The 46672-nt window shown below is 56.9% G+C and carries 36 protein-coding genes; 12 read left to right on the forward strand and 24 right to left on the reverse strand.

Annotation, left to right across the window (positions count from 1 at the left end; translation table 11 throughout):
* Positions 1 to 171: 171 nt before the first annotated feature.
* From KYK14_RS09150 to KYK14_RS09160, 3 genes are all read right to left on the reverse strand, one after another.
* A complete protein-coding gene (locus tag KYK14_RS09150; RefSeq protein WP_208306212.1) occupies positions 172 to 381 on the reverse strand; it encodes a hypothetical protein in 210 nt (69 codons plus the stop codon).
* 75 nt (positions 382 to 456) lie between these two features.
* On the reverse strand, positions 457 to 1893 hold the full coding sequence (locus KYK14_RS09155; protein ID WP_219158587.1) for a dihydrolipoamide acetyltransferase family protein: 1437 nt from the start codon (positions 1891 to 1893) through the stop codon (positions 457 to 459).
* A 116-nt stretch (positions 1894 to 2009) separates the two neighbouring features.
* Complete coding sequence (locus tag KYK14_RS09160; RefSeq protein ID WP_219158588.1) at positions 2010 to 3266, reverse strand: competence/damage-inducible protein A; 1257 nt, start codon at positions 3264 to 3266, stop codon at positions 2010 to 2012.
* 96 nt (positions 3267 to 3362) lie between these two features.
* Here KYK14_RS09160 and KYK14_RS09165 point away from each other — a divergent pair, with 96 nt between their 5' ends.
* Entirely contained in the window at positions 3363 to 4118 is a 756-nt protein-coding gene (locus KYK14_RS09165; protein WP_219158589.1) for a DUF4197 domain-containing protein, read from the forward strand.
* Positions 4119 to 4249: 131 nt separating this feature from the next.
* Here the strand turns inward: KYK14_RS09165 and KYK14_RS09170 are convergent, their stop codons facing one another.
* The 7 genes from KYK14_RS09170 to KYK14_RS09200 all read right to left on the reverse strand — a co-directional run bounded on the left by KYK14_RS09170 (position 4250) and on the right by KYK14_RS09200 (position 10782).
* A complete protein-coding gene (locus KYK14_RS09170; RefSeq protein ID WP_208306216.1) occupies positions 4250 to 4612 on the reverse strand; it encodes a hypothetical protein in 363 nt (120 codons plus the stop codon).
* A 117-nt stretch (positions 4613 to 4729) separates the two neighbouring features.
* Complete coding sequence (locus KYK14_RS09175; RefSeq protein ID WP_219158590.1) at positions 4730 to 5332, reverse strand: Uma2 family endonuclease; 603 nt, start codon at positions 5330 to 5332, stop codon at positions 4730 to 4732.
* Positions 5333 to 5375: 43 nt separating this feature from the next.
* The gene (locus tag KYK14_RS09180) at positions 5376 to 5972 is read right to left on the reverse strand and encodes an ABC transporter ATP-binding protein (protein WP_246601767.1); all 597 of its coding nucleotides are present in this window, start codon (positions 5970 to 5972) and stop codon (positions 5376 to 5378) included.
* Between the two features lie 25 nt (positions 5973 to 5997).
* Positions 5998 to 6795 carry an acyl-ACP--UDP-N-acetylglucosamine O-acyltransferase gene (lpxA, locus tag KYK14_RS09185; protein ID WP_185283466.1) on the reverse strand — a complete coding sequence of 266 codons (798 nt, stop codon included), beginning with the start codon at positions 6793 to 6795 and terminating at the stop codon, positions 5998 to 6000.
* A 108-nt stretch (positions 6796 to 6903) separates the two neighbouring features.
* Positions 6904 to 8295 carry a bifunctional UDP-3-O-[3-hydroxymyristoyl] N-acetylglucosamine deacetylase/3-hydroxyacyl-ACP dehydratase gene (locus tag KYK14_RS09190; RefSeq protein WP_185283467.1) on the reverse strand — a complete coding sequence of 464 codons (1392 nt, stop codon included), beginning with the start codon at positions 8293 to 8295 and terminating at the stop codon, positions 6904 to 6906.
* Positions 8296 to 8429: 134 nt separating this feature from the next.
* On the reverse strand, positions 8430 to 9470 hold the full coding sequence (gene lpxD / locus KYK14_RS09195) for a UDP-3-O-(3-hydroxymyristoyl)glucosamine N-acyltransferase (protein ID WP_219158592.1): 1041 nt from the start codon (positions 9468 to 9470) through the stop codon (positions 8430 to 8432).
* Positions 9471 to 9555: 85 nt separating this feature from the next.
* Complete coding sequence (locus tag KYK14_RS09200) at positions 9556 to 10782, reverse strand: HD domain-containing protein (RefSeq protein ID WP_219158593.1); 1227 nt, start codon at positions 10780 to 10782, stop codon at positions 9556 to 9558.
* 331 nt (positions 10783 to 11113) lie between these two features.
* Between KYK14_RS09200 and porX the strand changes: the two genes are divergently transcribed.
* Positions 11114 to 12679 carry a T9SS response regulator signal transducer PorX gene (porX, locus tag KYK14_RS09205; RefSeq protein ID WP_208306222.1) on the forward strand — a complete coding sequence of 522 codons (1566 nt, stop codon included), beginning with the start codon at positions 11114 to 11116 and terminating at the stop codon, positions 12677 to 12679.
* Between the two features lie 140 nt (positions 12680 to 12819).
* On the opposite strand, the gene KYK14_RS09210 is transcribed toward porX, so the two are convergent.
* The 6 genes from KYK14_RS09210 to KYK14_RS09235 all read right to left on the reverse strand — a co-directional run bounded on the left by KYK14_RS09210 (position 12820) and on the right by KYK14_RS09235 (position 24908).
* Entirely contained in the window at positions 12820 to 14313 is a 1494-nt protein-coding gene (locus KYK14_RS09210; protein ID WP_219158594.1) for a RagB/SusD family nutrient uptake outer membrane protein, read from the reverse strand.
* A 26-nt stretch (positions 14314 to 14339) separates the two neighbouring features.
* On the reverse strand, positions 14340 to 17483 hold the full coding sequence (locus tag KYK14_RS09215) for a SusC/RagA family TonB-linked outer membrane protein (RefSeq protein ID WP_219158595.1): 3144 nt from the start codon (positions 17481 to 17483) through the stop codon (positions 14340 to 14342).
* A gap of 1022 nt (positions 17484 to 18505) precedes the next feature.
* Entirely contained in the window at positions 18506 to 19417 is a 912-nt protein-coding gene (locus KYK14_RS09220; RefSeq protein WP_219158596.1) for a bestrophin family protein, read from the reverse strand.
* An 80-nt stretch (positions 19418 to 19497) separates the two neighbouring features.
* On the reverse strand, positions 19498 to 21894 hold the full coding sequence (locus KYK14_RS09225) for a TonB-dependent receptor domain-containing protein (RefSeq protein ID WP_343217079.1): 2397 nt from the start codon (positions 21892 to 21894) through the stop codon (positions 19498 to 19500).
* A 393-nt stretch (positions 21895 to 22287) separates the two neighbouring features.
* Positions 22288 to 23544 carry a pyridoxal phosphate-dependent aminotransferase gene (locus tag KYK14_RS09230; protein ID WP_246601768.1) on the reverse strand — a complete coding sequence of 419 codons (1257 nt, stop codon included), beginning with the start codon at positions 23542 to 23544 and terminating at the stop codon, positions 22288 to 22290.
* Between the two features lie 212 nt (positions 23545 to 23756).
* Complete coding sequence (locus KYK14_RS09235; RefSeq protein ID WP_219158598.1) at positions 23757 to 24908, reverse strand: serine hydrolase domain-containing protein; 1152 nt, start codon at positions 24906 to 24908, stop codon at positions 23757 to 23759.
* A gap of 331 nt (positions 24909 to 25239) precedes the next feature.
* Between KYK14_RS09235 and tsaE the strand changes: the two genes are divergently transcribed.
* Positions 25240 to 25671 (forward strand): tRNA (adenosine(37)-N6)-threonylcarbamoyltransferase complex ATPase subunit type 1 TsaE, encoded by a 432-nt coding sequence (gene tsaE, locus KYK14_RS09240; protein ID WP_219158599.1) that lies wholly within the window; start codon positions 25240 to 25242, stop codon positions 25669 to 25671.
* Between the two features lie 97 nt (positions 25672 to 25768).
* Positions 25769 to 26995, forward strand: coding sequence for an alanine dehydrogenase (locus tag KYK14_RS09245; protein ID WP_208306230.1), 1227 nt, complete (start codon positions 25769 to 25771; stop codon positions 26993 to 26995).
* Between the two features lie 38 nt (positions 26996 to 27033).
* On the opposite strand, the gene KYK14_RS09250 is transcribed toward KYK14_RS09245, so the two are convergent.
* The 4 genes from KYK14_RS09250 to KYK14_RS09265 form a co-directional block, all read right to left on the reverse strand.
* Positions 27034 to 27297, reverse strand: coding sequence for a circadian clock KaiB family protein (locus tag KYK14_RS09250; protein ID WP_185283480.1), 264 nt, complete (start codon positions 27295 to 27297; stop codon positions 27034 to 27036).
* A 44-nt stretch (positions 27298 to 27341) separates the two neighbouring features.
* Positions 27342 to 29210 (reverse strand): PAS domain-containing sensor histidine kinase, encoded by a 1869-nt coding sequence (locus KYK14_RS09255; protein WP_219158600.1) that lies wholly within the window; start codon positions 29208 to 29210, stop codon positions 27342 to 27344.
* 73 nt (positions 29211 to 29283) lie between these two features.
* Positions 29284 to 29751 (reverse strand): BLUF domain-containing protein, encoded by a 468-nt coding sequence (locus KYK14_RS09260; RefSeq protein WP_185283483.1) that lies wholly within the window; start codon positions 29749 to 29751, stop codon positions 29284 to 29286.
* A 250-nt stretch (positions 29752 to 30001) separates the two neighbouring features.
* On the reverse strand, positions 30002 to 30268 hold the full coding sequence (locus KYK14_RS09265; RefSeq protein ID WP_219158601.1) for a hypothetical protein: 267 nt from the start codon (positions 30266 to 30268) through the stop codon (positions 30002 to 30004).
* 262 nt (positions 30269 to 30530) lie between these two features.
* Here KYK14_RS09265 and KYK14_RS09270 point away from each other — a divergent pair, with 262 nt between their 5' ends.
* From KYK14_RS09270 to acs, 7 genes are all read left to right on the forward strand, one after another.
* Positions 30531 to 30953 carry an IS1/IS1595 family N-terminal zinc-binding domain-containing protein gene (locus KYK14_RS09270; protein ID WP_185283485.1) on the forward strand — a complete coding sequence of 141 codons (423 nt, stop codon included), beginning with the start codon at positions 30531 to 30533 and terminating at the stop codon, positions 30951 to 30953.
* 141 nt (positions 30954 to 31094) lie between these two features.
* On the forward strand, positions 31095 to 32606 hold the full coding sequence (locus KYK14_RS09275; RefSeq protein WP_219158602.1) for a hypothetical protein: 1512 nt from the start codon (positions 31095 to 31097) through the stop codon (positions 32604 to 32606).
* 314 nt (positions 32607 to 32920) lie between these two features.
* Positions 32921 to 34408 carry an MFS transporter gene (locus KYK14_RS09280; protein WP_185283486.1) on the forward strand — a complete coding sequence of 496 codons (1488 nt, stop codon included), beginning with the start codon at positions 32921 to 32923 and terminating at the stop codon, positions 34406 to 34408.
* 133 nt (positions 34409 to 34541) lie between these two features.
* Positions 34542 to 34754 carry a hypothetical protein gene (locus tag KYK14_RS09285; RefSeq protein ID WP_185283487.1) on the forward strand — a complete coding sequence of 71 codons (213 nt, stop codon included), beginning with the start codon at positions 34542 to 34544 and terminating at the stop codon, positions 34752 to 34754.
* 94 nt (positions 34755 to 34848) lie between these two features.
* Positions 34849 to 37596, forward strand: coding sequence for a sensor histidine kinase (locus tag KYK14_RS09290; RefSeq protein WP_219158603.1), 2748 nt, complete (start codon positions 34849 to 34851; stop codon positions 37594 to 37596).
* A 37-nt stretch (positions 37597 to 37633) separates the two neighbouring features.
* Entirely contained in the window at positions 37634 to 38005 is a 372-nt protein-coding gene (locus tag KYK14_RS09295) for a response regulator transcription factor (protein WP_219158604.1), read from the forward strand.
* A 144-nt stretch (positions 38006 to 38149) separates the two neighbouring features.
* Positions 38150 to 40066, forward strand: coding sequence for an acetate--CoA ligase (gene acs / locus KYK14_RS09300; protein WP_185283490.1), 1917 nt, complete (start codon positions 38150 to 38152; stop codon positions 40064 to 40066).
* 106 nt (positions 40067 to 40172) lie between these two features.
* Here acs and KYK14_RS09305 read toward each other — a convergent pair whose 3' ends face one another.
* The 3 genes from KYK14_RS09305 to KYK14_RS09315 all read right to left on the reverse strand — a co-directional run bounded on the left by KYK14_RS09305 (position 40173) and on the right by KYK14_RS09315 (position 43355).
* A complete protein-coding gene (locus KYK14_RS09305; protein WP_219158605.1) occupies positions 40173 to 40697 on the reverse strand; it encodes a hypothetical protein in 525 nt (174 codons plus the stop codon).
* A gap of 12 nt (positions 40698 to 40709) precedes the next feature.
* Positions 40710 to 41864 carry a zinc-dependent alcohol dehydrogenase gene (locus KYK14_RS09310; protein ID WP_219158606.1) on the reverse strand — a complete coding sequence of 385 codons (1155 nt, stop codon included), beginning with the start codon at positions 41862 to 41864 and terminating at the stop codon, positions 40710 to 40712.
* Positions 41865 to 42143: 279 nt separating this feature from the next.
* Positions 42144 to 43355 carry a fumarylacetoacetate hydrolase family protein gene (locus tag KYK14_RS09315; protein ID WP_219158607.1) on the reverse strand — a complete coding sequence of 404 codons (1212 nt, stop codon included), beginning with the start codon at positions 43353 to 43355 and terminating at the stop codon, positions 42144 to 42146.
* A gap of 447 nt (positions 43356 to 43802) precedes the next feature.
* Between KYK14_RS09315 and KYK14_RS09320 the strand changes: the two genes are divergently transcribed.
* A complete protein-coding gene (locus tag KYK14_RS09320) occupies positions 43803 to 44831 on the forward strand; it encodes a patatin-like phospholipase family protein (RefSeq protein ID WP_219158608.1) in 1029 nt (342 codons plus the stop codon).
* 361 nt (positions 44832 to 45192) lie between these two features.
* Here the strand turns inward: KYK14_RS09320 and KYK14_RS09325 are convergent, their stop codons facing one another.
* Positions 45193 to 46611, reverse strand: a complete 1419-nt coding sequence (locus KYK14_RS09325; RefSeq protein WP_219158609.1) for a glycoside hydrolase family 125 protein — start codon at positions 46609 to 46611, stop codon at positions 45193 to 45195.
* Positions 46612 to 46672 lie beyond the last annotated feature (61 nt).

Here is a 46672-nt window from a genome sequence, read left to right on the forward strand (position 1 = left end):
GCTGGTGCTGGGCATGCGGGCGTAGGTTGGTTGGAGTAAAAACAGCCGTGTCATCCTGAGCTTGCGAAGGACCTTATCACGTGAGAACGAGTCATTGCTATGATGACCATTCTGGCGTAATAAGGTCCTTCGCAAGCTCAGGATGACACGGCTGTTTTATTTACAATTACCTTACTGTAACGTGTCTCGCGTGATATCTTGCCGGCCGCGGGGCGCAACACCACGGTTCTGCATTTGCAGTTGAAACGTGACTTGCTCGCAGTCAGCAAAGCGCTTTTCGGCCAGTTTCAAGGCTTCTTCGGTGGCCGTGAGCTGGCGGAATAGGTAGAGAATCAGGCCCAGCGCGATAAGCAAAGCAGCCAGGAAAACGTAGTTTTTCATCAGGATAAATAAGCAAAAAGATAAGCCCATCCGGCTGGATGGGCTTATGCGAAACCAGTGCGCGAAGATACGGCGCTAGATGGTAGTATTGGGGTCGAACTGCTCCAGGTAATCGGCTACCTTGCGCACGAACATACCGCCCAGCGAACCATCCACCACGCGGTGGTCGTAGCTGTGCGAGAGGAACATGAAGTGGCGGATGCCAATTAAGTCGCCCTGCGGGGTTTCAATCACGGCCGGCTTCTTCTTGATAGCGCCCACGGCCATAATGGCCACTTGCGGCTGCATGATAATGGGCGTACCCATCACGTTGCCGAATGAGCCCACGTTACTGACGGTATAGGTACCGCCTTCCAGATCTTCGGGCTTCAGTTTATTCTGGCGGGCACGGTTGGCAAGGTCGTTCACGCGCTTGCTCAGGCCGTTTAGGTTCAGTTGGTCGGCGTTGTGAATCACGGGCACAATCAGGTTGCCGGAGGGTAGGGCCACGGCCACACCAATGTTGATGTCGCGCTTCTTGATGATGTAGTCGCCCTCCACCGATACGTTGATGTTCGGCAGGTCCTGTATAGCGCGGGCAATGGCCTGAATGAACAGCGGCGTGAACGTGAGGTTTTCGCCGGTGCGCTTCTTATACGCGTCTTTGTGCTGGTTGCGCCAGTTCACCAATTCCGTCACATCGGCCTCCACAAAGGAGGTAACGTGCGGAGAAATTCGCTTCGAGTCGATCATGCGCTGCGCAATCATCTTGCGCATGCGGTCCATTTCCACCAGCTCGTCGTTGCCGCTCACCGATGGAGCCGGTTTGGCTTTCTGCTCTTCTGGCTTGGATTTCGATTCCGTGGTAGCAGCGGATTTCGGTGCAGCAGTAGCTTTTGCCTCAGGCTGGGCTGCGGGAGCCGCAGGGGTTTCTGCCTGAGATGCTGGAGCAGGGGTAGGGGCCGGCGCGGCTTGCGGCTGAGCTAGCGGCTTCTTACCGTCGGCTACGTAGTCCAGAATGTCCTTCTTGGTCACGCGGCCCTCGGCGCCGGTGCCGGGCAGTTGCTCTAGGTCAGCCAGAGAAATGCCTTCTTCGCGGGCAATGCTGAGCACCAGAGGCGAGTAGAAACGGCCCGCGGCTGGCGAAGCTACGCTAGAAGCTGGGGGCGTAGCATGGGGCACGTGCGGCACCGTAGCAGCAGCTTCCTCCTCGTCGTCAGATGTATCGGGCGCAGAAGCCTGCGGCGTAGCTTCTGCCGCAGCGGCAGGAGCGCTAGCACTAGCGCCAGCAGCATCGGTTTCGACAATAGCAATGGGCGCACCCACTGGTACCACGTCGCCTTCCTGTACCAAAATTTCTTGCAGCACGCCGGCATGAAGGGCGGGTACCTCCGTATCTACCTTATCGGTAGCTACTTCCAGCACCGATTCGTCCTGCTCAATAGTGTCGCCTACTTGCTTCAGCCATTTCAGAACGGTGCCTTCCATAATGGATTCGCCCATTTTGGGCATCGTCATTTCCACTCGTGCCATAGGTTGCGGGAGGTATAGAGAAGTTAAGGGTGGGGGAGGATTGGTGCCGCAAAGGTAGCAGAAAGCAGCTAGGCTGCACGCAATAGGTAAGGAGCGGCTGAGCGAGCAAGCCGCCCTTACACTATCGGTGGCAAGCTTAAACGCAGCAGATTCAAAACGGCGGTGGAGGTATACTCGATGTTGAGTTGCCGGCCCCGGTCGAAGCTAAGCTGGCGGCTAACGGTTTGATGAGCGTCGGCGTACGCAATGCAGATGGTGCCCACCGGCTTTTCGGGCGTGCCGCCACCGGGGCCGGCAATGCCACTAGCAGCTACCGCCACATCTACGCCCAAGTGCTGACGGAGACCTTCGGCCATTTCGCGGGCAGTGGCCTCGCTCACGGCGCCGTAGGCTTCCAGGGTTTCAGGCTTTACGCCTAATTCTTTCATCTTAATATCGTTGTGATACGCCACGATGCTACCCTGAAAATAAGCCGAGCTACCCGGCACGCTGCTAAGGCGCTGGGCGATGTAGCCGCCGGTGCAGCTCTCGGCGGTGCCTACCGTAAGCCCTCGCTCCCGCAGCAGTTGGCCTACGGCTTCTTCCAGCTTCACTTCGCCTTCGGCAAAAATATGCGTGCCCAGCTGTTCACGCAGCGCAGGGAGTAGGGCTAGCATGCGGCCGCGCAGGTCGGGCTGGCCGTCGTCGGTGCCGGTGAGGCGCAGGCGTACAGCCCCAAGTGAAGGGAGATAGGCCAGCTTCACGTTGGGGGGTAGGGCGTCCTCCCAATCGGCAATCTGCTGCGCTAGGAACGACTCACCCAGCCCTACCGTCTGCACCACCACGTGCTCGATGGGCGCCGTATGAAAGTGCTCTTGCAAGCGCGGTAGCACCGTGTCGGTCATCATGCGCTTCATCTCAAACGGCACGCCCGGCATCGATACGAACACCGTGCCCCGGTCCTCAAACCACATGCCCGGCGCCGTGCCCATGGGGTTAGGCACCACCTGGCACACGCGCGGTACGTAGGCCTGCTGCCGGTTGACCTCCAGCATGGGCCGGTTGTAGCGGGCAAAGATGGCCTCTACGTGTTGCAAGGTAGGCTCATGTAGCACCAGCTCCGAGCGGAAATACTCGGTGAGCACGTGCTTGGTGAGGTCGTCCTTAGTGGGGCCGAGGCCACCCGTGAGTAGGATAACGTCGGCCCGTTCGCGGGCGGCGTCCAGGGCCTGCACAATCTCGGCGCCCCGGTCCGATACGCTGGAAATCTGCCGTACCCGGATGCCGAGCTTGCCCAACTCCTGCCCCATAAAGGCCGAGTTTGTGTCGATAACCTGGCCGTAGAGCAGCTCGTCGCCGATGGTTATGATTTCCGCATTAGGTACCTGTTGCATAGCGTGGGAAGGGAGAGGGGCGAAGGTTTTTGGTCCGGTTTGTGTCTTTTCAAGAAAAGATTCGCTTCCACTAACTGTGAAACGCTGCTTTGAGTTATGAAAAATCTTCGCTCCTCCTTTCTTCTTGCTGGTTTGCTGTTGGGCCTGAATACGATGGCCTCGGCCCAGATATTCCAACTGCCCAAAATTGGCGGTATCAAATTGCCTACTACCAAGAAGACCACCACTACCTCTACCACCGGCTCCGTAAGTCAGACTGAGGCGGCGGAAGGGTTGAAACAAGCCCTGATCCAGGGCATCAGCAAAGGCACCGATCAGGCTTCTCAAACGGACGGCTTCTACCTTAACAAGCTCATTCGGATTCCTTTTCCTCCCGATGCACAGCGCGTAGCCAACACGTTGCGCACTATTGGGTTGGGTAGCCAGGTAGAACAGTTTGAGCTATCGTTGAACCGTGGGGCCGAAGACGCGGCCAAGAGCGCCAAACCTATCTTCTTGGCTGCCATCAAAAGCCTGACGTTCAAAGATGTGTGGGGTATCCTGACTGGCCAGAAAGACGCCGCTACCCAGTACCTCAAGCGCACCACTACCACCCAACTCACTACGGCTTTCCAGCCCATCATCCAGCAGTCGTTGGATAAAGTGAACGCCACGCGCTACTACACGGCCCTTACCACCCGCTACAACAGAATCCCATTGGTGACGCCCGTACAAACTGACCTTAACCAGTACGCCACCGGCAAAGCCATCGACGGCCTGTTTACACTGGTAGCGCAGGAAGAAGCCAATATCCGTGAAAACCCCGTAGCCCGTACTACGGAGCTGCTGAAGCGTGTATTTGGCAAGAGTTGATGTGCTGATTGTTGATGGAAATACAAGAAAGAAGGCCCGTGCTTGCATAAGCACGGGCCTTCTTTTCTTGTATTTGTTGCGTGCTAAATGTGCAGAAAATCAGCACACCAGTACATCAAAAAATCAGCACATTAGTAATCATCATCGTCGTAACGGCCTTTGCCGCCGCGCTTGCTGCTTCGGCTGCTGTAGGTGTCGTCATCATCCAGGTCATCCTCATCATCCAGATCGTCATCGAAGCTGCCGAAGCCGCTGCTGTCGCTGGAATCATCGGCAGCCTCTGCCGTGGCGTATTCTTCCTCCGTCATACTGGCTAGGTCCAGGGCCTCGTCGTGCGAGGAGCCGGTATCGCGCCACATCAGGTAGTCGGAGTATTTGGCTGAGAGCTTATCCTCAGCGCTGCCGCGGGTTTTGCTGCCGCCGGCTTTAGCAAAATTGTCAAGCTCGTCGTCATCGTCGAGGTTGTCGTCGTCGAAGTCGTCGTACGTTCTCATAGCCGTGGTAAGGGGCGAAAAGAGGTGAAAAAAATAAAGCAGCTTCGTTGCGCCGCTGCCCAAGGGCGAAGATACGGCGAGGGCATTTAGAAGTTTGGGCGAAAGGTAAAGAGAATCTTACAAAGCGCCATTAGCAGCCGGCAAAGGTACTTTTCGGTAGATTTCGCTGACAGGAATTTCCACTTCCAAAGCGGATAATACTACTTGATCAGTCAGCTGAGTATACTCGCGAAAGTTCCACGTATCGGCCTCCAGTCGCGTGATGCAGAGTATGCGTACACGTTGGCTATCAACCAGCAAATAGTGCCGCAGGCTGGAAATGTTGCGATACAGAAGAAACTTGCCTTCCTGATCATATTGTGCTGTGGAGCGGGAAGAAACCTCAACCAGCACAACCGGATTCAACAGTGTATCCAGGTAGGCGTCCGGCAGAAACTCTTCGTCTCCACACGCTACCACTACATCCGGGTAAGTATATAAACCATTGCTGGCTACATGTACACGCATATCGCTAGGATACACGTTGCAGGCATCACCAATACGCGTATCTAGTCCCACAATCAAGTTGGTTACCAATAAGTTATGTTGCCGGCTAGCGCCGCCCATGGCATATACTTCTCCCTGAAAGTATTCGTGCTTACCAGCTATATCACGATGGGCAGCGCGCTCAGCGGCTAAGTACTCCTCGGGTGTGATATATGGTTTTGGTTGGGCTGACATATCTAAATAGGTTATAACCAAATATACGCGCTACCAGCCATAATCAGCGGGCTGCCCGCGCTCCAAAATCCGTGACGTTGAGGTGGTTCGGGCAGAATTCGTATTCCTCCGGCACGTTGGAGCTGACCAGCACCGTGCGCTCGGCAATGGTGGCGTGGGCGTGCTCCAAATACCACGCCACGCCGGCCCGATCGAGGTTGGTCGTCGGCTCGTCGAGCAGGAGTAGGGGGGCGTCGGCGTAGAGGGCTAGGGCTAGCTTCAAGCGTTGCTTCATGCCTGAGGAAAAGTCGCGCACCAGTTTATGACGCGAGTTTTCGAGGTACATCAACTCAATCAGCTTTTGGGGCGTGAGGCCGGGGCGCAGAGGCTTAAAGCGGGTGTGAAAGTGCAGCAGCTCCGTGAGCGTTAGCTCTTCTACTACTTCCAGGTAGGGCGCGCAGTACGCCAGCAGGCGTGGCACATCGTCTACGGCTACCGGTTTGCCTTGCCAGGAGTAAGTCAGCATGCCCTGGCTAGGCAGGAGCTGCCCCGACAACGTGTTGAGCAGCGTGCTTTTGCCCGAGCCGTTCGGGCCCAGAATGGCCGTGGCCGACCCCGGCTGAAACGTGTGGGTCAGGTCCCGGAAAATCCACTCGCGCAAGTAGCGCTTACTTAAGCCATGGACCTCAATCTGCACTGTCGGCGCTGCGCGAGAAGCCTTTGACAATACCCCGACCAGAGGTACGGATAAAGTTGATTACCTCATCACGCTCGGGGCTCGGCAGTATTTCCAACTCAATCTTATCAAGAGCATCACTGGTATTTAGCCCGCTCATGAATAACAAGCGGTAGCACTGTTGTACCTGCAAAATAGCAGCTTCGGAAAAACCCCGGCGCCGCAGCCCGACCGAATTAACGCCCGCGTAGGTGAGCGGCTCGCGTCCGGCCTTGATAAATGGTGGAACGTCTTTTCGCACTAAGGAGCCACCACCGATAAAGGCGTGCTGGCCAACTTGCACGAATTGATGCACTGCAGAAGTGCCACCTAAAATAGCCCAATCACCAATAGTAACGTGCCCAGCAATCTGCACGGCGTTGGAAATGACACAGTTGTCGCCGATGGTGCAATCGTGGGCTACGTGGACGTAGGCTTGCAGCAAACAGTTGCTACCTACTACGGTGCGCATTTTGTCCACAGTGCCGCGGTTCACCGTCACACACTCCCGAAGCACGGTGTTGTCGCCGATGTGGGCCGTGGTTTTTTCGCCCGCGAATTTTAGATCCTGCGGTACGGCGGAAATGACGGCGCCGGGGAAAATCTTACAGTTCTTGCCAATCCGGGCGCCCGGCATAATGGTCACGTTCGGACCAATCCAGGTACCCTCCCCGATTTCAACGTCCTGATAAATAGTGGAGAATGGCTCTACCACTACGTTATGGGCAATTTTTGCTTCGGGGTGGATATAGGCAAACGGCTGGTTCATGCTTTCTTTCAATTAAAAATTAATAATTAAAAATTAAGAATTGACAAGAATGGCGAGAGCAGCTAACGCTCCGGAGCCATCTTTTAATTTTTAACTTTTAATTCTTAATTAACTTTTCTTCACGATGCTGGCACTCATTTCGGCCTCCATCACCACTTTCCCGTTCACAAAAGCCTTGCCGCTCATCTTGGCAATACCCCGTTTGATGGGGGCCAGCAGCTGGCACTTAAAGATAATGGTGTCGCCGGGCTTCACCATGCGGCGGAAGCGGCAGGTGTCGATGCCGAGGAAGTACGTCCAGTAGTTTTCGGGGTCGGGTACGGTGTTAAGTACCAGAATACCGCCGGTTTGGGCCATTGCCTCGATCTGTAATACGCCGGGCATCACGGGGTTGCCGGGGAAGTGACCGGGGAAAAATGGCTCGTTCATCGTCACGTTTTTCACGCCGGTTACCGTGGTGGCATCCAAGTGAATGATTTTGTCGATGAGCAGGAAGGGGTAGCGGTGGGGTAGGATGGCCGAAATCTGGTTGATGTCCATTACCGGCACGCGGGCAGGGTCGTAGTGCGGCACCGGCGAGGAGTCTACCTCCAGCATCTTCTTTTTGATGCGCTTGGCAAACGCTACGTTGGCGGCGTGGCCGGGCCGGGCGGCCAGAATCTGCCCTTTCAGCGGGCGGCCTACCAGGGCCAGGTCGCCAATGAGGTCTAGGAGCTTGTGGCGGGCGGGCTCATTTTTGTGGCGCAGGTCCACATTGTTGAGGATGCCTTCCTTCTTCACGGCCACTTTGGGCTTGCCCAGCATCTCGGCTAGCTCGCTCAACTCATCTTCGCTCACCACGCGGTCTACCACCACAATGGCGTTGCTCAGGTCGCCACCTTTGATGAGGTTCTGCTTGTAAAGTGCTTCCAGCTCGTGCAGGAAGCAAAACGTCCGCGACGAAGCAATTTCAGTGGCAAACTGCGACATCTCTGTAAGGGAGGCGTGTTGCGAGCCCAGCACCGGCGAGTTGTAGTCCACCATCACCGTGAGACGATAGTTGTCGAGGGGTAGGGCGGCAATTTCTACACCGCGGGGGTTGTCCTGGTAGCGGATTTCGTCGGGAATCTCGAAGTAATTGCGCAAGGCATTCTGCTCTTCCAGCCCTACCTCCTGCAACGGCTTGATGAACTCGTACGACGAGCCATCCATGATGGGCGGCTCGGGGCCGCTGAGCTGGATAAGCACGTTGTCGATTTGCAGGCCTACCAGGGCCGCCAGCGTATGCTCCACAGTATTCACGCGGGCACCGTTCTGCTCGATGGTGGTGCCACGGGAGAGGTCTACCACATTGTCTACATCGGCATCTACGAGCGGTTGGCCAGGCAAATCGATGCGCTGAAACTTGTACCCGTGGTTGACCGGAGCGGGGCAGAAGGTCATGGTGGCCACCACGCCCGTGTGCAGGCCAATGCCGCTCACGGTTACTGGAGCCTTAATCGTGTGTTGCTTGTCGTTCATGTAAAGCTAGTAGCTACGGGCTGTTAGCTGTTAGCTGAATACCGTACAGGTGTATTCAGAAGGGTGACGTATGAGGTAAAAAACCAAGGCTAACAGCTAACAGCCAATAGCCAACAGCTTCTGTAGCGACAAAGCTATGACTTTTCCGGCTTTGGATTGGCACGTTCCAACACACTCAGGCGGCGCTCCAGGTCGGGCAGGTGCCGGAAAACGGCTTGGGCGCGCAAGCTGTCACGCAAATGGAAGGCAGGCGCACCTTGTAAGAAGACCCCTTCTTCCTTGATAGACTTGCCTACCCCCGACTGCGCCGTAACCGTGGTATGGTTGGCCAACGTAAGGTGCCCGGCAATGCCTGTTTGGCCCGCCAGCACGCAGAAATCACCGATTTTAGTAGAACCCGACACGCCCGTTTGTGACGCAATAACCGTGTGCCGGCCTACCTCTACATTGTGCGCCAGCTGCACCAGGTTGTCAATTTTGGCACCCTCTCGAATGATAGTGGAACCCATGGTAGCGCAGTCAATCGTGGTATTGGCTCCAATGCTCACGTTGTCTTCCAGCACCACGTTGCCAATCTGCGGAATGGGGCGGTAGGAGCCATCGGGCTGGGGCGCAAAGCCGAAGCCGTCGGAGCCTAGCACCGCGCCAGCATGAATCACGCAGCGGGCACCTACTACTGTATCGGGGTAGAGCTTGGCGCCGGCGTAGATAATAGTGCCGTCGCCGATGGTGCACCGGTCGCCGAGGTAGGCGTGAGGGAAAATCAGTACGTCGCGCCCGATTTTGCAGCCCTCGCCTACGTAGGAGAAGGCGCCGCGGTAGTGGCCTTCGCCTACCTCCGAGCCCGCGCCCAAAAAGGCCGGCTCCTCCACGCCCCGGCGGCCGGTGCGGGTGGCCTGCTGGTAGAATTCCAGGAGGGTAGTAAAGCTGGAATAGGGGTCATCGACGCGGATGAGGGCGGCGGTAACGGGCTGGCGCAGCACCAGGTCCCGGCTCACAATCACGGCCGACGCGCCCGTGGTATACAGGTGCGGCTCGTACTTGGCGTTGGCCAGAAAAGAGAGCGAACCCGGCTGGGCTTCTTCGATCTTCGCCAGCCGATCAATCTTTTGCGTGGCATCTCCTTCTGTTGTGCCGCGCAGCACTTCCGCCACCTGACTTACCGTAAATTCCATAGGGGGGCAAAATTAGAGAAATATCCCTTTTTCTACTGTGAGAGTGACCTAGTTAGCTTCAAGCTCAGCAACTAGCTGTAAGTCACTACATAATCTCCTTGGGGTAGCAGAGGTAGTGTTTTTCCACCCGTTGGCTGAGGGCGCGGATATTGGGTAGGTCCGAGGCCTCGGCTACGTTTACCACGCGTCCGCGCTTGGTGAGCACATCAATGGTGTCGCCCACGGCATCGTAGGCGTTGTTGCTGATGCGGCCGTGCAGCATGAGTAAGGCGGCTTCATCAGCAGGCAGTTGAAAATGTTCGGCAATCAGCTCCGTCACACCCAGCTTGAAGTCATCCTCAAACGCATCGGACTGCAAGGTTATTTTAAACAGATGACGATTCAGGATGCTACTGGCCATGTAGCTGAGCACCTTGTCGGGGTGAGTGGCCCATTGCTTCACCGCGCCCCAAATGTCGTAGTCGTCGAGCTGCACGAAGCGCTGTAAAATGCTGTCGTCGGTGTCAAACTCGCGGATGCTGACCGGCCGACTCAGGAAGTAGTGCAAGCACGACGATGCCCCTACCTCCTGTCCGGCGCGGGCCAGGTCGCGGGCGCGCTGCACAATGCGAATCACCATCTGTTCGGCCGACGTGACGGTTTTGTGCAGGTACACTTGCCAGTACATCAGGCGGCGGCTCACTAGAAAGTTCTCGATGCTGTACACGGCTTTTTCTTCCAGTACCAGCTTCTCGTCTACTACCGTCAGCATTTTGATGAGGCGGTCGGCGCCGGGCCTACCCTCTTGCACACCCGTATAGAAGGAGTCGCGGTTGAGGTAGTCGAGGCGGTCCATATCCAGTTGGCTACTCACCAGCTGGTGAAAGAACGGCCGGGAGTAGGAACCCTGAAAAATTTGAATGGCGAGGTCGAGCTGCCCGTCAAACTCTGTATTTAGCCGCTGCATGAGATATAACGAGAGCTGCTCGTGCGGTACCCCATCGAAAATGCTGTGCTCTAGCGCGTGCGAAAGTGGCCCGTGGCCGATATCGTGCAGCAAAATGGCAATCATGGCCGCCTCGCCTTCCTGGGCCGAAATCTTCACGCCCTTGTCCTTCAACGAGCGCAGCGCCAGCGACATCAGGTGCATGGCACCTAGCGCGTGGTGAAAGCGCGTGTGTAGCGCCCCCGGATACACAAAGCTGGTCAAACCTAACTGCTGAATCCGCCGCAGCCGCTGGAAGTATGGGTGCTCAATCAGGTCAAACAGCAGCTCCGTGGGAATGGTCACGAAGCCGTATACAGGGTCGTTGAAGATTTTTTTCTTGTTCATGATAGGACGTAGCGCCAAGCTCCAAGTTCGTGCTATAAAGCTACGGTAGCTGTTGGCGATGCAGCACATTTGCACAAGCTCAACGCTAATGCTTTGCACTGGTTGCTAACTATTTTCGGTTTTTCCTGGTTGATAATGGGGTAGGAGAATATAGGCTTGCCTTAATTTTCTAAAACCCAAAGTGCCGAATCAACGGTAAAGCTACTCACGAAACGGTAGCTGCTGGCTTGCCAGAATGCATTTCTTGCCACCGCGCGACAATGCAAGGCTACAACAGTTCGTTCAATAAGGCGCGAAGCACCACTTGGCGCTGCAACCCCAAGACCCCCCTATGCAATATTCCATTCTCTGGGCCGACGACGAAATCGATTTGCTCAAACCTCACATTCTCTTTCTCAAAGAAAAAGGCTACGACGTAACCGGCGTGAACTCTGGCGCTGATGCCATTGAGGAAATTCAGGAAAAAACCTACGATCTGGTGTTTCTGGATGAGAATATGCCCGGCCTTACTGGCCTCGAAACGCTGACCGAAATCAAGGCGATAAAGCCGACTGTGCCGGTAGTGATGATTACCAAGAGCGAGGAGGAGCACATTATGGAAGAGGCCATCGGGAGCAAGATTGCCGACTACCTCATCAAACCCGTGAACCCCAACCAGATCTTGCTGTCGGTGAAGAAAGTGCTGGACAACAAGCGCCTGGTGTCGGAGAAAACCAACAGCAGCTACCAGCGCGACTTCCGCCAGCTAGGCATGCAGCTCGGCGACCGGCTCTCCCCTACAGAATGGGCTGATGTGTACAAGAAATTGGCTTACTGGGAATTGGAGATTGATGAGACGGAAGGCAAGAGCATGGCCGACGTGTTCAACATGCAGAAGGACGAAGCGAATACCTACTTCGGCCGTTTCATTACCGAAAACTACGAGGACTGGGTGAACGGCGACGACGAGGACGCCCCGCTCATGTCGCACCAGTTGTTTAAGGAGCGCGTGTTTCCGCTGCTCAAGGAAACCGGCGATACGCCCGTGTACTTCGTGCTCATCGACAATCTGCGCTACGACCAGTGGAAGATTCTGGAGCCCATCATTGCCGACCTGTTTACCGTGGACTCGGAGGAGATGTACTACTCCATCCTACCCACCACCACGGCCTATGCGCGCAACGCCATCTTCTCGGGCATGATGCCGGGCGAGATTCAGAAGAAATACCCTAACCTGTGGGTGAACGACGACGACGACGAGGGCAAGAACCTGCACGAGGCGGAGTTCATGGAAATCAACTTCCAGCGCGCCAACCAGAAGTATAAGCATAGCTACCACAAGGTAACCAACTTGCAGGCCGGCAAAGACTTGCTGGGCAAGATGAGCAACCTGCACAACAATTATAAGCTCAACGTCATCGTCTACAACTTTGTGGACATGCTCTCCCACGCCCGCACCGACATGGCCATGATTCGGGAGCTGGCCGCCGATGAGTCGGCGTACCGCAGCATCACCCGCTCGTGGTTTCTGCACTCGCCGCTGTATGAGATGCTGCAAACCATTGCCGAGAAGAAGGGTAAGCTCATCATCACTACCGACCACGGCACCATCCGCGTGAAGCGACCCTACAAGATTGTGGGCGACCGAAACACGAACACTAACCTGCGCTACAAGCACGGCAAAAACTTGGGCTTCGACGACTCCCGCGACGTGTACGTGGTGCGCAAACCCGAGCGCATCTTCCTGCCCCGCGAGAACGTGAGCACGGCCTACGTCTTCACCGTGGGCGACTACTTCTTCGCATACCCCAACAACTACAACTACTACGTGAACTACTATAAAGACACGTTCCAGCACGGCGGCATCTCGCTAGAGGAATGTATCATCCCGTACATCACCCTCACGGCGAAAGGGTAGGAAGAGTAGATAAAATAAAAGCGCCGTTGCACAAGTAGTGCAACGGCGCTTTTATTTTATAAAGTGAATTTAGATACTTGGCTTAGCCAACCCAAGCAACCGAACTCATCTTAGAGCTCTACTGCTACAAAATACATTCTCTACAGCGGGTTCTGCACAATGGCCTTGTTCACGTTGATTTCAGCCTGCGGAATGAGGAATTGCCACTCCTTGGCGTCGGCGGCCACCTTAAAGTTGTTGCCCGTGATGGCCCATGCCCACTGCGGGATGTGGTTGGCGCCGGTGCGGTCCAGGGCGCTGTTGGTGCGCTTCAGGTCCAGGAAGCGGAAGCCTTCACCCCACAGCTCTATCCGGCGCTGAATGAGGATTTCGTCGACCAGGGCCTGGCCCGTGCTGGTGGATTTCACGTACTGCGGGTTGCGGGCGGTCAGCAGCGTGGCCAGGTGAGTAGCAGCGGCGGCCGACATGCCCTGCCGGGCCTCGGCTTCGGCCTGAATCAGGTAGAGTTCCGCCAAGCGCATGTGCGGCACGTCGCCGATGCTCAGGCTGGTGTTAGCTACCAGGAATTTCTTCTGTCCGTATTTCGCCTTCACGCCATTGGGCGGAGCCGGAATGCTGGCGCCGGTGGAGTCCCACAAGGACTTGCGGATATCAGTGGGCCGAATTTTGGCGTACAGCACCGAGTTGATCTTCTTCGGATTTTGCCGGATAGCCGTCGAGCTGAAGTTGGCCGACATGTAGGCGAAGAAGGAATAGAAGTAGTTGGTCTGGTCGGCCTGCACCTGGCTACCCCAGAGCCACTCCGGGTTGTCGATGCTGTTGAAGCCGCTGGTGTACTGCGTGCGGCTCATGAGGGTAGCGCCGCTCTGCGCAATGGCCTCCTGCGCTGAACTGGCGGCTAGGGCCCAGTTTTGCTGCGTGAGGGCCACCCGGGCCTTGATACCTTTGGCCACCGCCACGTTGAAGTGCGATTTGGCCGGGCGGGCACCCGCGCCGGTCAGCAGCTTAATGCCCTCGTCCAAATCCTCGTTGATTTGCTTGTACACCGCTTCCACGGTGGCGCGGGGCTGGCCTTCGGTGGTGGCCGTCACCATCAAGGGTACGCCCAACTGGTCGTTGGTTTTGCCAGCATCGTACCGCTGGCCAAAGGCCTGCACCAACTGGAAATGACACCACGCCCGGTAAACCAGCGCCTCGCCAATGACCATATTTTTCTCGGCCACAGGGCCAGTGGCATTGTCCAGGCCGTTGATGAGCACGTTGGCGTTGGCGATGATGCGGTAGTAGAAATAGTACCAGGCGTGGTTGTAGGATGAGCCCGAGGTAGCGTTGCGGTGCGAAATCCAGTTGTGCTCCGTGGCCCACCAGCTGGTGCCCAGGGTTTGCACCCAGTCTTCGCCCAAGGCATCCATCATAATCATCATAGAACCTTGCCCGCCCTGGTTCTGCTGGCTGTTGAACTGAGAGTACAGCAGGCGGTGGATGCCGTTGAGGGCAGCCATAGCGTTTTCGGTATTAGCCAACACGTTGCCGGCCGTTACGGCATCAGTAGGCGCGGTTTCCAGGTAGTCCTTATCGCAGGAAGAAAAAACCAGGGCGGTGGCTAGAAAAACGCCGTATATCGTTTTTTTCATGACAAAGCAGTTCTATTACTCTTATACTATAAGGAGAGATTCATACCCAGCGACAGTACGCGGGCGGGTACGTACACGGCCGAAGTGGTGCCAGAGAAGGTCTGGGCCACGTTCATGCCCTTGCGCTTAGTGATAAGCGCCAGGTTTTCGCCGGTGGCGAAGATGTTGACGTTGCGCAGCTTGAGCCGGGTGGAGAGGGCCGCCGGAATGCTATACCCCAGGCTCACCGATCGGAAGTTCAGATAGGAGGCATCAATCAGAAATCGGTCGGAAGCGGCGGCCAGGTTGTTGGTGTTGCCTACCTGCAAGCGAGGCACATTGGTGATGTCGCCGGGGTTCTGCCAGCGGCCCAGCATGTCCTCGTGCATGGCGCCGCCGTAGGTGCCGTGGTTCATGAGCGTAGCGTACTGACTGTCGTAAAACTTGCCGCCCACAGAGTAAGTCAGCAACGCCGACAACGTGAAGCCTTTATAGGCAAAGGTGTTGGTGATGCCGCCCGCGAACTTAGGAATGGCCGTGCCGGCGTAGTGGTAGCGCGCATTGTTGAAGTTTGAGGTTACGGTATCGGTGCCGATAACCTTGCTGTTGCTCTCGTTGTAGGCGTTGGCGCGGTACAGAGCGTCGCCGTTTTCGGGGTCTACACCGTAATACTCGCGCAACCAGAACTCCTGGAGGCTGTGGCCTACCTTCAGCTTCTTAGTGCCGTCTACCAGCTCGGTGTAGGGCAGCTTGGTAATTTCGTTTTTATAGGTGGTCCAGTTCACATCCAGGTTCCAGGTGAAGGCCTTGGTCTTAATGATGTCGCCGGCCAGCCGGATTTCTACCCCCCGGTTGTACATCGAACCGATGTTTTCGATGCGGTTGGCTACCCCGCTGGACAGTGGCAGTGGCACTTCAAACAACAGGTCTTTGGACGTCCGGTTGAAGTATTCTACCGTACCCGTGAGGCGGTTGCGGAACAAGAAGAACTCCATGCCCACGTCGAAGCTGTTGTTCTTTTCCCACACCAGGCCCTGGTTGCCCAAAGTTGCCTGCGAGAAGCCCGGCTCGGCGGCATTGTTACGGCCAAGCGTGTATAGCGCCTGCCAGGCGTAGTATAGCGTCCCGTCCGAGTTGCTCAGGTTCTCGTTGCCTACCTGCCCGTAGGAGGAGCGCAGCTTGAGCATGTCTACCCAGGTGGGCGTGGTGAAGAACGTTTCCTTATCGAGGCGCCAGGAGCCGCCCACTGACCAGAAGCTACCCCAACGCACATCCTCGTAGAAGCGCGAGGAGCCGTCGCGCCGGTACGAGCCCGACACCGTGTAGCGGTCATCGAACGTGTAGTTGGCCCGCCCGAAATACGACTCAATGCGGTGGTCCTGGTGGTAGGTGTTGAAGCTGTTGGTGGTGCCAAAGTTCTGGAGTTCCGTGTTGTCGGCAATGATTTCGCCCGATTTGGAGCCGTTCAGGTCGTCGAAGCTGCGGTTGTAGTTCTCGTGGCCCAGCAGCACCTCCACGTTGTGCATGCCGGCCAGCGTTTTGTTGTAGTTGAGCAGTTGGTTGGCCGTGTAGCTGGTTAGGTTGTAGAGGCGGCGGCCGGCCCTACCCGCCGGGGCACCGTCGCCCACAATGGTGTTGTCATAGGTCTGCTCCTCGTAGTTGGTGATGTCGATGGCGAAGTTACCCGTGAATTTGAAGTCTTTCAGGAAGGTGATTTCGCCGTAGGTACGGCCGCCCAGCACGTTGCGGCGGTAGAGGTTGTTGTTGTACTGCGTTTCGGCCACAATGTGGCGGCCGGGGTATACAGGGCGCGTCATGGTCGGCGAGGAGCCGCCTAGGTCGTATACCCGGTCGCCTTGGGCATCTAGCACGTAGGCGCCCGTGGCGGGGTCGTGCTGGTACACGGGGTAGATGGGGCCGATGCCGCGGCTGAAGAAGAACGGATTCACAAAGCCTGTGGAACTGCCCGTGTTAGCTTGGTTGGAGTTGCTGAGCGTGTAATTCATGTTCACGCCGGCTTTCAGCCACTTAGTCAGGTCCGAGTTGACGTTCATGCGGCCAGAGAAACGCTCGAAGTCCGATTTGATCAGGTAGCCCTTATCGTTGAGGTAGCCCAGCGACACGTAGTAGTTGCTTTTACCGGAGCCGCCGTTGAAGCTGGCGGTGTAGTCGGAGCGGGAGCCATTGCGGCTCAAGGCTTTCTCCCAGTCCAGGTCGTCGCCCCACAGCAACTGCGCGTTGGGATTCAGCGTACCATCGGTGCCCACAATCTGGTTGTCGGGCACGTTGAAAGGGTTGTAGCCCAACAGGCCTTTGATGTCGTTGGTGGCGCGCTGGCTGGCCTGCTCGCGGGTGGTGGTGGCATTCACCAGGCTATTGCGGTAGGCCTCCCACATCAGGGGGTAGTACTGCTGGGCGCTCACGCGGTTGTACTCGGGCACCGCCCGCGACGACACACCCTGCAACGCTCGCACGTTCACCTGCACCTGGTCTTTCTTGCCCCGCTTGGTGGTCACCATCACTACCCCGTTGGTGGCCCGCGAGCCGTAGAGCGCCGTGGAGGCAGCATCTTTCAGAATAGAAATGCTCTCGATGTCTTCCGGGTTCAGGTTCGACAGGCCAGCCGTATAGGGCACGCCGTCCACCACGTATAGCGGGTCATTAGCATAATTCACTGAACTGAAGCCTCGTATACGGATATCAGGACCAGCGCCGGGTTGCCCGGAACCGCCACTAACCTGCACCCCAGCGGCTTGGCCGGCAATGGCGTTCGTAACGTTAGTAACCGGACGTTGCGACAGTTTCTCAGCCCCAATCTGGGTGACCGAGCCCGTATACGTGGCGGGGTCGGCTGTACCGTAGGCCACTACCACTACCTCATTTAGGTTCTGGGAGTCACTTGCTAAGGCCACATTTAATGTAGATTGGTTGCCAACGGCAACTTCTTTGTTGACATACCCTATGAAGGTGAATACCAACGTTGCTTCACCCGCCGGAACGCCAATAGTATAGTTGCCATTCGCGTCTGTTGGTGCAGCCGTGGAGGTTCCTTTGAGGTGAACGGTTACTCCTGGCATCCCTTCGCCAGTGGTAACATCCGTTACTCGTCCTGTTACAGTTCTGTTTTGTGCCCACGCCTGGGTTAGCAGCGCCAGCATCAAAACAAAGCTGAGAAGTAAAGTTTTCTTCATGCGGAATTGGGTTTAAGTAGATGTGTATTCTGTCGTTTTCAGGCTCTTGCAATAGTGGTTGCTATCAAGCAACAAATGCTTGATTCATTCTTTGGGACATAACAACAGCTCAAAAATCTTTTCAAACCTTTCTATAAGTGCTTTTCTCAAAAAGCACCAGGGTAGGGTAGTCATTCAATGGCGATAAGCTGTTCGTTAAGCACTGTAGAACAACAGCCAGAATGGGTAGAGCACCAAGAAAGCGTATTCGTATTAGCGAATACGTGGTGGGTAACGTGCTCTCTTAAATCAGTAAACTTTTCAAATATCCTTTACAGTGAGGACAAATACTCTTGATTGAACTGGTTTTCGAAGGAGCATCAAACCTTTATTTGCAATCTATAGCGTACTGATAAGCACGCTATAGAAGGTAAGAAGGGTGTTGATTTCCTCGTAGAAAACTGAATGATTATTTGACAACATTTCAACGGATGAAGCGAATTAAGATCATAATCTCAAAAGATCCTATTATTCACAAGATGTTTTTTTCATGAAAAGGTATCGATTTCCTAATTTTATAGGTCAGCTCAGTTGATATATTTAAATATAAAGCGTTGTGTATAAATGTTTTATATTATATGTTGGAATTGATTCAAAAAATAGTCTGCAGCATTATAAGGAAGTATAGAAAAGCAAAGCCCGCATTTGTTTACGAACAGTTTCGTAAACAAATGCGGGCTTCAGTTATAAAGGGGAACGTATTCTACTTTTGTATATGCGAATATAGTGTCTAGAGTATTTAAAAAAGGTGTTTGAAAAGTTCCACTATGACCATTATACTACTAAAGCTGACTACTGTTTGTGTTTCAAGTTGAAGGAGTCTTGTTGTTGCTAGAGTTGTTTGTTATGCTCTGCTAATACGATTCAAACCAATACTTTTAGCTATAACAAGACCTGAAACTTCTTCTATTAGGCATGCAAGTGCACAACTACTCCACTACTACAGTGTGTAGCCACGAATGCAAGTAGTATGTATTGCTACATCAAATAATACGACCCCGATACCATCGGCGCGGAATATTCTCTTTGTCTTCTTCCAATAGCTGCCGCAAATTGATTTCGATGGTACGGGCTACGGCCGTCATAGGTGTGTCGGTGGGCGTATCGCTGAAGGGGTCTTGCAAGTAGCGGGCGGTGCGGTCCAGGAGTAGGAAGGCAACAGCGATGGTCATCAGCACCGGGATTTCCCATAGGCCAATCGTTTCCACCAAACTCAGCGAAAGGGTAATCAGGAAAACATAGATCAGCACATGAATGAGTTGGCGGTAGCTGGAGGGAAATACGGTGTTCTTGATTCGCTCCGCGCCGCCCATTGCCTCCGTGTAACGCACGATAGTACTGTCAATCTGCACTTGCTGGAAAGGGTTAATAACGTCCTGCTGATACAATTCTTTCGTGTGCGCCGTGTGCAGCGCCAGAATCCCGACGGGCTTGTTGCTGTGTTTGCGCAGATAAGCCAAGTCTTGCTCCGGGAGAAACTTGTCGAGGCCCGCTAGCCCATCCTGGCCGCGCAGGGACTGGCCCAGGCTGTAGCACCACGCTATCTGACGGTAGGCAAAGGCTTGCAAAGGCGAACCGAGGGTAGGGCTGCGCAACAGGTCGTTGGGCACAAAGTGCAGGATTTGTAGCACCAGCATCCGCGAGTCGTTCACGATGGCACCCCACAGCTTGCGCGCCTCCCACCACCGGTCGTACGATTGGTTGAGGTTAAAGGCCAGAAGCAACGAAATCAAGCTACCCAGGATGGTAGGCAGCTGCAAGGGAATCTCGGGGAGGTAGTCGCCCAGAAAATATTTCAGCAATTGAAACGAAAGGGAAATGACCAGTACCCGAATAATATCGGGCCACATGCGCGTGAGGATGTAGGCAACGGGTAGTTTGGTGTCGAGAAGCATACAGGAGGAGGGAAGAATGAGCTGAACTCTCCTCCTTAGACGCAAAGCGGCGCGGGTAGTTGTTTCCCTGTCGTACTTCCTTAAAACCCGCCCGTCCGGCGTAGTTCTTCGTCGGCTCCTACGGTGCGTTTGCGGGCAGCCGTTACCTTGCTACCCCCGAAGCGGTAGGTGAAGGCCAGGGTAGCTACGCGGCTGTCGAAGCGGTTGTAGAAGGTTTCACGGAAGTTGTCGTAAGTGGCCGTAGAGCGAATAGGCGTAGTGTAGAAAATGTCCGACACGTTCAGGCGCAGGGTAGCCTGCTTGTCCCACAAGGACTTCTGCACGCCGGCCGTCACCTGCCCGCGGCGGCGTACCACCTCAAAGGCCGCCACTTCCCGCGACTGGTACAGCCCCGTTACGTCCGCCGCCCAGCCACGCCCGAAGCTGAAGCTTTGGTTGGTGTTGAAGGTGAAAGCCGGACGACCCCTATCGAGGTTGGTGCCGGCCAGGTTGCCCAGGTAGCGACCATAGAACAACACCAGGTTGTTGTACATGGTCCAACTCTTGGAGACTTCCACGGGCGCCGTGAGCGTGAGCGTAAGGAAGTGCAGCGTGCCCAGATTGGCAAACTGATTCACCACCGTGCGGCCACCTTCGGGGGCGGGCTGCACCACATTTTGAATAAGGTTGCTGGTGCGGGCGTAACCGAGGGTGCTGATGTATTTCTGCTGAAATGTGTGCGTCAGCTCCAGGTTGTAGCTGGTCTGGGGCCGCAAGGCCGGGTTGCCCGACTGGTACGAGGTAGCATCAAAATACACCCGTAGCGGGTTAAGCTGCCCGTAGCTGGGCCGGTCGAGGCGGCGGCTCAGGGAGAGGGCCAGCTCATGCTGCTCCGAAAGCGTCCGCTTCACCGACAGATTTGGGAACAGCTGCAAATAGTGCCGCTCGTACCGCTCATTGCCCACCGACTGCCGGCTTAGGGTATTCGTTTGCTCGGCCCGCAACCCCAGTTGGGTAATGGTTTTGGCCGTGGCTTGGCGCAGGCTGACATACGCCGCATTCACGTTTTCGTTGTAGCGGAAGCGGTTGGTTTTGTTAGGATCTAGGGTAGTCTGCTCCTCTACGGTGTTGGTAAATACGGCATCGTTGTCGGAGTTGATATAGGTGACCTTAGCGCCGGTTTCCAGGCGGGTGCGGTGGGGTAGGAGGCGGCTGTAATCAACCTTAGCCGACTGAATGGTGACGTGGTTTTGCTGGTCGCCATGCAGCACGTTGGTGGGGGTAGCGGGCAGCTCATACACGGTTGTCAGGACCAGCAGGCGGTCGGTAGTGTAGCGGGCTACATCCAGGTCGGCGGTCAGCTCCGGGGCGTTGGTGGAATCAGCAAACACATGGCGCAAATTCAGATTGCCGGCCAGGTTGGGGCGTTGCACGGTCTGGTCGGTAGTGGAGCTATAGCGCTCTTTCGCAAAACCGCCCCCCACTCCTGTATTTGTAATGAACGTTTGGTTGTTGCTGAAACTGGGCGTCTCACTCACCAGCCCACTCACGCTCACGCCCAGCAGCGTGCGCTTCGAGAGGTTGTAGTCCAGCCCCGCCTTCCAGCTGTGCGACTGCAAGTGGCTGGTATTGCGGTTGAACTGCTCGCTGGAGCCAAACGCCATACCGTCGCTGTAGAACTGCCGGTAGAAATCCAGGTCCAGGAAGTTGCGGCGGTCGGTGTAGGTATAGCTCCCGAACGCATTCAGGTTCTTACGCCGATGGTTCAGCGTGAGGCCGGTGGTGAACTTGCCGTAGCGCCCGCGCCCGTAACTGAGGTTGGCGGTGCCGTTGGTGCCCAGGCGCTGGTCTTTTTTGAGGTGAATGGCAACGACGCCGGCCCCACCTTGGGCATCGTACTTGGCAGGCGGGTTGCTGAGCAGCTCAATGCTGGCGAGTTGCTCGGCGGGTAGGGCGCGCAGATAGTCGGCCAGCTCCGTGCCGTTCATAGGGACGCGTTTGCCATCGATAAGCACCAACAAGCCCTGCCGGCCACGCAGCGCTAAGTTGTCGGCGGCGTCTAGGGTTATGCCGGGGGCGCGGCCGAGCACGTCCAGCGAAGTAGCGCCGGCGCTTAAGGTGCTACCCTCCACGTTCACGATGGTGCGGTCGGCCTCACGTTCGTACAAAGGGCGGCGCGCTTCCACCGTCACCTCACGCAAGGTAGCGGCAGCGCTAGGCTGCATCACGAGCGGGCCAAGGGTTTGCGGTTGACCAGTTGCCGACACGGGCATGCTCCAAACGCGGATATACCCTACCAGTGCTACCGATACCAAGTATTCCCCCGTTGGCAAAGTGGGTAGGACAAAGCGCCCTTGAGCATCACAGAACTCCGTTTTAACCGCTGTTGAGTCGGCGGCGCGATGCAGCGTAACGGTGGCGTATTCCAACGGCTGCCCGGCGGCATCGCGCACGGTGCCGGTGAGGGTAGGGGTAGTCTGGGCATGCAGTTGCGGCACGGTTGTCACGCATCCTACTGCAACTAGACTCGTAAGGAAACGTTTTGTCAATAGCCGCGCAACATAATGACGCATGAAAGAAAAAATGTACAGGTAATAAGATAAAACACGGGTATTGCAATAAAGTAGGTAGGGCGGAGGGCAGTGCAAATCAGTTCGTGAAAGAAGGCAAATCAGCAGACGCTTACCAACTCTCAGATGAACCTAATTGCAAGAATATGCTATTAAAAAGTAAAATCATACAACTCATGCATGACTTTTATTAATAGAAGCATAATCTACCTCTATAATACAGCAGATTCACTCTAAAACGAAATCGGCCCGATGCGGGGCTGACTATTGCTACAGCAATAGTCAGCCCCGCATCGGGCCGAACAAGCAACGGAAATACCTCTATTGCAGTGCGTCTAGAGCCGCCTGCAACCGCGGCAGCGCCGCCTCAATCGACTCCAACGACGCCCCGCCCACCGACATACGGAACCACGGCGCCGTGTCGCTGGTGCCAAACGCACTGAACGGCACCAGTGCCAACCGCGCCTCACTGATAAGGTAGGACGTTAATTCCTTGGTAGTAGTGAGCTGCTGACCCGCCGGCGTGGTTTTACCCAGCACATCCAACTTGGCCGTAAGGTAGATGGCGCCCATTGGCACAATGGCATCCACGGGGTAGCCTTGTGCTTTCAGGTTTTGCAAGCCGTCGTACAGCGTCGTTAAGCTCTGTTGAAGCTTGTCTTTGAACGTGGGGATGAACTCCTCTACGGCCGCATCGTTGGTGAGGTAGGCAGCGGTAGCCATCTGCTCGGCTTTGGGTGCCCAGGCGCCCACGTGGCCCAAAATAGCCTTCATCTTATCAATTATCACGGCCGGCCCAAAGGCATAGCCCACGCGCACGCCGGTAGCGGCCAGGCACTTCGAGATGCCGTCTATGTAAATAGTGTAGTCGCGCAACTCAGGGCGCAGGCTCACTGGGTCGAAATGCTGGGCGTCGCCGAAGGTCAGCATCCAGTAAATCTGGTCGTAGAGCAAATAGAGGGGCTTCTCGCCGGGTTGGCGGCGCTGGTTTTCGGCCACCACCAGGTCGCAGATTTCCAACAGCCCTTCGCGGGTGAACATGGTGCCCGTGGGATTCAGCGGAGAGCACAGGGCCAGTAGGGTAGCGCCCGGCAGGTGCGGGGCCAGCTCGGCGGCTGTGGGCATAAAGTTGTTTTCAGGCAGTGTTTCCACCATCACCGCCTCAGCGCCGGAGAGGTGGCAGTAGTGGTTGTTATTCCAGGAAGGAGTAGGGAATACTACCTTGTCGCCGGGGTCTACCAGGGCAAGGTAGGTAGCGTAGATGAGCGGCCGCGAGCCGCCGGCCACCAGCAAATCGTTGGGCGAGTAGTCCAGGCTCAGGCGCTGACGCAGGAAGTCAGCGGCGGCGGTGCGCAGGTCCAGCGTGCCGTTGGCAGGCGGGTAGTTGGTATGGCCGGCCGCGTAGGCATCCGTGATATTATCGCGCAGCTGCTCCGGAATGGGGAAGATGCTGGGGGTGAAGTCGCCAATGGTGAGGTTGCAAATCTGCTCCCCCTTGCGAATCATATCGTTTACTTCGTTGCCGATTTTGATGATTTCGGAGCCGATGAGGCTGCCAGCCATGCGAGAAACTTGCATTTGCGGGTCGTTAAGTGGTGACAGAGTAACTGCCCGCGAAGGTACGATGCAAGTAGTTGTGAGTTAGCTGGAATATCTGAACCAGTCCTGTCATCCTGACGAAGCAAGGACCTTATCACGTGCGAACGACAAGTATACTACGACTCTTTCGCACGTGATAAGGTCCTTGCTTCGTCAGGATGACAAATATGCTTAAAGCAGAAACTACTACCTTATTTCTCCACCGCCGCCAGCACCCGCTTAATCAACTCATCGGGATTTCCATTATGCCAGCGCCACACAATGACAATATCATGCTCGGGGTCAATCCAGATGGTGTTGGAGCCGGCGCCCAGGGCCGCGAAGCTGGTGGCGGGAGCGTGGGGCCAGGCTTTTTGCTCTGTGTTCAGCCACCAAAGGTAGCCGTAGTCGGGGCCGATGGGGCCGCGGGTGGTGGCTTGCCGCACCCAGTCGCGCGATACGATCTGGCGGGTGCCCCACTGGCCCTGGCGCAGCAGCAGGTAGCCGAAGCGAGCCTCGTCGCGGGCGCTGATCCACAGACCCGCACCCCAGCGCGTGCCGCCACTCACCGAGGGTAGGGGCCGGCCCTTTATCATTACTATCGAGTTGAAGTAGGGCAAATATTGCCATGTGTCCGACGCCCCGATGGGGTCCATGATCTGCTCCTTCACCACCTGGGGTAGGGGCTTTTGCCAAAGCGTGAGCAACGAGAGCGAGAAGCGGTTGATCCGCACATCGTTGTACTCCCAATAGGTGCCGGGCGCTTGCAGCGTGCGCGGCTTCCGCTCGCCTTTGCCAAAGGCCTCGTGCCCGATGAAGTCGGCATTCTTACCCCACAGCTCGCCTTCCCACTCGCTGGTCTGGCGGGCGTGCTGCTCCCACGTAATGGGCTGGTTGTGCGCCGAAGCGTAGCCGCCATCGGTCACATATTGCGCTACCGGATCATGAATGTCCTTGATCATTCCCTTGTCCAGCGTGATGCCCAACACCGTGGAGAGCATGCTCTTGGCCACGCTGTAGGTAGGGTCGGGGCGCTCCGTGTTGCCCCACTCGGCTACAATATAGCCGTGGCACAGGATGAGGCCGTTGGTAGCGGCTCGGCCGGGTGGCAGCGGCCCCAGCGGCGTCCCGAAGATTTCGGCTTGGTTGCTGAAATCGGGAGCAATCTGGGTGGTTTCCTGGCTTTTGGCGAAATCAATGGCCTCCGCGAGCCGGGTGGCATTTAGGCCTACTTGCTCAGGCGCGCGGGTTTTCCAGGCGTTGCCCCGGCCGGGGTAGTAGGTGTGGGTAGTGGTGCTGGTGGGTAGGTGCGAGCAAGCCAGCACGGGTAGCAACAGCAGGAGCAGGGCGTAGGGTTTGCGCATAGGTAGGTGTGGTGTGGAGGAGGTAGAAAGCTACAATAAACTATTCGTGAATGGCATTTCGAGCTTGTCGGGAAAGCTTGCGTGCTGACAAAATATATATATAGCGGCTTCACTACCCATACGGCCTAGAGCTGAGACCCTGGGCTAATCAGTGGAGCAGTTTCGCTACCCATGCGCCTCAAGGCTGAAGCTTTAGTAGATCAGTGGAACGGTAGACGAAACCGCTCCGTAGCCCAGGGATTCAGCCTTGGGGCGTATTTTATTCGGAGGAATATTCTTATGTCACCACTCCGGCAAAACTTTCGGAACTTGCGCCGCTTTATTTCATGCTATGGCGCAAGATCTGATCATTACCATTCCCTCATTGGAGGCTCTGCCCGAAGCCGCTGCCGCGTTGCGTGCCCACCTGGGCGTCGCTACCGTGCTGTGTTTTGAAGGGGAAATGGGCGCAGGTAAGACCACGTTTATTAAGGTATTGTGCGAAAGCATGGGCGTGCCAACGGACGAAATCAGCTCGCCTACCTTTTCGCTGGTCAACGAATACCGCGACGCCCAAAACCGCCCTATTTACCACTTTGATTTCTACCGCCTCAACGACCCGCAGGAAGCTGCACAGATGGGCGCACAGGAATACTTTGATTCGGGTTATCTTTGCCTGATAGAATGGCCCAGCCGCATAGCTGACTTGTTGCCGCCGGATTATCTCCTTCTTACCCTCACCGTTACCGGACCCTCCTCCCGAGAATTAAAAATTAAGAAGTGAAAATTAAAAGCTGCCTACTAACCATTTGAAAGAAGGAAGATGGAGCGGCAGCAAGCTAATTTTTAACTCTTAATTCTTAATTTTTAATTGAAAACAAATGCCCGAAGCCGTTCCCCCCGGATTTGAGTCGCTGGCCGCGAGCCGCGCCTATTTCACGCAGGAGTCGATGCTGGCCATCGAAACCCGCCGCCGCAAGCTGTTTATTGGTTTGCCCCGGGAGTCGTCATTGCAGGAAAACCGCATTTGCCTCACGCCCGAGGCGGTGAAGCACCTGGTAGAGGGCGGCCACGAGGTAGTGATTGAGAGCGGCGCTGGCGAGCCCAGCAAGTACTCCGACCACGACTACTCTGAGGCGGGTGGCACCATTGCCTACTCGCCTAAAGAAGTCTACGAAGCGGATATCGTGCTGAAAGTGGCGCCGCCTACCTTGGAGGAGGTGGAACTACTGCGCAATGGTCAAACGCTGATTTCAGCCCTGCAATTCGGTTCATTGTCAGCCGAATACATCACGGCGCTGCTGCGCAAGAAAATCAATGCCATCAGCTTCGAGCTGATTAAAGATCCCTCTGGGGCACGGCCGGTGGTGCGGGCCATGTCCGAAATAGCGGGCTCTACCGTGATGCTGGTAGCTGCCGAGTACTTGGCGCGCTCCAACGAGGGCAAGGGCGTGATTCTGGGCGGTATCACGGGCGTGCCACCGTCGCAGGTAGTGATTTTGGGAGCTGGCACGGTGGCCGAGTACGCTGCCCGCGCCGCTACAGGCTTGGGGGCCGAGGTGAAAGTGTTTGACAATCACCTGTATAAGTTGCGCCGCCTCAAAGAAAACCTAGGTACCCAGCTCTACACCAGCACCCTCGACACGTTTGCCCTCAGCCAGCAAATCCGCCGGGCCGACGTAGTGATTGGTGCCCTCAATGCCGAGGATGGCCGCGTGCCGTTTATGGTGCCCGAGAGCATGATTGCCACTATGGCGCCCGGCTCGGTGGTTATTGACGTGAGCATCGACCAAGGCGGTTGCTTTGAAACCTCGGAGGTGACCACGCATAACAAGCCGGTGTTCCGCAAGTACGATGTGATTCACTACTGCGTGCCCAACATCGCTTCGCGGGTGCCGCGCACCGCTACCAACGCACTGAGCAACATCTTCACGCCCATCATGCAGGAAATCAGCCAGAATGGTGGCATTAATGAGGTGCTGTTCAGCAACGAGCATTTCCGCTCAGGTGTGTATATCTACCGGGGCTCCCTCACCAATGCCACTATTGCCAAGCGCTTCAATATGCGCTACAAGGAGCTGGGACTGCTGATTGCCGTGCGCAACTAACGAATTATTAAGGGTAGAAGGGTAGAGCAGTGAGGTGCTTACGCGAGTCCCAGCGCTTTCAGCACCCGCTCCTGATCGGACAGGTCGCCTACAAGACGGCGCACCAGACCGGGGCTTTTTTTGAGGAGCATGGGCACGCCAATCAGACCTTCCTCCTGTGCCCGCTCAGGGTGCTGCTGAATATCAACGACGGTGAGGGTGTAGCGGCCGGCCAAATGGTGTTCCGTCAGCCGTTGAATATTGGCTAGCGCCTGCCTGGATTTGGGAGAGTCGCCTGCTATAAATAAGTATAGCTCATACATAAGCGGCGGCACGGTAGCAGGTAGGAGTAAGCAGGCAAAGGAAATTACGCTTCAAACCAGTACAGCGTGAAGGTGGTGCTCTCGCCCATAGTGCTGGCTACCTCTAGGCGGCCGCCGCGGGAGGTAAGAATGCGCTGCACCAAGTACAAGCCCACGCCCGAGCCGCCTATCTGGGGGTGCTGGCGGGTGAAGGGTTGAAATGCGGCAGTCGAGGTTTTGGGGATATTCATCCCCAAGCCATTATCCTGCACCATGAGCACCGGTTTATTGTTTTTGGACAAGTAGCTGCGCAACGTAATAACCGGCAAGCGCTCGGGGTGCGCAAACTTGAGGGCGTTGCTGAGTAGATTATGCAGCACTGAGCGCAAGTTGGCCCGGCCGTAGAGCAGGGTAGGGGCCTCAGTTACTTCCACATGAACCGTGGCATCAGAAGCCTGAATCTGGGCACGCAGGCCCAACAGCACTTCATCGGTGATGTGGCGCAAGTCTAGCTTTTCCACTGGCGCCGAGAGGCCCCGCTGGTCTTGTACAGTGGCTGCCAGCTCCTGCAAGGTGCTGTCGAGTTGGTGCAGCGAGTCGTCTACCATCGAGAGGAGCTGTTCCTCCTCGGGGTCGTCGAAGCTAGCACTGCGGCGCAGCTCTTCAAACAAGCCGCGCAGGTTGAACAGCGGCTGCTTCAGGTCGTGGGAGGCTGTGTAGACGAAGGTATCCAAGTCGCGGTTGGTGCGGGCCAGCTCGTCGTACTGCACCTGTAGCACCTCGCGCAGACGGTGCTGGTCGTCTACGTCGGTGCAGGCGCCAAACCAGCGCGGGCCCCGCTCGTCGGCCAGCTGCCGTGCCCGGATGATGTGCCAGCGGTATTGCCCGTCGTGGCGGCGCATCCGGAACAAGCCCTCAAACGGCTCGCCCGTGGCCACGCTTTTCACCCAATGGCGGGCTGCTTCAGCCTGCTTGCGCGGTTCCAGCAGGTTCACCCAGCCAGTAGGGCCCAACTCTTCTTTGGTGAGACCTGAATACTCGCCGGTGTAGTGATTGTAATAGTCAATGAAGCCCTCGGCCGTGGCCGTCCAGATCAGCTCTGGAATGCTGTCGGCCAGAAAGCGTAGCTCGGCCTCGCCCCGGCGCAAGGCGTCGGATAACTCGCGCTGGTCGTGCACCTCGGTGAGGGCACCGTGCCAGAACACGGGCTGGTCGGGGGCGTGCAGTTCGGGTAGGGCGCGGCTTAGCATCCAACGGTACTGGCCATCGTGGCGGCGCAGGCGGTACTCGTAGCTCCAGCCCTTGCCAGCTTTGCGGGCAGCATCGCCCTGATAGAGCACCCGCAGCCGGTCATCGGGGTGGATGAGGAGGGGCCAGATGGCATTCAGGTCGGCCGTAGGAGGCTGGCCGGTGAAGTAGTACCACTGCGGACTAACGTACTCATATAAACCCTCGGCATCCAGCGAAAACGTGATTTGCGGCACGGTTTCAGTCAGCACCCGCAGGCGGGCATCGAGGCGGCGGGTTTCCATCGACAGCGTGTGGGCTCGCTGCCGGGCTTCCTCCTGCTGGGTCACATCTACGGCAAACAATACCAGGCCGGTAATGTCCTGGTTTTCCTCGTCGCGCACGGGTTCTAGCACCAGATCGTAGCAGCGGGATACGGACTCCTTCCCCTCTTGGGTAGGTAGGGGCAGCGAACAGGCTTTGGCTATGTAAGGAGTACCTGTGCGATACACTTGGTGTAGCACATCCACTAAATCGGAGGGGAGTACGCCCGGATGATCGGCCACGCACTGGCCTTCTGCCACATCAGTGCCCAGCAACTCCTGCATCGCTTTGTTTAAATACCCGTACCGTAGGTCGAGACCCTGTAAGGTAGCAACGCCGGCAGGCAAATGGTGCAGAAGGGCGTGAAGGTGCTGTTCACGCATAAAAGGATAGAGTAGGGTGGCAGAAAGAAGAGAAGGTACGTTGAATAAGCAGAAGAAGGCCTTAAAGGTTCAGCTAGACGGAGGTGGGGCCAGGCAATGCCGGGAAGGCCTGCTCTGTAGGCGTGCCAAAAACAGCCAAGCGAACTAGCTCAATCAGCATGGCGTCGGCAATGGTAAGCGTACTGGGTGGGGCGGGCACCCGGTCGGGCATCAGAAACCCTTGTAGCTGCGAGAACCCAACGCTTTCCAGCGGATGAAAGGCCATGTGCCAGTCTGGGAAACTCCGGACATCAATAGGCTTGTCTATAAGCTTCTGCACGTGCGAATGACGACCGTCGCGCTTGATGCGCTTAAAAAGGGCCTCCGTTATTTCTGGCTCGCCCTCAAAGAGTTGGGCAATATTGCCGTGACTGTAAAAAAGAATGCCCGTGATGTGGTTTTTGCTGTTATCACGGCGGCATTGCTCCAGGAGTTCGTGCAAATCCTGGTCAGTGAGCGGGCGCACGGCCCGGCTGATATACACGATGTGGTTCAGATTCATGTGCCTACAACGGTTGAGCTTGGCGCTGAGTTTCGAGGATACGGTCAGGAAATCTAGCCGCCAAGTAAGGATGCAAAGTAAGGCGCTTTCTGCTTTTAAAAAGATCGAACCTGTTGCGCTTCACTACTATTCTCTCGTGGGAGGACTAGTGAATGTGACTTTGCAAGCTCTTGAAATTGGCTTTCTGAACTATGTAATTGAGCCACGCAGTCCGCACAAGGGCCTGTCAGGTATACTGAAATACAGTGCTTTATCCTACCTGCCGGGATATATCCAGCAGCTCGAAGCCTTCTTCGCGGAGGGCCAAGCGGATATCGTCTGTGCCTGGTGTTTCGGCGTGGATGGTGGCTACCTCTGCCCGACCCGGCGTGCCCGCTTCAATCTGATCGACGATGAGGGTGAGGGCAGTTAGCGCCATGCGGGCGCGGCCCACGGCTTGCTCATCATTCAGATTATCAATGGTAAGAGAATAGCGGATTAGTTGCGACAGGTCGGAAGTGGAGTCAGAGGAAGTCATAGGAGAGAGGGTTTTTGATGAGAAGTACCTCCTTGTACGCTAGCCGCGCCTGAAAGGGTAGTCTTATTATCAAAGACACCTACTATATGCCTACGCTATAATACCTCGGGGTCCACTCGTAAGCTGATGGGAGGTTGAACAAGCCGCTCTGTACCATATAGTTTCCTCATGAACAGGTTCTATAGCTTGGTCTGACGTTCAATACTTGCTAAAATACTATATATTTACTAAATAGCTATAGCTTACCCTTTCAGCCCTTTCTATGTCAGCACCTGTTTGCCCCAAATGCAACTCTTCCGAAGCCACGAAAAGTGGTGTAATCGATGGCCGTCAGCGGTTTAAGTGCAAGCAGTGCGGCTACCACTATACAGTGGCCAAGGTAGGCAAGGAGATAAACTCCTACTACGTCATCAAAGCCTTGCAACTCTATATAGAAGGCGTGAGCTACCGCGAGATTGAGCGCCTGCTGGGCGTGAGCCACGTGAGCGTGATGAACTGGGTGAAGAAATACGGCGTGAAAGCCCCCCGCCAAACCGACTATCACCCGACCTATAAAATTCTCAATCAAAAGGAATTGGCCGAGTTTTTTCAGAACCCGGCTAATGTGCAGGGCGCGGGCCTGGTGGTTACGGAGCTGGGTGATAAGTACATGATGATTCGGTGGGAGCGGTTTAAACAGGGGTAGAGCTATAGCGTTAGCAGAACGACAGCAACGCGGCGGATTCGATAGGAGGGTTTTGCTATTTAGTTGTGTCAGATCGATTTGCTGATGCAAGCCGGAGCATTCTGCTTGCTGCGCTACCCTCACTCACCCCATCCCACCTCTATGCGCCCCTCTCGCTACGCATTACTTACCGGTGCTTTGCTGACTGCTGCCGCGGCCTCAGCTCAAGTGCAACCTCCTCCTGCTGGTGGTCAGGCCCCACCGCCCGCCGCGCCTACCCCACCCCCCGCGCCTGCTGCGCCCGCCAAATCGGTGCCTTACGGCGCTGGTCTGAAGGTGAACCTCTCGCCCGATGGCTCCAAGTACATCCGCTTCCTGACTTGGCACCAGGTCTACACGCGCTACACCAAAAACAACGAAGGTACCATCCGTGCCCTGGGCAAACCGCAGAAAGGTCAGGTTGATTTCGGTCTGCGCCGCTCCCGCCTCGTCATTCTGGCCCAGCTTAACCCGCGCTTCGTGATTTACACGCACATGGGTATCAACAACCAGAATGCCGTGGGAGGGGGGCTAACTCCAACAACCGACGGAAAAAAGCCTCAGTTCTTCATTCACGAGGCTGTGACCGAGTACAAGGTGAATAAGTACCTGAGCCTAGGGGGTGGCCTACATTACCTCAACGGCATCTCGCGGATTACCAGCGCCAGCACAACTAGCATTCTGCCGATGGATCTGCCACTGACCAACTTCCCTACCATCGAGCAAACCGACCAGTTTGCCCGATGGCTAGGAGTATACGCCAAGGGCCGCGTTGGCAAGCTCGACTACCGCTTCTCGGTCAGTGACCCATTCCTGACCAACCAAACCAGTAACCCGCTGAACCTGGGTACCACTGTGAACAACGTGAATACCGGCACCGGCATTGCTACCTACAGCCCGCAGAACACCAAGCACGTGTACCAGGGCTATGTGAGTTACAATTTCCTGGAGCCGGAGGCCAACCTGCTGCCTTACTTCACGGGTACCTACCTAGGCACCAAGCGTGTGTTCAGCGTGGGTGCCGGCTTCCTCTATAATAAAGATGCCATGTATTCGCGGCCCACTTCCAGCGTGGTGACCGTAACTCCGGCCGTCTTAGCCAATCCGTTTGGGCTGGTGGGTACTGATAAGCACAGCCTGAAGATGTTCGGGGTTGATGCTTTCTATGATGTGCCCCTGGATACAGCCTCGCGTACGGCCCTAACCCTGTATGGTGTGTACTACAACTACAACATGGGCCCCAACCACGTCCGCTTCATTGGGCCTGAAAACCCCGGGTATGGTGCGGCGCCCACCCGCGGCAACGCGGTGCCACAGTCGGGTACGGGCAATTCCTTCTACGGGCAGGTAGGCTACCTGCTGCCGCAAAAGCTGCTGGGACCCAAGGCTAGCCTGCAACCCTATGTGGCCTACCTGCACAGCGACTACGAAGGGCTACACTATGCCAATGGCGACACCAAAGCCGTGAATGTGTACGATGCCGGCGTGAACGTGCTGCTGGATGGCCACAACGCGAAAGTAACGCTCAACTACCGCGCCCGCCCTGACTTTGAAGGCTACGTTCCCACCACGGGCAACTTCAACCGTCTCGACTACAAGCCAGAAATTACGCTGCAAACCCAGATTTTCTTGTAAGAGCAGGCTGTTTCCTGCCTGCTTAATCTGCCATATCGACCAGCCGGAGAAGTTTCGCTTGTAAATAATTCTCGCTGACTAGGAGTACTATCCGATGTCAGCGCGTGAGATTTCTCCCGCTGGTCGAAAGAATGGTCTTGTGTAATCCGCTTTCCCCTCTGCGCTTACCGGCCGCGTAATCGGCCACCCGCTTACCGCTTATTCAAGCTGACGATCAACTATTTATAGTTGAAATGCGGCTTGAAACAGGAGCGCTACGGCCTGACCGCCGGGCCTCCGCCGCTTTAATTTTCCACTAAAATTCCCCGTTTTCAATGGAACAAAGCATTAATCCCGGTTACGGAAAGGTGGCGGATGCGCCCCTCGAGCACGACAACAACCAAGTATCTACCAGCACCATCTGGCAGGTAATTACGGCCTCCTCGGTAGGGACGGTTATTGAGTGGTACGACTTCTACATTTTTGGCTCGCTGGCGGCCATTATCGGGCCGGTGCTGTTTGGGCACGCGGGCAAGATTGAGGATACGCTGCTGGGCGCTCTGGCCGTGTTTGGGGCAGGCTTCGTGGTGCGACCATTTGGGGCCATGTTCTTCGGCCGGCTGGGCGACATGATCGGGCGCAAGTACACCTTCTTGGTCACGCTGCTGATTATGGGCGGGGCTACCTTCGTTACCGGCCTCATCCCCAGCTACGATACCATTGGCGTAGCGGCTCCTGTGGTAGTTGTGATTCTGCGCTTGTTGCAGGGCCTGGCCCTGGGCGGAGAGTACGGCGGCGCTACCACCTACGTGGCCGAATACGCCCCCGACAAAAAGCGCGGCTACTACACCAGCTTCATCCAGATTACGGCCACTGGTGGCCTGATCCTGAGTATTTCGGTGCTCCTGATTACCCGCAAGATTGTAGGTGAAGACGCCTTTAAAGAATGGGGCTGGCGCATTCCGTTCCTGCTCTCAGGCTTCCTGGTCATTGCTTCGTACTACATCCGGCGCAAGCTGCATGAGTCTCCGCTGTTTGCTAAGGCCAAGGCTACTGGTACCACCAGCAAAAGCCCCCTGCGCGACTCCTTCATGAACCCCGTAAACCGCCGTTTAGTACTCATTGCGCTGTTTGGCGTGACCATGGGCCAGGGCGTGATTTTCTACACCAGCCAGTTTCAGGTGTTCACTTTCATGAACGCTACCCTCAAGCTGGATATCGTCGATTCGAGCATCATCATGGTGGTATCCATGCTGCTGGCCACGCCGCTTTTCGTGTATTTTGGGTCACTCTCGGACCGCATCGGGCGCAAGCGCATCATCATGACGGGTATGATTTGCGGTGCCCTGTTCACCGCCCCGCTGTTCTACGGTGTGAAGGCCTTTGCCGGACCGCTCACCGAAATTACGCCTGCTACCGTGGATGCTGCTGGTAAGGCCGTGCCCGCCGTGATGAAAGCCCTGACGCCCAACATCCCCGCCATGACAGCCCTGATTTTCTGCCTGGTGCTGTTCGTGACGATGGTGTACGGACCCATTGCCGCCTACCTTGTGGAGCTGTTCCCCACCAAGGTGCGCTACACGTCCTTGTCGGTGCCCTACCACATTGGCAACGGTATCTTCGGCGGCTTTGTGCCGCTAGTGGCTACCTCCATTGGCGTGTGGGCCGCTACGCAACCCGAGGGCACGTTTGCCAAAGAGCACAGCAGTTTGCTGGGCCTGATCTATCCCATTACGGTGGCGCTGATTTGCTTTGTGGTGGGTATGATCTACATGAAAGACATACGCAACGTGCGTCTGATGGACGAGCGAGTGGCTGAGTAACAGAAGGACTAAGTGAAGTTGGTCTGGTACAAAAAGTCCGTCGGGCCGCTGGGTCGGCGGACTTTTTTGCGAGGCCAATAGGTAGAGATACAACATCTTGTGTCTCTACTCTCTAAACCGATTTTACCTATTCATGCCCGAATCAACTGAAGCAGCGGAGCAGCGACGAGGGCAGCGCCTGCTGTTTGTGAGCGGCTTGTTTGCCGTGCTGCTCAACTTTCCCCTGCTAGCCGTCTTCGACCACGAGGGTAGGGTAGGGGGTATCCCGGTGCTCTACCTCTACCTGCTGTTGCTCTGGCTTAGCATCGTGCTACTCACGGGCTGGCTTGTTAGAAAGGTGGAGTAGTGACTGTGAACCATCTGTCATTCTGAGCTTGCGAAGGATGACAAATGAGCTCTGTTCACCACTCCATCACTCATAAACTCACAACCTCATCTCCTTGTCCAAACTCCTGCTCATTGGCTTTTCCTTTGGCTACCTGGCGTTGCTGTTCGGGGTGGCCTACGCAGCTGAGCGACGCTCGGCGGCGCGGCGGAGCTTGGTGAGCAACCCGTACGTGTATGCCCTGAGCATGGCTGTGTACTGCACCGCTTGGACGTACTACGGCTCGGTGGGGAGGGCCGCGCATTTCGGGCTGGAGTTTGTGGGTATCTACCTGGGACCTACCCTCTTGGCGCCCGCGTGGTGGCTGGTGCTACGCAAGATTATCCGCATCTGTCGCACTCAGCGCCTCACCTCCATTGCCGACTTCATCTCGGCGCGCTATGGCAAGAGTGCTGCCCTTGGGGCGCTGGCTACGGCGGTGTGCGTGCTGGGTGTGATTCCGTATATCTCTTTGCAGATTAAGGCAATAGCCACATCGTTTGAGGTGATGGCCGGTGGGGCCGATCTGGGCGGGCTAGACGATAACACGGCTTTAATTACCACTGGCGTATTGGCTTTCTTCACCATCATCTTCGGGGTGCGCTCGGTGGAGGCTACCGAGCGCCACGAGGGCATGGTGCTGGCCGTGGCCCTGGAAAGTCTAGTAAAGCTAGTGGCCTTTTTGGCGGCTGGCCTGCTGGTTACATACAGCCTGTTCGATGGTTTTGCCGATGTGTTCGACCAGGCCGCGGCTGTGCCGGGGCTGCAAAAGCTCTTCACGCTGCACACCACTGGCATTGGTGGGGCGCAGTGGCTCACGCTACTGCTGCTGGGCATGGCGGCCGTGCTGCTGCTGCCGCGGCAGTTTCAGGTATCGGTGGTAGAGAACGTGAACGAGGACCACCTGCGCAAAGCCATGTGGCTGTTTCCGCTTTACCTCATCGTTATTAATTTGTTCGTGCTACCCATCGCCTTTGGCGGCGTGCTGCGCTACGGCACACAACTGGATGCCGACACCTTCGTGCTGGCCCTACCCTTGGGCGCCGAGCACCGCTGGCTGGCGCTGCTGGTGTACCTGGGCGGGCTGTCGGCGGCCAGCAGCATGATTATCGTGGAAACCATTGCCCTGAGCGTGATGATGAGCAATCACCTGCTGATGCCGCTGCTGGTGCGCGTGCCGGCCGCCAGGGGCGAGTCGGCGCGGTGGTTTGCTTATTTGGGGCAAGTAGCCCTGCAAAGCCGCCGGCTGGCAGTGGTGCTGGTGCTGCTGCTGGCCTATGGCTACTACGCCACGGTAGGGCATCTGCTGTCGTTGGTGAATATCGGGCTGGTGTCGTTTGCGGCGGTGGCGCAGTTTGTGCCGGTGGTGCTGGGTGGGTTGTACTGGAAAGGCGGCACCAGCCAAGGCGCCACGGCGGGCATTCTGGCGGGCTTTGCAGTGTGGTTTTTTACGCTGGTGATGCCTACTATGATTGCGCCCGGTTTGCTGTCAGCCTCCATCATGGATGATGGCCTTTTTGGGGTAGGGGCCCTGCGACCATTCGCACTGTTTGGTCTTACAGACTTAGATTATCTATCGCACGGCTTGTTCTGGAGCTGGTTTTTCAACGTGGGGCTGTACGTGGGCGTATCGGTGCTGGGGCGCGTGCCTACGGGATTGGAGTTACGTCAGGCTGAGGAGTTCGTGGATGCCTTCCGGCCACGCCCGGCCACTAGCGCCGAGTGGCGCGGCGCAGCCCCGGTGCTGTCGGTGCGGGCGTTGCTGCGCGGTTTTCTGGGGAAGAAGCGCACCGCGCAGGCGTTGCAGGCCTTCGCCACGCGCTTCCCCGACGCCCTACCCCCCGAGCCCATTGCCCCCGCCGACGCCGACCCGCGCCTCTTGGCATATGCCGAAAAGCTGCTGGCCGGTAGCATTGGGCCGGCCTCGGCGCGCCTGCTGTTGTCTTCGGCCATTGGGGTAGAGGAGCTGCGGTTTGATAATGTGGTAGGGATTCTGCGCGAAAGCCAACAGCTGTTGGCTGCCAACCGCCAGCTGCGCCGCCAGTCGCAGGAGTTGCAGCGTCTCACCACCGATTTGCAAGCGGCCTACGAGCAGCTGCAAGCCCTGGACGAGCGCAAGGACGAGTTTCTCTATACCGTGACGCACGAGTTGCGCACTCCACTCACCAGCATTCGGGCACTGTCGGAAATCCTGTCGGACAACCCCGATTTAGACGAGGAGGAACGCTTGCGTTTCCTGCACACCATCACCAAGGAATCGGAGCGGCTGAGCCGGCTGATTACGTTGGTACTCGATCTAGAAAAGTACGAGTCGGGCAAGGCTACCCTGCTTACGACCCCCGTAGGGGTAGGCGAACTGATAACCGAAGCCGCGGCCGCGGTAGAGCAGCTGGCGCAGGCCCGCCGCATTCAGCTCACCGTAGCCGTAGCGCCCGATTTGCCCGCCCTACCCGCCGACCGTGACCGGCTGATGCAAGTGCTCGTCAACCTACTATCTAACGCCGTGAAAGCCTGCCCGGCAGATGGCTCCGGCCGCATCTGGGTAGGGGCCGAAGCCATCGGCGGACAATTGCACGTGCGCGTCACCGACAACGGGAAGGGCATCGACCCAGCCTACCATCACCTGATTTTTGACAAGTTTTACCAGGCTCAGCACCAGACCATGCGCAAGCCCGAGGGCTCGGGGCTGGGCCTGGCCATCACCCGCAACATTGTGGAGCTGCACCAAGGGCGCATTTGGGTGGAAAGTGCGCCGGAGCAGGGCGCCAGCTTTTCCCTAACTCTGCCGCTGCACCCGCAACGACAGCCGCAGCCCACTGAATAAGTCCTAGTACCCGCCGCCCTCGAAAACCATTTTGGCTATGAAAGAAGCCCACATTTTACTCGTTGATGATGAACCGAACATCGTGATGTCCTTGGAATTCCTGATGCGCAAGAACGGCTACCAGGTCAGCATTGCCCGCAATGGCATGGAAGCCCTGGAGGCCGTAGACCGCACCCCCTTCGACCTGATTTTGCTGGACGTGATGATGCCCGACGTAGATGGCTACCAAGTATGCCAACACGTGAAAAACCATCCGCGCCATCACGAAACCAAGGTCATTCTCCTGTCGGCCAAGAGTCGGGAGGCCGATGTGCAGAAGGGTTACGCTGCCGGCGCTGACCTCTACGTGCCCAAGCCCTTCAGCACCCGCCAGCTCATGGAACAGGTGCGGGGGCTGCTGGCTGCGTAGGCTCTGCTCCCGTGTTTTGCGTAGTTTACGCTACACCCGCGCTGGTTTTTCAAGTAAAGACTGTCATGCTTCGGCAAGCTCAGCATGACAGTCTAGAACCGCCCCACTCCCGATTCATACTTTCTAATTCTTAATTCCTTCCCCATGCCCACCGACCATCCCCGCATCCGAACCACCGAAGAGTATCAGTATGCCTACCGCCGCAGCGTGGAAAACCCCGAGCAGTTCTGGGCCGATGTGGCCGAGCCCTTCACTTGGCGCCGCAAGTGGGACACTGTGCTGACGGCTGATCTGGTAGAAGGCCACAACAAGTGGTATGAAGGTGCCAAGCTCAACATCACCGAAAACTGCCTCGACCGCCACCTGAGCACGCGCGGCAATAAGCTAGCGCTCATCTGGGAGCCCAACGACCCCAAAACCCGCCAGATTCGCTATACCTACCGCGAGCTGCACCAGGAGGTGTGCCGCTTTGCCAATGTGCTGCACAACAATGGGGTAGAGAAGGGTGACCGAGTGTGCCTCTACATGCCCATGATTCCGCAGTTGGCCATTGCGGTGCTGGCGTGCGCCCGCATTGGGGCGGTGCATTCTGTCATCTTCGCCGGCTTCTCGGCCAATGCCATTGCCGACCGCGTGAACGACGCCCAGGCCACCGTAGTGATTACGGCCGATGGCCTGGAGCGCGGCGCCAAGCAAATTCCGGTGAAGCGCGTGGTAGATGAGGCCCTGGAGCACTGCCCCTCCGTGCGCGGTGTGATTGTGGTGGAGCATTTGGGCTGGCCCGTGCACATGAAGGATGGCCGCGACGTGTGGTACCACGACGAGGTGCAGGAGGTAGAAAAAACCTGCCCCGCCGAGGAAATGGATGCCGAGGACCCACTATTTATTCTCTATACCTCCGGCAGCACCGGCAAGCCCAAAGGCGTGGTGCACACCACCGCCGGCTACATGGTGTGGGCCGACTACACCTTCCGCAACGTGTTTCAGGTGGAGGAAAACGACGTGTACTGGTGCTCGGCCGATATTGGCTGGGTAACGGGCCACACCTATCTGCTCTACGGTCCGCTGCTGTCGGGTGCTACTACCCTCATGTTTGAGGGTGTGCCTACCTACCCCAGCCCCGGCCGCTACTGGGAGGTGATTGACAAGCACGGTGTGAACGTGTTCTACACGTCGCCCACGGCCATCCGCTCGCTCATGGCCCACGACATCAACCACGTGCTGGCCTATTCTCTGGACTCGCTGCGGGTGTTGGGCTCGGTAGGAGAACCCATCAACGAGGAAGCCTGGCACTGGTACCACACCCACATCGGCAAGGGCCGCTGCCCCATTGTAGATACGTGGTGGCAGACCGAAACCGGCGGCATCATGATTTCGGCGTTGGCGAACATCACGCCCAGCGTGCCAGCCCGCGCCGGCCTACCCTTGCCGGGCGTGCAGCCTGTGTTGCTGAACCAGGAAGGACAGGAGATTGAGGGCAACGACGTGGAGGGCTACCTCGCCATCAAAGCGCCGTGGCCGGGCATCATCCGCACCACCTATGGCGACCATGAGCGGGCCAAGCAAACCTACTTTGGCGTGTACTCCGGCTACTACTTCACCGGCGACGGTGCCCGCCGTGAGGCCGACGGCCTCTACCGCATCCAGGGCCGCGTAGATGACGTGATTAACGTCTCGGGTCACCGCTTTGGCACGGCCGAAATCGAAAACGCCATCAACCAGAATAATACAGTAGTAGAATCGGCAGTGGTGGGCTACCCGCACGATGTGAAGGGCCAGGGCATCTACGCCTACGTGATCTGCCGCGACGGCGCCTGCGACGACGACATCAGCCGCAAGCACGTAGAGGCCAGCATCATCGAAACCATTGTGGCCGAAATTGGCCGCATTGCCAAGCCCGATAAGATTCAGTTTGTGGAGGGCTTACCCAAAACGCGCTCAGGCAAAATCATGCGTCGCATCCTGCGCAAAGTGGCCGAGGGCGACACCAGCAACCTCGGCGACATCACGACCCTCCTCGACCCTGAGATTGTGGAGAAGATTGTAGAGGGTAGGAAGTAGCCGAATAGGTTGATCGGTATCATACTGATACCGGTAGCCTTTACGCAAAACGCCCCATCAAACAGTGAGTTTCACTGTTTGATGGGGCGTTTTGCGTAAAGACTCTCTACTTCCCGCGATACCCGCGAACGTGCTTAGACTTCTTTTTGTCTTTGCCGGAATTGAGAAACACAACAGTACCAACCGTAATGGCAGCAATGGTGGCCATTTTGGTCACGAAAGCCGTGCGGTTGTACTTCCATTCCATCGGGTAGCCCTTCTCGGCGAAGATATTGGGAACGTGCCCGTGGGCCAGGTCTTTCAACACGCCTTCCACTACGTCCACACGGTCGGCAAAAATCAGCGGGAGCCAGTGCTTGTACTGGTTCTCACTGTATTTGAAAGCGAAACGCCGAATGACGCCACTCAGGCCTTTTGGGGGCAGGGTAGCACCAAATACCGCCGTTACGTCGGGCCGCTCAATGGAGTGCAGCACTTCTACATCTATCGGCTGTTGGGGCGGACGATCGTAAAATATATCCCGCGGCGGAGCATCCTCGCGGTGCTGCATGGGGTAGGTGGGGTCGTTTTCTGGGTCTGCATCTACACCCCAGCCGTTGATCTGCTTGTAATCTATTTTCTTGGTTTGCATGGCGAGTGAGGGTTATCTGGTAACAGTTGGGGGCAACAGAATCGGCTTGATGCAGTTGTCCAGCTTGGCGGAAAACAGGCGGTAGCCGTCGGCTACTTCCTCCATCGGCATCCGATGCGTGATGAGCGCCTTCGGGTTGAGACGGCCGCTCTGTACGTGGTCGATAAGGCGCGGGAGTAGGCGCTTCACCGAGGTTTGGTTGCCCCGAATGGTCAGGCCCTTGTTCATGGCATTGCCAATGGGCACCAGGTTATCGGTAGGACCATACACACCCACGATGGATACCACGCCACCTTTTTTCACCGCATTAATGGCCCAGTGCAGCGCCGTAGCCGAACCTGCCTGCAACAGCGTTTTGCGGCCCGTGATGGTTTGCAGGGCGTTGCCAGCAGCCTCAGCGCCTACGGCATCAATTACGCAGTCGGCGCCCAGCCAATCCGTTTGTTTCTTGATGAACAACACCGGGTCGCCGATTTCTTCGAAGTTGTAGGCCTCGCAGGGCGCGTAGTTGCGCACAAATTCCAGACGATAGTCTTCCTTATCGAGTACGATAACGCGGCCGGCTCCAAACAACCAGGCGCACCGGGCCGCCATGATGCCTACCGGACCAGCACCGAATACTAAAACTGTGTCGCCCTTTTGGATGCCCGCCATTTCGGCGGCTTGGTAGCCAGTTGGTACCACATCCGTGAGCAGCACGGCATCGTCTAGGTCCATGCCGGGCGGAATGACGGTAGGGCCTACGTTGGCGTAGGGCACCCGTGCATACTCCGCCTGACCACCATCGAAGCCGCCAGCGGTGTGCGAGTAGCCAAAAATGCCGCCCACGGCTGTAGCCATGGCATTGGCCTGGTGGCAGTTGCCGAACATACCCTGCTTACAGAAGTAGCAGCGGCCGCACGACACGTTGAAAGGAACAATAACGTTGTCGCCTACCTTCACATTGGTAACGTCGGGGCCGATTTCAACTACTTCGCCCACAAACTCGTGGCCGAAAGTAGAGCCCACGCGGGTGTCGGGTACATTGCCATTATAGAGGTGCAAATCAGAACCGCAGATGCAGGAGCGGGTAACGCGCACAATAGCATCTTCCGGATGTTTGATTTCGGGCATTGGTTTCTGAACGGCTCGGACCCTCTTGGGGCCGCGATATTCCATGGCGAGCATAGGCGTTGGTTTTGGGGTAGAAAGGGTAGGAATAGCTAGAAGCAGTGTTATAACTGCACGTAGCCTGTGGGCAAGCACAAGGGGCCGCTGTTCTTAGTACCAGCGGGTGCACCCGTAGGGTTGTAAAACTGCGGTTAATCACGGGATAAATAGGTGTTAATACGGATGGACCAGTGCATACCCGCATGAAACAAGCAGCAACCCCGGCAACACGATTAGCCTCTTCTGCCTTGATATTATAAAGCCGATGCCCGGAATGATAGTTGATGCATCAGCACATCAATTCACTACGCCCGTTACCTCCCCAAATCCCAGGCGCACGCCCTCCTGCTCGCAGTAGCCGCAGAGCCGCACGTTGTCGTCGGTTTCCAGAAAGATACGCATGGTGGTATCGTTGAGAACTAGGGGCTGCGTACCGTTGGCGGTGAGGTCGTACAGGCTGCCATCGGCCACGGTGCCGCTGGTGTATAGGTCGCCTGCTTGCAAAGGAGTGCCACTGCTGGTGAGGTAGGCAAGCTGCTGGCCGATGCTCCAGTACAGGCTGCGCGTGGTGGGAGTGGCAACCACTGTTTCGGGGCCGTCGGCGGGTTGCAAGGCTACTTCCAACTGCACGGCTACATGGTGCTGGCCATTCTGGCGCAAATGCGGCTCTGGCTCCGGCAGTTGCGGCGCCCCAGCTACCCGGAAAGGCTCCAAAGCGTCCAGCAGCACCACCCAAGGCGAGAGCGTGCTGCCAAAGCTACGGTCCAGCAGAGGGGCCGGCGCCGAGCCTCGGCATAAATCGTGGGCATACCAGCCCAGTACTAACGTCAGACCAAACAACGTTTCCTCCGCTTGCTCTACGGATAGAGTTGTGCCCAGGTCGGTAGCTTGTCCGCCTACAAAACCCAGCTGGACCTCAAAGTCGAGGCGCTGCACGGGGCCGCGCAGGGTGTCTTCGGCATCGAGCAGGTAGGTGCGCGTGGGTCGCCGCATGCGCGTGCCCGAAGCCACCAGGCTGCCTGCCGGTGCATAGCTGCCCGTAGGGGTAGGGCTGGTTTCATCGGTAGGGGTAGGTGTGTTGGAAGCCAGGCGGCTCGCGAAACGTACAAACTGCCGCGGCTTCACGGGGCACAACAGCTGCACGTCGGTTTGGCGCACCAGGCAGTCGCGCATCACCTCGGGGCTTTGCAGCACGGTATTGTCGTGGCGCAGCAGCTCGCTCACCCGTTCGCGCACGGCCCGCCAAGCGGGGCGACCTAGCCGGATAAACGCATTCAGCGACCGACGCCGAAATACCTTTGGCTGTTGGCCCTGCAAGTCCAAGTCATCAAAGAAGCCCCACTGGCTCACGGCGTATAGATCGAGCACATAGCCGCCAATGGCCACGCCCACGCGGGCACCCCGCTCGTCGGTCGCGAAAATACCAAAGGGGAGGTTTTGAATCGGGAAGTCGCTGGTCGGCGGAATGTCAATCCAAGAGCGTAGGGTAGGGTCGTTTGCAGAAGCCATGCAGGAGAAAGAAAAGTCAGGAGTAGAAAAGCCAAGCTAGCGGCTCAGATTGTACGGATAAGTGCTGTTAGGCGCCGAGCTTAGTGGGATTTTGGTGTTATAGAAATTAATAGCAAAGAGTCATCTTGACTTTCCTGCTGGCCTTGCGGACGCACGTTTCTACTATGCGCCGATTCTCTCACGCACGCCGGTCAGGCAGCCTTGTCTGCTCGACGGGTTGTTGTTTCGCCTAGTTGGGAGAATTGCCGTTTGTAGAGAAGTGCTGGGTAGTGCCTCCCCACGGCTGCTAGTAGCTGTCGAGTAATCATTTAAAAAATGGTCATCTTAAGCCTGCGAAGTACCTCCTTATGTTGGAATGAGTCGTTGGTATGTCAGTTGTTCAACATAGTATAAGGTCCTTCGCAAGCTCAGGATGACATGGTGAGCCGGGCGTTTGGATAAGCGAGCATGAAAAAGATTCTTTCTATCGACGGTGGCGGCATTCGCGGTATTATTCCGGGACAGGTGCTGGTGGCGCTGGAGCAGAAGCTACAGCAGCGCAGCGGCAACGCCCAAGCCCGCCTCGCCGACTTTTTCGACTTCGTGGCCGGCACCAGCACGGGCGGGATTCTGACGTGTCTGTACCTGAGCCCAGCCGCTGAGGATCCGACCAAAGCCCGCTTCTCGGCCCAGCAGGCCGTAGACTTGTACGTGGAAAACGGCAGCGCCATCTTCGACGTGTCGCTGTGGCAGAAGGTGCGCTCGGGTAACGGCCTCACCGACGAGAAGTACGACGACGCAGCCTTGCGGCGGGTGCTGGACCGGCACTTTGGCTCCCTGAAGCTGAGCCAGCTGCTGCGCCCGTGCCTGATTCCGGCCTACGACATTACGGCCCGGCAAGAGTTTTTTTTCACCCAGCACGATGCCCGGCGGCACGGCCCCGCCTATGATTTTCTGCTCAAAGACGTGTGTCGGGCCACCGCCGCGGCGCCTACCTACTTCGAGGCGGCCCTGACACCAGCACTAGACGGCAAAGCCTACCCGCTGATTGATGGGGGCGTGTTTGCCAATAATCCCGCCCTGTGCGCCTATGCCGAGGTGCGCAACGCCGCCAGCAACCCCACCACCGAAGACATGCTGCTGGTGTCGTTGGGCACGGGGCAGGTCGATAAGCCCTACCCATACCATAAGGCCAAGGATTGGGGTAAGGTGGAATGGCCCAAGCCCCTGATTGACATTCTGATGTCGGGCGGCGCGGCCGTCACGGACTACCAAACCAAGCGCATCTTCTCCGCTGCTGGCAAAGGCAGTCAGTACTTTCGCCTGCAAACCACCGACCTGGGCGCCGCCAGCCCCGACCTCGACAACGCCTCCCCGGCCAATCTGCGGGCGCTGGTGCAGCTCGGTCGCGCCGCCGCCACCACCCACGACGCCGACCTAAATCGCATCGTGGACCTACTGCTTACCGCGGACTCCGACCCGTTGCGCTTCACATAAACTGGCACGGGTAGACGTAGGAAACGACGGATTGCCTGGGGGCAAGCAGCAAGAATTGCGTGGGGCCCATTATCGTATCGATCAGCACATAGCGGTGGGTAGGGTGGCTTTGGGCCGTCCGGTTTGCGGTGTATTTCTGTTCTACGGCGCGTAGCTGTGTGCGCCAGTTGGGAGCGGCGGGGTAGGCGAACTGGTAAGCCGGAACGTGGAGAGTAGGATGGTGAGTATGGGGGAGCAGTAGATGAACAAAACGAAAGTAGCACGCCCGTTTGGTTTGGGTTCTGTTAGGTGAAGAGCGCGCAAACAGTCCTCTTTCAACAGAACCCAAACCAAACGGGCGTGCTACACTACCTGCTGCTGGCTACGCCAACAGCTGCGGCTTTTCCTTATACGTCTTCCACAGAAACTCCCCGAAAATCGTGTTTGCCCAGGCAAACCAGGAGCGCGAGAACTTCTCCGGATTGTCTTTGTTGAACGACTCGTGCATGAAACCGGTACCCGCGTGGGTCGATTTTAGGGTCTGGATGCACTGCTTGATTTCGGCGTCGCTGGTGCTGGTGAGGCCCTGCGTAACGAGGCCAATGGGCCAGATCATGTCCTGGCCCACGTGCGGGCCGCCAATGCCTGCACCGGCCGTGCCCTTGAAGTAGAAAGGGTTGTCCTCGGAGAGCAGCATCTTGCGGGTGCTCTGGTAGATAGGGTCCGATACGGGCATGGCGCCCAGGTAGGGTAGGGCAATCAGGCTGGGCACGTTGGCGTCGTCCATCAGCACCTGGCTGCCAAAACCGTCTACCTCGTAGGCGTAGATTTTGCCGTATTTCGGGTGGTTGACGATGGCGTGCTGTTTCAGGGCAGCGTCTACCTCGTCGGCGAGGGCCGTAAGATCTTTGGCCGTTTTGGCGTCCTTGGCCAGCTTGGTCATCATCTCACTAGCTTGGCGCAAACTCACTACCGCAAAGAAGTTGCTAGGCACCAGGAAAGAGTACAGCGTGGCGTCGTCGCTGGGGCGGAACGCCGAGCAAATCAGGCCCACCGGCTTGATGGGGTAGCCGTAGCCCTTCATGGGCTGGGTATCGGTGGCGTTGGTCGTTTCGCGCTGGAAAGAGTAGGGGCCGCGGTCGTCCTTGCGCTGCTGCTCCCGGAAGGTTTGCAGCACGGTTTTGATAGCCTTCTGCCACTGCGCGTCGAAGGGCTTGGTGTCGCCGGTGGTTTTCCAGTAGTGATAGCCCAAGCGGATGGGGTAGCACAGCGAGTCGATTTCCCACTTCCGCTCGTGCACGCCGGGCAGCATTTTGGTGTGGTCCGATTTCCACTCGCCTACCTTGTTCGGGTCGTCATAGAAGGCGTTGGCGTAGGGGTCTTTCAGAATGTAGCTGGTCTGGCGGTTAATCACGCCGGCAATCAACTGGCGCAGCTCGGCATCTTTGCCCACTAGCTGGAGGTAGGGCCACACCTGGGCCGAGGAATCGCGCAGCCACATGGCGTCGATGTCGCCGGTGATGACGTAGGTATCGGGGCGGCCGTCGCGGGTGCCGTGGGTCACGGTGGTGTCCAGGGTGCTGGGGAAGCAGTTGTTGAACAGCCAACCCAGCTCCTCGTCCTTCACTTTCTTCTGAAACTCCGTAATGGCCGCCTCCACGGCTTTGCTGCGGAAACGGCGCTTATCAGCCGTAGGCCGCACCACCGGAAACTTGGGCGCGGTGCCAGCGAAAGAGTATTGGTTGAAGAAAACGCTAGTAGAGAGAAGGGAAAAGCCGTGAAGAAAATTTCTGCGATTCATGGAAAATGGTGGGTAGGGTAATTAGTGCAACGGTACCCCACCCCCTAGCCCCCTCCCCTCC

Origin of the sequence: Hymenobacter profundi, assembly GCF_019334315.1 — a bacterium.
In the GTDB taxonomy this organism is placed as follows: domain Bacteria; phylum Bacteroidota; class Bacteroidia; order Cytophagales; family Hymenobacteraceae; genus Hymenobacter; species Hymenobacter profundi.

Coding starts and splice junctions, on each gene's coding strand:
- KYK14_RS09150 (WP_208306212.1), bottom strand. CDS start 381: ATGAAAAACTACGTTTTCCTGGCTGCTTTGCTTATCGCGCTGGGCCTG.
- KYK14_RS09155 (WP_219158587.1), bottom strand. CDS start 1,893: ATGGCACGAGTGGAAATGACGATGCCCAAAATGGGCGAATCCATTATG.
- KYK14_RS09160 (WP_219158588.1), bottom strand. CDS start 3,266: ATGCAACAGGTACCTAATGCGGAAATCATAACCATCGGCGACGAGCTG.
- KYK14_RS09165 (WP_219158589.1), top strand. CDS start 3,363: ATGAAAAATCTTCGCTCCTCCTTTCTTCTTGCTGGTTTGCTGTTGGGC.
- KYK14_RS09170 (WP_208306216.1), bottom strand. CDS start 4,612: ATGAGAACGTACGACGACTTCGACGACGACAACCTCGACGATGACGAC.
- KYK14_RS09175 (WP_219158590.1), bottom strand. CDS start 5,332: ATGTCAGCCCAACCAAAACCATATATCACACCCGAGGAGTACTTAGCC.
- lpxA (WP_185283466.1), bottom strand. CDS start 6,795: ATGAACCAGCCGTTTGCCTATATCCACCCCGAAGCAAAAATTGCCCAT.
- KYK14_RS09190 (WP_185283467.1), bottom strand. CDS start 8,295: ATGAACGACAAGCAACACACGATTAAGGCTCCAGTAACCGTGAGCGGC.
- lpxD (WP_219158592.1), bottom strand. CDS start 9,470: ATGGAATTTACGGTAAGTCAGGTGGCGGAAGTGCTGCGCGGCACAACA.
- KYK14_RS09200 (WP_219158593.1), bottom strand. CDS start 10,782: ATGAACAAGAAAAAAATCTTCAACGACCCTGTATACGGCTTCGTGACC.
- porX (WP_208306222.1), top strand. CDS start 11,114: ATGCAATATTCCATTCTCTGGGCCGACGACGAAATCGATTTGCTCAAA.
- KYK14_RS09210 (WP_219158594.1), bottom strand. CDS start 14,313: ATGAAAAAAACGATATACGGCGTTTTTCTAGCCACCGCCCTGGTTTTT.
- KYK14_RS09215 (WP_219158595.1), bottom strand. CDS start 17,483: ATGAAGAAAACTTTACTTCTCAGCTTTGTTTTGATGCTGGCGCTGCTA.
- KYK14_RS09220 (WP_219158596.1), bottom strand. CDS start 19,417: ATGCTTCTCGACACCAAACTACCCGTTGCCTACATCCTCACGCGCATG.
- KYK14_RS09230 (WP_246601768.1), bottom strand. CDS start 23,544: ATGCAAGTTTCTCGCATGGCTGGCAGCCTCATCGGCTCCGAAATCATC.
- KYK14_RS09235 (WP_219158598.1), bottom strand. CDS start 24,908: ATGCGCAAACCCTACGCCCTGCTCCTGCTGTTGCTACCCGTGCTGGCT.
- tsaE (WP_219158599.1), top strand. CDS start 25,240: ATGGCGCAAGATCTGATCATTACCATTCCCTCATTGGAGGCTCTGCCC.
- KYK14_RS09245 (WP_208306230.1), top strand. CDS start 25,769: ATGCCCGAAGCCGTTCCCCCCGGATTTGAGTCGCTGGCCGCGAGCCGC.
- KYK14_RS09250 (WP_185283480.1), bottom strand. CDS start 27,297: ATGTATGAGCTATACTTATTTATAGCAGGCGACTCTCCCAAATCCAGG.
- KYK14_RS09255 (WP_219158600.1), bottom strand. CDS start 29,210: ATGCGTGAACAGCACCTTCACGCCCTTCTGCACCATTTGCCTGCCGGC.
- KYK14_RS09260 (WP_185283483.1), bottom strand. CDS start 29,751: ATGAATCTGAACCACATCGTGTATATCAGCCGGGCCGTGCGCCCGCTC.
- KYK14_RS09265 (WP_219158601.1), bottom strand. CDS start 30,268: ATGACTTCCTCTGACTCCACTTCCGACCTGTCGCAACTAATCCGCTAT.
- KYK14_RS09270 (WP_185283485.1), top strand. CDS start 30,531: ATGTCAGCACCTGTTTGCCCCAAATGCAACTCTTCCGAAGCCACGAAA.
- KYK14_RS09275 (WP_219158602.1), top strand. CDS start 31,095: ATGCGCCCCTCTCGCTACGCATTACTTACCGGTGCTTTGCTGACTGCT.
- KYK14_RS09280 (WP_185283486.1), top strand. CDS start 32,921: ATGGAACAAAGCATTAATCCCGGTTACGGAAAGGTGGCGGATGCGCCC.
- KYK14_RS09285 (WP_185283487.1), top strand. CDS start 34,542: ATGCCCGAATCAACTGAAGCAGCGGAGCAGCGACGAGGGCAGCGCCTG.
- KYK14_RS09295 (WP_219158604.1), top strand. CDS start 37,634: ATGAAAGAAGCCCACATTTTACTCGTTGATGATGAACCGAACATCGTG.
- acs (WP_185283490.1), top strand. CDS start 38,150: ATGCCCACCGACCATCCCCGCATCCGAACCACCGAAGAGTATCAGTAT.
- KYK14_RS09305 (WP_219158605.1), bottom strand. CDS start 40,697: ATGCAAACCAAGAAAATAGATTACAAGCAGATCAACGGCTGGGGTGTA.
- KYK14_RS09310 (WP_219158606.1), bottom strand. CDS start 41,864: ATGCTCGCCATGGAATATCGCGGCCCCAAGAGGGTCCGAGCCGTTCAG.
- KYK14_RS09315 (WP_219158607.1), bottom strand. CDS start 43,355: ATGGCTTCTGCAAACGACCCTACCCTACGCTCTTGGATTGACATTCCG.
- KYK14_RS09320 (WP_219158608.1), top strand. CDS start 43,803: ATGAAAAAGATTCTTTCTATCGACGGTGGCGGCATTCGCGGTATTATT.
- KYK14_RS09325 (WP_219158609.1), bottom strand. CDS start 46,611: ATGAATCGCAGAAATTTTCTTCACGGCTTTTCCCTTCTCTCTACTAGC.